Below are 56916 nucleotides of genomic sequence, written 5' to 3'. Positions count from 1 at the left end.
GAATACGACGTGATCGCCACTCTGAACCTGAACGGCGACTACATTTCCGACGCGCTGGCCGCGCAAGTGGGCGGCATCGGCATCGCCCCGGGCGCCAACCTGTCGGATTCGGTTGCCATGTTTGAAGCCACCCACGGCACGGCGCCCAAGTACGCGGGCAAGGACTACGTGAACCCGGGTTCCGAAATCCTGTCGGCTGAAATGATGCTGCGCCACATGGGATGGACCGAAGCCGCCGACCTGATCATCTCCAGCATGGAGAAATCCATCCTGTCCAAGAAGGTCACCTACGACTTCGCGCGCCTGCTGGAAGGCGCGACCCAGGTGTCGTGCTCGGGCTTTGGCCAGGTCATGATCGAAAACATGTAATTCGCGGGTCGTCCCGCTTCGCTCGGTAGAACCCGCCCGCCGTCATGGCGGGCGGGTTTTGTCTAACTAATCCGCATAAAGCGCGCTGCGCTTGCGTTGTTCTCTCCAGGCTGATCGCTGTGCCCCGACTGTATGTTTCTCTGGCCACCTGGCTAGTATTGCTGGTTCCTGCTCTGGCACTGACCAGTCCGGTGGGTGGGCCTGCCGTTGTTTATTTGGCCGGGCTGATCGCCCTGGTGGCTTTGGCGGCAAATGCCATCAAACGCTACGAACCGATGGATTTCAAGGCGTTATGGCCCGTTGCGCTGGCATTCCTGCTGCCGCTGGCCTGTATGTTCATCACGTCCGCGGTGCGTGGCGTGTGGAGCAATTCAGAACTGGAGAAGCTGCTGCGATTTGCGCTGGCGATACCGATACTTTGGCTGTTGCTGCGCGCGCCGCAGCGGTGGCTCAAGCTGGTGCAATGGAGCATTCTGGCGGGGGCGTTCGCTGGTTCCGCGTTGCTGATCGTCACGCTGGAAACGCAGGGACGTGGCGCGATGGTCGATGTCGGCGGACGCTACAACGCCGTGGCATTCGCGAACATGACCTTGCTGTTCGGATGCATGACGCTGTTGTCCCTGGGCTTTGGCGCCAGCACGCGCTGGCCGCGCACCGAGACGGCCGTGAAGCTGCTGGCCGTCGTGCTGAGCTTTGTGGCCACGTGGGTGTCCGAGACGCGCAGCAGCTGGATGCTGTTGCCCATTCTGGGCGTGGTCTTCCTGTTGGGACTGCGCAGTTGGAAGCGGCGCCACAAGGTGTATTGCGCGTTGGCGGTGTGCGTGGCGCTGGTTGTCAGCGCCGCCGCCATCTGGACGTTCAGCAGCCGCATGCACGAGATCTCGCGGGATGTTCAGGGATACACAACGTCGGCCAATCGCGATACGTCGTTCGGCATCCGGCTGCAACTGTGGCATGCGGCGATCCTGATGTTCCAGGAAAGTCCGATCGTGGGTGTCGGCCCCAGCAAGTTCCGCGAAGAACTCCTGGAATTGCAGAAGAAGGACATCGTGACCAAAGAGGTGGTCGAAGGCTTTGGCGAGCCTCACAACGATATGCTGGCGGCCTTGTCCGGGTATGGCTTGCTGGGCTTGTTGAGCATTCTGACGCTGTATCTGCTGCCGGCGGCCATCTTCTTCCGGCGCCTGGCCAGTGATGACCGGGTGATCCGCGTCGGCGCGCAACTGGGGCTGCTGTTCTGCCTGGGCTATTGCGCATTCAGCCTGACCGAGATGATGTTCCGCAACATGCGCAGCGTGCCCAACTATTCGCTCATCGTCGTGACGCTGATTGCGTTGACGACGCCGCGTATCACCCGCGCCGTGCCGGCAACGGCGGCCATTCCGCCGCGCTGAACATCGGCGGGGGCCGCCCCGCGCTGCTCGCATTCCTGAACGCAAGGCATACCTGCCTTGCGTTTTTTTTATGGGCGTTGCGCTAGATCAAGCTTGCCGCGTCGACTTGGTGAAAACCCTGCTGGGGCCCCGTATCCTGACGGAAAGCAATACATAAACCGTCACATTCTGCCGCCAATGGTTTCAGGCGCGCGGATGAGCACATCGAGGAGAGCCTGTGAAAAATTCCAGCCTGCGCAGGGAGCTGTTGTGGTTCGTGTTCGCCATCGGCGCCGCTGTCCTGGTCCTGGGCGCCTGGGATGCCTGGCAGCGCCGTACGGAAATGGTGGCCGAGCGCAAGACTGAACTGCGTCACGTTCTGGATCTGGCCGCGGGCATTCTGCGCAACGGCAAGCAGAGCGTCAGCGAAGGCATGCCCCTGGCTGATGCCAAGCGCAACGTGGCACGCCGGCTGGCGCAGCTGCGCTATGGCGCTGACGGCTACGTTGGCGTGTTCGGCGATGACTTCGCCTTGCTGGTCCATCCCGACGCAAAACTCGTGGGTACGAATGTGCGCGCCATCAAGGACGTCGACGGCCTGCCGATCTTTGAGGACCTGTATGCCGAAGGCAAGGCGGGCGGCGGCTATGTGCAGTACCGGTTTCCACGGCCGGGCGCGGATGAGGCCTTGCCGAAGATCAGCTACGCGGCTTACGACGCGGAATGGGGATGGTTGATCTTCACCGGCCTGTATGTGGACGATGTGGACGCGGCGTTCCATGGCACGTTGTGGCGTCAGGGCGCGGTGACGCTGGGCTTATTGGCGTTGGTGTCGATCGCGGCGCTGCGATTTTTCCGGACGCATGTGATCGGTCCGCTGGACGAGGCCGTGGCATTGTGCGAGCGGGTCGCCAACGGCGACTTGTCCAGCATCGTGTCGCGCCATCATCGTGGCGAGATCGGTCGCTTGTTCGACGCCATGGCGCGGATGCAGGAACGCCTGGATGCCGCCGTGCGCACCATCGTGCAGTCCACGGGGTCCATCGCGGCCGCGTCGCGGCAGATCGCCGCAGGCAGCATGGATCTGTCGGATCGCACTGAAAAGCAGGCCGCAGCATTGGAGCAGACGGCGGCCAGTGTGGAAGAAATCACCGCCACGGCCAAGCAAAGCGCGGACCATGTGCGTGAGGTCAGTTCGCTGGCCGGGCAGGCGGCGCAATTGGCGCGGCAGGGTAGCGAGGAAACGCAGCATGCCATCGACGCCATGCGTGAGATCTCGCATAGTTCACAGCGCATCGACGAGATCATCAGTGTGATTGACGGCATTGCGTTCCAGACCAATATCCTGGCGTTGAACGCGGCCGTCGAGGCGGCGCGGGCAGGCGAACAAGGGCGCGGCTTTGCGGTCGTGGCGGGTGAAGTGCGAGCATTGGCACAGCGGTCAGCGACCGCGGCCAAGGAGATCAAGGGCTTGATCGAGTCCTCGTCCGAATCGGTCGCACGTGGCAGCCAGCGCGTGGAGCAGGCCAGCGCCACGATGGGAAGCGTGTTGGAATCGGCCACCACCAGCGCGCCGCTGATGGGCGAGATTGCCACGGCATCCGCTGAACAGAGCGTGGGCATCGAACAGATCAATCAGGCCGTGACGCATCTGGACAGCGTGACGCAGCAAAACGCGGCGCTGGTCGAGGAATTCGCCGCATCGGCCGCCAGCCTGCACGAGCAGGCCGATGATCTGGCGCACGCCGTGTCCGTCTTCAAGCTGTCTGTAGCCGGTTAGGCGACCCCTGAACGGCGCTCATGGCGCGTTGCAGGCGTGAGCTTAGTTCCCGGCTGGCTGGCGTCATGGGCATGCGCAGTTCGTCGGCGATCAAGCCTTGCATGGACAAGGCGCGCTTGAGCGGCGCGGGGTTGGGTTCAGAGAACAGCAAGCGGATCAGGCCGCGCAAGGGCTCGAACAGTTCACGCGCGGCGTCGACGTGCCCTTCGCGCGCCAGTTGCATGACTTCAACATAGCGTTCGGGATACAGATGCGCGGCGGCGGGAATGGCGCCACGGCCGCCGGCCAGCCAGTGGTCCAGCAGCGCCAGGTCTTCGCCGCACAGCGCGTCCAGCTTGCCGCGCGTGTTCAAGGCAGCCAGCACCGACGGGTTGCATTCCTTGACGGCCGTGAAGTTGGGCAAGAGGGCTAGGGTTTCCATCGTTTCGACGGTCATGGTGACGCCGGTACGCTTGGGAATGTTGTACAGGATGATGGGGCGTTCGGTGGCCCAGGCAATCTGCCGGTAATGCCACAGAATGCCCGTTTGCGATGGGCCCAGGTAATAAGGGGGCGGCACCAGGTAGCCGGCAGGCGCGTACTTGTCCAGCCGGCGGATGGCGGTGGCCACGCCGCGCGTATCGACACCGCCGGCGCCGAACACCAGCGGCAGTGCATGGGGATCGCTGGCGATGGCCTCGATCATGCTGATCTTCTCTGGCAGGCTCAGTAAATTGCCTTCGCCGGTGGAGCCGAACAGCACCAGACCCGAGATACCGGCGTTGCGGTAGTAGCGGGCTAGCGCGCGGGCGGCGTCCAGGTCCACGTAGCCCCCACGCATCGGCGTGACCATGGGCAACCAGATGCCCTCGAAATCGGTCTTGGCTGGCATATCCATGGCTTATTGCACCGTGATCGCGGATGCCGGACGTACCGGGCCGAATTCCGCCTGGGGCAGGCCGCACATGACGGCATGCATCAAGGCCTCCAGTTCGCCTCGCGCGCATTGCAGTTGCAGTGTGCTTTGCGCATGGGCGTGGTCCACCGACAGGAGGTACACGCCGATGCGGTCGCCCAGTTCCCGGTGCAACGCCAGCCGCACCTTCAGGGCATCCAGCGTATCGATCCTGACCGTCAGCGCCACCATGTCGGATTGCGGCCGCGGCGGCAAGTTGGCGGCGGGGGAACGGTCCAATGAAGCGTGGCTGCGGCGGTCCAGTCGGGGGATCATGGCGGTGGGGCGGGACGGAGGCGCCGCTTGGCGCGATCCGTGGTTCCGGTTGGTTGATGACGATTCCACTATAGAAACGGCGCCGTAAAACCTGCCGATAAAAGCGGGCGCGGCGCGTAAAAAACGCATCAACGCCCGGGCGCTCAGAATGCCTTGGTCACTGACAGCAGGCCGGTCGCGCGGCCCATGTCGCGTCCGCGCGTATTGGTGTAGACGTTGTGATCCGCGTTGGTGTCCAGATAGGCCACCGATACCGACAGGCCCTGCCCGAAGTCCTTGGTCAGCCCCAGTTTCCAGTCCGTATAAGAGCCGTCGCCGACGTTGCGGACCTGTTGATGGCCGATGTGGGCGTTGACGGTCAGGCCCCAGACGCCCGTGTCGAAGTTGCCCGACAGGTCGAAGTACTGGCTGTATTTGCTGTCGGCGAAGCCGAACAGATTGGTCATGGCGATGGAGTACTTGAACATCACCGGGCCATAGCCGATGCCGGCGTAGAGCTCGGTGGTGTCCGGGCTGGTGTAGCCGGAGGGGTAGTCGCCGGGGTAGTAGTACTGCAAGACGCCCACGTCCACGGGCACGTCTTGTGTCAGGCTACCTTTGTAGCCGCCGTAGAAATCCATTTCCACGGGGGCCGAGACATCACGGTTGCTGTCGCCGAGCCAGCTGATGCTGGAGTTCCAATTGCCCAGATAGAAACCGCTGGCGTGAGCCAGGTCGAAGCCGCCCTGGATTGCAGGTTGGTTGTTCGACTGCATCAGGCCGCGATAGCGGTATTGGCTGGCCAGCGTGACGTTGGCGGTCAGGGTGTAGTCGGACGCGACCGAGGGTGTGTCAGCGGCGGGGGCCTGGTTGGCCTGCGCCGTCGCGCCAAGGGATAGCAGCGCAAGCGCGGCCAGGGTGTTGCGGGACATGAATGCTCCTGTTGTTCATCGGGATCGCAACAATAGGAGGATCGGCATAAAGCGCGAGACAAGACTCGCCTGTTCCGCATAAAGGCCGCATCAATGCGGCGTGCTGGCCCTGGCTCTAGCCCGCGAAGCGGTAGCCGACGCCGATCTCGGTCAGCAGGTAGACGGGCTGGGCGGGATCGGCTTCGAGCTTCTGTCGCAAGTGGCCCATGTAGATGCGCAGGTAGTGGTTGCTTTCGACATGCGAGGGGCCCCAGACTTCGCGCAGCAATTCGCGGTGCGTCATGACCTTGCCGCGGTGCGCCAAGAGCGCGGCAAGCAGCCGATATTCCATGGCGGTCAGGTGCACATGTTGGCCGTCGCGTTCGACCACGCGCTTGGCGAAATCGACACGCACGTCGCCGAAGACGATCTCGGCCGCGCTGCCCGCGCCGCCCCGCGCATGACGACGCAGCAGTACGCGCAGCCGGGCCAGCAATTCGCTGACCCCGAAGGGCTTGGTCAGATAATCGTCGGCGCCGGCATCCAGCGCGGCCACTTTGTCTGCTTCGGCGCTGCGGGCGGACAGCACCAGCACGGGCACTTCAGTCCAGCCGCGCAGTTCGCGGATCAGGGTCATGCCGTCTTCATCGGGCAGGCCCAGGTCCAGCACGATGGCGTCGGGCTGGCGGGTGCCGGCCTCGATCAGGCCGCGTTTGACGGTATCGGCTTCGTGTACGGCACACCCTTCGCTTTCCAAGGCCTGGCGAACGAAGCGCCGGATGTTGGCATCGTCTTCAATGATCAGGACGGTGGGTTGGTAATCAAACATGCGCAATGCCGGTCAGAGGGTTTCGGGTTGGATCGCGGGCGGCGTGCCCAGCGGCAGGCTGAAGACGAATTGCGCGCCGGAGGCAAGCCCCGGCGTGTGTTCGACCCAGATTCGGCCGTGATGGGCCGAGATGATGGCTTCGCAAACCGCCAGACCCAGACCGACGCCCGGGGTGGCCGATTCGCGTTCGCCGCGCGTGAATTTCTCGAAGATGCGGCGTTCGGCGCCTGGAGCAACGCCGGGGCCATTGTCGCTGACCGCCACGCGCAGTTCATCGCCATGGACGGCGGCATGCAGATGCAGCGTGCTGCCCGGCGGCGTGTACTTGGCGGCGTTCTCCAGCAGGTTGCAAAGCACACGTTCGATCAGCACCCCATCACATTCCACCAGCGGCAATTGCGACAAGCTGGCCACGGTGACGCGGTGTGCGGCCAGGGCTTCACGCATGGCCGCCAGGGATGCGCCCACCAGTTCTTCGATGGACTGCCATTCCAGGCGCAGCGGGGTGTCGCGGCTTTGCAGGCGTGCCATGTCCAGCAGATTCACGACCAGCGCATGCATGCGTTGTGCCTGATCGCGCATGGCGTGGATGGTGTCCTGCACGTCGGGGGGCAGCGCGGACTGCTGGCGCGTCAAGGTGTCGGTCATGCCGATCAGGCTGGTCAGCGGCGTGCGCAGATCGTGCGACACAGCGGCCAGCAGCGAGTTGCGCAGCCGCTCTGATTCCATGCTGACCAGTGCCTGCTGCGCCACTTCCACGTAATGCAGCCGTTCCAACGCGATGGCGATCAGCGTGGCGTAGGCCTCGATCTGGCGGCGGGAATCCGGGTGGCTGAAGAGAGTGCGGCGTGGCGCGGCCAGCGCCAGCACGCCGCGCGTGCGCATGGGGGCCTTCAACGGCAGGTACAGCAGTTCGCTGTTGGACAGCGTGGCGGTGCCCGCGCCGGCGGGCTGACCGTGGTCATAGACCCATTGGGCAAGCGCCGATTCCAGCGGCGGCATGTCGTCGGCGGCGGGCGAGGCCAGTTTCAGCCTGTCGTCCAGGCCCAGGATGTAGAGTGCGCAGCGCGAGCCGAAGGTGGCATGCACGAACGCGCTGGCCAAGGCCACGATCTGCTCGGGTAGCAACGCCGACGACAGTTCGCGGGCGAATTCATACAGGCTGCGTGCGTCGGCTTCGCGCTTGACCGAGACCTGGGCTTGCAGACGCAGCCCGGCCGTCAGTTGGCCGATCAGCAGGCCCACGGATAGCAGCACGCCAAAGGTCAGCAGGTATTGCACGTCCGACACGGCGAACGAGGCCAGCGGCTGCACGAAGAAAAAGTCGAATAACGCCACGCTGACGACAGAGGCCAGCGCGGCGGGCCCGCGTCCATGCCGCAACGCCACCGCAACCACCGCCAGCAGGAACAACATGACGATGTTGGTCTGGTGCAGTACGGGGAAAGCCAGCATCGATAAGCCGGTTGCCGCCGCGCAATAGCACAATGCCCAGGCGTAGCCGATCAGCGGCCGGGCATTGCGTTCGTCGGCGCCTTGGCCCGCGCGGCGTCCCAGCGTGAGCGGGTCGCGGCCGGGGGCGGCGCTGGCGGGCAGGGGTGACGCGCCCAGGCGGATGATGTCGATCTCGGGGCAACCTGCGGCCAGCATGTCCGCAAAGCTATGCCGGCGCCATAGCCAGCCCGGCGTGATGGCCACCGTCAGCAAGGCCGATACGGACAGGCGCAGTCGTTGCAGGCCGGTGGCCCCCGTACGGCCGACGATGGCCTTGGTGATGTTGTGGCGGCGCACGTAGCGCACCACGGCATCGACCATGTCGCCGCCGGCCAGCGTTTCCGTGCGGGCGCCCAGCGAATCGGCCAAGGCCAGGCTGCGCTGCATGCGGTCTTGTTCCGCCGGTGGCGTGGGCGCGGCGCGAGGCGTGTCGATGGTGACGACATGCAGGTCGCATTCCAATTGCTGGCTGAGCCGGTGGGCGCTGCGGATCACGTGTTCGGCATCCATGCCCGGGCCGATGCAGGCGACCACCGCTTCGCGTGTGCGCCAGACGGGTTCAATCGCGCGGTCGCGGCGATAAGCCTGAACGTCGTCGTCCACGTGGTCGGCGGTGCGGCGCAGCGCCAGTTCGCGCAAGGCGATCAAATTTCCCTTGCGGAAGAAATTGCGTGTGGCGTGGCGGGCCTGTTCAGGCAGGTAGACCTTGCCTTCCTTCAAGCGCCGCAATAGTTCGTCTGCCGACAAGTCCACCAGAATGACTTCATCGGCGGCATCGAAGACCTCGTCGGGCACCGTTTCCCAGACACGCACGCCGGTGATGCTGCTGACCGCCTCGTTCAGGCTGTCCAGATGCTGCACGTTCAACGTGGTCCAGACGTCGATGCCCGCCGACAGCAGTTCCTGGATGTCCTGCCAGCGCTTGGCATGGCGCGATCCGGGCGCGTTGGAGTGCGCCAGTTCATCCACCAGCACCAGGCCCGGCCGCGCCGCCAGCGTGCCATCCAGATCGAATTCCTTCAGGACATGCCCGCGGTACGCCACTTCCTTCAGCGGCAGGACCGCCAGGCCTTCCAACAGGCTGGCGGTCTCGCGGCGGCCATGGGTTTCGACGATGCCGGCCAGCACACTGTCGCCTTGCGCGGCTTGCGCGCGGGCGGCAACCAGCATGGCGTAGGTCTTGCCGACGCCGGCGGACGATCCGAAGTACACGCGCAGCTTGCCGCGCACCGCCTGGCGCGCGGCTTCGTCCAAGGTCTTCAAGAGCGCGTCGGGATCGGGACGCTCGCCAGCGATATCAGCCATGAACGCGCAAGTGGAGGAAGGGGAAGGCTGGCAATACTATACGCTGCGTCATCAGCGCGCCGGGGGCAACTGATCCAGCGCCAGATTCAGCATCAACACGTTGACGACCGGGTCCCCCAACACCGCCAGCCACGGCTTTTCGGTGTTGGCCTGGATCAAGGCGTCGACCTGTTCGCGCGGCAGGTGCCGCGCACGTGCCACGCGTGCCGCCTGGTAGGCCGCGGCTGCCGGACTGATGTGGGGGTCCAGTCCGCTGCCGGATGTGGTGATCAGATCCACCGGCACCGGCGTGGGGTTCTCAGGGTCCGCTGCCTTCAGTGCCGCGATGCGCGTCTGGATGGCTTCGGCCAGCGCGGGATTGCGCGGGCCCAGGTTTGACCCACCCGAGGCCGCCGCGTTGTACGGCATCGGCGCAGTGGCCGAGGGGCGGCTCCAGAAGTACTGCGGCGACGTGAAGGACTGGCCGATCAATGCCGAGCCAACGACCTTGTCGCCCTGCTTGATCAGCGAGCCCGCCGCTTCGTGCGGGAACACGGCGGCGGCCACGCCGCGCGTCAGGAAGGGATAGGCCAGCCCCGTCACCAGGGACAAGGCGGCGAAGACGACCAGCGCCGGGCGCAGGATGCCGCCTTGGCGGGGCAGGGCGGGAGCGGTTTGTGTTGCGTGTTTCATGATGAATTCCTTGCTTGTGTCGGGCGGGATCGGACGGGCGGGCCTTAGACCCAGCCCAGTGCCGCCAGCACCATGTCGACCAGCTTGATGCCCACGAACGGCACCAGCAGGCCACCCAGGCCGTAGATGAGCAGGTTGCGGCGCAGCAGCACCGAGGCGCCCAGCGCCCGGTAGCGCACGCCTTTTAGCGCCAGCGGGATCAGCACGACGATGATCAGCGCGTTGAAGATCACGGCCGACAGAATGGCCGAGGCCGGCGTGGTCAGATCCATGATGTTCAGCACGTTGAGCTGCGGGTAGACCGTGGCGAAGGCGGCGGGGATGATGGCGAAGTACTTGGCCACATCGTTGGCCACGCTGAACGTGGTCAGTGCGCCGCGGGTCATCAGCATCTGCTTGCCGATCTCGACGATCTCGATGAGCTTGGTCGGGTTGGAGTCCAGGTCCACCATGTTGCCGGCCTCTTTCGCGGCCTGCGTGCCCGAGTTCATCGCCACCGCCACGTCGGCCTGCGCCAGCGCGGGAGCATCGTTGGTGCCGTCGCCCGTCATCGCCACCAGCCGGCCTTCGGCCTGATAGGCGCGGATCAGCTTCAGCTTGGCCTCGGGCGTGGCTTCCGCCAGGAAATCGTCCACGCCGGCTTCAGCCGCAATGGAGGCTGCGGTGAGTTTGTTGTCGCCCGTGATCATCACCGTCTTGATGCCCATGCGGCGCAACTCGGCAAAACGCGACTGAATGCCGGGTTTGACGATGTCCTTCAGCTCCACCACGCCCAGCGCGCGATTGCCGTCGCTGACCATCAGCGGCGTGCTGCCGCGACGGGCCACGTCTTCGGCCAGGCGCACGACCGGGTCCGGCACCGTCGCGTCTTGCGCGGCAAGCCAGGCCTGAATCGCGTCCACCGCGCCCTTGCGGATCATGCGGTCGCCCAGGTTCACGCCACTCATGCGGGACTGCGCCGTGAACGGCATGAATTCAACGGCAGCCATGTGGGCGGCGGGGGCATGCAGCGTCTTGTCGGCCAGGGCCACGATGCTGCGGCCTTCGGGGGTTTCGTCGGCCAGGGAGGCCAGGCGGGCGGCGTCGGCCAATTCGCGCGGGGACACGCCCGGTGCGGGCAGGAAGGTCGAGGCCTGGCGATTGCCGAAGGTGATGGTGCCAGTCTTGTCCAGCAGCAGCACATCGACGTCGCCCGCGGCTTCCACCGCCCGGCCGGACGTGGCGATGACGTTGGCGCTCATCATGCGGCTCATGCCTGCCACGCCGATGGCCGACAGCAGGCCGCCGATGGTGGTGGGGATCAGGCAGACCAGCAGCGCCACCAGCACCGTCACGGTGACTGCCGCGCCGCCACCGGCCGCGCTGACCGCATAGATCGAGAACGGCATCAGCGTCACGACCACCAGCAGGAACACCACGGTCAGACCGACCAGCAGGATGGTCAGCGCCAGTTCGTTCGGCGTCTTCTGGCGCTTGGCGCCTTCCACCATGGCAATCATGCGGTCCAGGAAGCTCTCGCCGGGGTCGGCGGCGATGCGCACGAAGATCCAGTCGGACAGCACTCGCGTGCCGCCGGTGACGGACGAGAAATCGCCACCGGATTCGCGGATGACGGGGGCGGATTCTCCCGTGATGGCGCTTTCGTCCACCGAGGCCACGCCGGCGATCACCTGGCCGTCGCCGGGGATGGTCTCACCCGCTTCGATCAGCACGACGTCGTCGCGGCGCAGTCGTCCAGAGGGCTGGCTGACCGCTTGATCACGCCATTGTCCGGGCTGTGCGTCGCGGACGTCAGCCTCGCGGAAATTCTTCAACAGGCGGGCGTTGATGGTGGTGCGCAGGCCGCGCAAGGTTGCCGCTTGTTGTTTACCGCGGCCTTCGGCCAGCGCTTCGGCGAAGTTGGCGAACAGCACGGTGAACCACAACCATACGGAGATGGCCAGGATGAAGCCCGCGGGGGCCTCGGCCTGTCCCCGCAGGGCCATGACCCATAGCAGGGTCGTCAGGATGCTGCCGACGTAGACCACGAACATCACGGGGTTCTTCAGTTGGGCGGCGGGCGACAACTTGCGCAGGCTGTCCAGGACGGCGGGTCCGACCAGCGATCGCGACCACATGCCGAAAGGACGGTCTTGCACGCTAGCCGCGGGGGCGCGGGCGGCACCGCCGCCTGCGCTGGATGTTGGCATTTCAATCTTGGCCATTTTCTTTCCTAGCCTGTTGCATTCAGGGTTGCAGGTGTTCCGCGACCGGGCCCAAGGCCAGCGCGGGCACATATGTCAGGGCGCCCACCAGCAGCACGGCGCCGATCAGCAGCACCACGAAGAGGGGGCCGGTCGTGGGCATGCTGCCGGGGCCGGCGGGCAGACGGCGCTTGGCCGCCAGCGACCCGGCCATTGCCAGCACGGCGATGATCACGGCGAAGCGGCCGAACCACATCGCGATGCCCAGCAACACGTTGTAGAAGGGCGTGTTGGCAGATAGCCCGGCAAACGCGCTGCCGTTGTTGTTGGCGGCCGATGAGAGCGCGTACAGAATTTCCGAGAAACCGTGGATGCCGGGATTCAGCACACCCGCCTGTCCGGCCGACACGGAGACGGCCAGCGCGGTGCCACCCAACACCAGCAGCGGCGTGACCAGGATGACGATGGACACCATCTTCATGTCGTAGGCCTCGATCTTCTTGCCCAGGTATTCCGGGGTGCGGCCGATCATCAGGCCGGCGATGAAGACCCCCAGGATGGCAAAGGCCAGCATGCCGTAGAGGCCGGAGCCCACGCCGCCGTAGACGACTTCACCCAATTGCATCAGCAGCATCGGCGACAGGCCGCCCATGGCATTCAACGAATCGTGCATGCCGTTGACCGCGCCGCAGGATGCGGCCGTGGTGATGACGGCGAAGAGCGATGTCGCGGCGATGCCAAAGCGTGTTTCCTTGCCTTCCATGTTGCCGCCAGGCGAGAACGTGGTCATGGCACTGTCGACCCCGGTTTGCGCCGCCATGGGGTTGGGCTGCTGCTCAAAGTACGCGGTGCTGAGCGCGAAAACGGCGAACAACACGGTCATGGCCGCCAGGATGGCAATGCCTTGGCGCCGGCTGCCCACCATCTCACCGAAGGTGAAGCACAGCGCGGCGGGAATCGCCAGGATGGCCAGCATTTCCAGGAAGTTCGCCAGCGGTGTCGCGTTCTCGAACGGATGCGCCGAGTTGGCGTTGAAGAAGCCGCCGCCGTTGGTGCCCAGCAGTTTGATGGCTTCCTGCGAGGCCACCGGGCCCATCGCCAACGTTTGCGTCGACGTGACGGCAGGGTCAGTCACCGGCTGGCCCTTTGCGTCCAGCACTGGCTGGCCCTGGGCGTCCACGCGCGGCTGGTCATAGTGCAAGGCTTCGACCGTTTGCACATCTTGATAGGGACTGAAGTTCTGGATGACGCCCTGGCTGACCAGCGCCAGCGCCAACACGAAGGACAGCGGCAGCAGCACGTACAGCGTGCAGCGGACCATGTCGGCCCAAAAGTTGCCCACGGTGGCGGAACAGTGGCGAGCCAGGCCGCGGATCAGCGCGAACAGCACGGCAATGCCGGTGGCGGCCGACACGAAGTTCTGCACCGTCAGCGCCAGCATCTGCGTCAGGTAGCTCATCGTGGATTCGCCGCCGTAGCCTTGCCAGTTGGTGTTGCTGACGAAGCTGATGGCGGTATTGAGGGCAGAGTCAGGGGTGACCGCGCCCATGCCGGCCGGATTCAGCGGCAGCATGCCCTGGACCCGTTGCAGGCCGTAGACAACCACGATGCCAAGAATGTTGAAGGCCAGCACGGCCACGGCGTAACGCTTCCATCCCATCTCGGCCTGAGGGTCGATGCCCGCCAGCCGGTAGATGCCGCGCTCAAGCGGGCGACCCCAGGTGGTCAGTCGGGACTGCCCGTTTTCCATGGCAATGCGGATATAGCGCCCGAGCAGGGGAGCGATCGCAAGCAGGACTGCCAGGTACAGGACCAGCAATCCGACGAATTCGGCGGTCATCAGAATTTCTCCGGTTTGAACAAGGCGACCAGCAGGTACACGAACAGCAGGGCGGCGGTCAGGCCGCTAAGCCAATAGAGCCAGGTCATGACGGCTCTCCCGTAGACAGGGCTTCGCAGAAGCGCAGCAGGGCGGCAGCCAGCCCTGCCATGACGGCAAAGATGGCGATATAGAGGGCATCCACGTTTTTTCCTCCCGGGAGCGGCGCTCCCTTCGAACGATGGACCTGCGCGACAAAAGCGGATGCGCGCCGGGCAGGCCAGGTGACCAATCAGGACACCGGCAGGTTACGGAGCAGGGGGTAAAAACGGGGTATACGTTGGGGCGGGGGGTGTAAATGAGTTATAAAAAAAGCGGGCGGCGCGTGGGATTTGCCAGCGATTGGTGCGCCGTTGCGCCGACGCCCGAATCCGGGCATGGCACGGTGGCGATCGTCATATTCCGGGATTGCCTGGCTTGTTGACTGCGGCTCAATTCGTGCTTTTTCGCCAAAAAATCCCAATATTTAGAACTTTGTAGACAAATTGCACTGCCATGGTGCATGGAATATGTAAATGAATGCTCCGTCTTAGGGCATTCCCCTAGTGTGGCATTCCCGCAGTTGGTGCAGAATCTCTTCCCATGCAGGTGAGGAGACAAAGCCCTGCATGGGCAAATACCGGCGGCACCGGTACATAAAAAAAGTAAAGCAGTACTCAAAAAAAGCAAAACGCACAACGGCTGGCACCAGGTAGTGCCAGCCGTTGTCGCATAAAAAGCCTGTATTTCCGCCACCAGGGCTTTTCAGACGCAGCGTTTCGCGCTATCCAGGTAGGGTCTGAACATCCTAGCTATGCCCGAATCCCGCGCTTCTTCCTCCAAGCCCATCCCCACCCCCTACTGGCGCCGCAATCTGCGGCTGATCGTCTTGCTGCTTGCCGTCTGGGCGGCCGTGACGTTCATTCCCGCATTTTTCGCGCGCAGCCTGAGCTTCGATTTCATCGGCTGGCCGTTCGCGTTCTGGATGGCGGCCTATGGCGCGCCGCTTGCCTATCTGATCATCATTGGTGTGTACGCCCGGGTCATGAACCAGGCTGACGAGCGCGCCGAAGCGGACGCTTCCGGCGGGGATCACTGATGCCGTTCTTCAGCGGAGATACTCCCCAGCAATTCCGGATCCGCCTGCGCCGCATCTATGTGCTGTACACGGCCGGCTTCGCGCTGATGATCCTGCTGATGGCGCTGGCTGAAGTCCTGGGAATGCCGCGCAACTGGATCGGCTATGTCTTCCTGCTGGTCACGGTCAGCCTGTATGCGGGCATCGGCATCGTCTGCCGCACCTCGGATCAGGTCGAATACTACGTGGCCGGGCGGCGTGTGCCGGCCATCTACAACGGCATGGCCACGGCGGCGGACTGGATGTCGGTGGCCTCCTTCATCGGGGTTGCGGGCACGCTGTACCTGACGGGTTATGGCGGGCTGGCCTACATCATGGGCTGGACGGGCGGCTACGTGCTGGTGGCGATGCTGCTGGCCCCGTATCTACGGCGTTTCGGGCAATACACCATCCCCGACTTCATGGGCGCGCGGTACGGCGGCAACATGCCGCGCCTGGCGGGCGTGGCGTGCGCCATCCTGTGTTCGTTCACGTACCTGGTGGCGCAGATCTATGGCGTGGGCATCATCACCACGCGCATGACCGGCATTTCATTCGAGCTGGGCATTTTCGTGGCGCTGGGCGGCATGCTGGTCTGTTCGTTCCTGGGCGGCATGCGTGCCGTGACCTGGACGCAGGTGGGGCAGTACATCATCCTGGTCATTGCCTATCTGGTGCCCGTGGTGTGGCTGTCGATCAAGCACACCAACATGCCCGTGCCGCAACTGTCGGCCGGCGTGGTGCTGCAACAGGTGACCGAAAAAGAGATCTACCTGCAAAACGATCCCTCCGAGATCGAAGTGCGCCGGCTTTGGCAGCAGCACGCTGATGAAATGGCCCAACGGGTCCAGGCGCTGCCTGAATCCTGGACCTTGGAAAAAGACAAGCTGCGCAGCCGGCTGGCCCAATTGAATGCCGGCGATGCGCCGATGGTCGAGATCCGTTCCGCCGAACGGGAACTGGCCACCTATCCCGCCAGCGTCGAAGACGCGCGCGTGGTCTGGTCACAAGCGCGCGCGACCTTCGAGGCGCGGGCCGCGCCGCCTACTCCACACGCGGAGCCGTTCCCGGCGAAAGACCCGGAAGAGCGGCGCAACATGCGCATCAATTTCCTGGCGCTGGTGCTGTGCCTGATGCTGGGGACAGCGGGGATGCCGCATATCCTGATGCGCTCATACACCACGCCATCGGTGATCGAGGCGCGTAAATCGGTGTGCTGGTCGCTGCTGTTCATCCTGCTGCTGTATTTCATGGCGCCCGCGCTGGCCCTGCTGGTCAAGTACGAGGTCTACACGCAGGTGGTCGGATCGAATTTCCTGAGCCTGCCAAATTGGGTGCATGCCTGGAGCGCCGTGGACAGCAACCTGCTGGACGTCACCGATATCAACCGCGACGGGGTGGTGCAACTCAGCGAGATCAGCATGGGGGCAGACGTGGTGGTGCTGGCGATGCCCGAGATCGGTGGGTTGCCCTACGTGATTTCAGGGCTGGTGGCGGCTGGCGGGCTGGCGGCGGCGCTGTCCACTGCGGATGGCCTGTTGCTGACCTTGTCGAACTCCTTGTCGCACGACATGTGGTACCGCATGGTGTCGCCGCGCATGTCCGCCGCGCGCCGCGTGATGGTGTCGAAAATCCTGCTGCTGGTGGTGGCGTTCGGCGCGGCCTGGGTGGCAGCGCGCAAGCCCGCCGATATCCTGTTCATGGTGTCCGCCGCCTTTTCATTCGCGGCGTCGTCATTCTTTCCCGCGCTGGTCATGGGCGTGTTCTGGCGGCGTGCCAACAAGTGGGGCGCCACCTTGGGCATGGCGGCCGGGCTGGCGGTGACGTTTGCCTATATGACGCACACGCATCCGTGGTTGCGCGAATGGGTGTTGGGCATTTCGCGCACGCAGCCGGTGGACTTGTGGTGGGGCATACAGCCGATCGCCGCTGGCATATTCGGCGCACCCGTGGCCTTTCTGACGATCATCGTGGTGTCGTTGCTGACGCCGCCGCCAGACCGGGCGACGCTGGCGCTGGTGGACTATCTACGCCACCCCAGCGCGCCCAGGCCTCCCGCCGAAAACGTCTAAGGCGTGCCGCAGGCGTTGGCCTTGCGGTTTTCCGGATCGGTGCACGCGGCCCACGTCGCGCCGGGCACGGCTTGCAGCAAGGTATAGGTCTGGCCGGGCGCCCATAGCCAGTGCACGCCGCCTGGCGTCTTGCCGGCGGCGTCCCAGATGCGCTGCTTCTGCGCGGCGGTCAGGGCGAACTGGCCACCATTGCCGCTATTGCCTTTGGCCAGCACCTGGGCGGGGTCGCGCTTGGCGGCGTAGATGTCACGGCCGCCGTTGCCGGGCGTGGGCCGCACGATGGCCCAGTCATAGTGGTACGAATCCAGCGCAGGCGGCTTCCAGGCCGGGCCCGGCAACACCAGCACGGCGTATTCGCTTTGAATCTCGCGGTAGGGCAGCCCCAGCGCAGGGCCGTCTTCGGCCCAGCCGATGTGTGGACGCAGATAGCGCTGCATCATGCGGCCCTGGCCGTCATAGGCCACGACCTGCGACGCCTCGCCGGATTTCTCCTGATAGGCGATGACGCGCAGCAGCCGGCCCGCCGCGTCATGCACGTAGCGGGCCATCGGTCGGGAGGCGGCGGCGCAATCGTTGGCGCCCAGCTCGGCCAGCCAACCGTGTTCGTCATAGCGCAAGCAGTAGCGTACCGGCGGGTTCGGGCGGCCGTCGGCCGCGCGGGAGCGCTCTTCATAACCGGTCAGGCGGTCGCCCGCGCCATAGTAGTAGCGGGTCTCCGCGTCGGGTGACGGCAGGGCGGCCTTGCGGGATCCACGGGCCGCATCCACGGCGTTGGCGCTGTAGCGCGCGATGCCGCACAGATGCCGGCGCCCGTCGGCGCCGGTTTCGAAGCGCAGCATCGCGACGCCGATGCGCGCATCCGGCGCGGCGGCGTACACCGACCAATCCACGTGTTCGGCCCAGATCACAGGCGTGGCGCGCGCGCTGGTCTCCACCGAGACGGCGGGCTGCCATGACTGGATGCGCGAACCGTCCAGCGCCAGCAAGGTGTTGGTGCCCTCCAGCGAGATGTCCGCCACCAGGGTCTGGCGCTGCGCGGACGTCGCCAGGGGTTCGCACAGCGCGTTGGCCAGTCCGGGCGCCATCGACAGGGCCGTCAGCGCAAGCAGGCGCAGGGCGGATTCAACGTGCGGCATTGTGCAGGTAAACGATCAGCCCCCAGAGTTCGCTGCTGACGCCGCCCAGGCGTAGCGCGCTGGCGTGCGTGTCCATCAGCAGGAACGGGTAGGCGTTGCGTTCCAGCGTGCCGGGGGGCGGCAGCCGGTAGGGCGTGAAATGCTTGTCCGACAGCAGGTAGGTGTTGGTCATGTCGCCCAGGTCCACATGCAGATACCAGACGGTCAGGTCCGCCACCTTCAGTGCGGCGTCCGTTTCCGGGTAGCGACCGCCCTGGCCGGCGGGAATTCCACTGTCCAGGACGCCCATCAACACGGTGTGCGGACCCATTTTCGGCGCATAGGTGCCGTCACTGCGGCGCAGTGCGAAGGCTTGCCGGATGAACCCGGCGCCACGTGAACCAGGGACGACCGTGCGCGCGAACATCGTGTCCAGCTCGGCCTCTGACAGCGGGCGGCGCGTGGCCGACAGCCGGTCCACGTCTTGTTTGAAGTTTGTCAGCCAGGCGCGGTAGCGCACCAGTTCAGCGGCGCGGTTGAAGTCCTGCGCCAGGGCCGTGCCCGCTGGCAGCAGGCACAGGCAAGCCAGGCAAAGCCAGGCCGTCAACCATCGGCGGACCAGAAAAACTGCCGATGGCTCTGCGCGGCCCGTCAATGCGAAACGGATTTCGAGAACACGTTCATCACCACCACGCCGGCGATGATGAGGCCGATGCCGATCAACGCTGGCGTGTCCAGGTGCTGCTTGAACAGCACCGCGCCTACGATCGAGATCAGCACGATGCCCACACCGGACCAGATCGCGTAGGCGATGCCGACGGGAATTTCACGCAGCGTCAGCGACAGGAAATAGAACGAGATCAGATAGCCGAACACCGTGATGAGAGACGGCACCAGGCGGGTGAAGCCTTCGGAGCCCTTCAGCGCGCTGGTGGCAAAAATCTCGGCGGTGATTGCCACGCCCAGGTAGAGCCATTTCATTTGCGCATGCCCTCGGATTGCCGTAGCAGCACCAGCAACGCGCCCGCGCCGCCTTCGCGTTCGGGCGCCTCGGAAAACGCCAGGACTTCGTTCTTCTGCACGAGCCAGGTGCGAGCCTTGTCCTTCAATACCGGCTCCAGCCCTTGCGAGCCGTAGCCCTTGCCGTGCACGATGCGCACGCAGCGGATGCCATGTTCCTGGCATTCATCCAGGAACGACAGCAGGGCGTGGCGGGCTTGTTCGACGCGCAGGCCGTGCAGATCCAGTTCCGCGCCCGTGCGCCATTGGCCGCGCCGCAGATTGCGAGCGGTGTCAGGCGCGGCGTCGCTACGCACGAAGGCGGTGCCGGCTTCGGACAGCAGATGCGTGATCTCGCCGCCGTCTGATACGCCAGCGTCCGCGCGCGCAGGGGTTTCCCCCAGCGCGTTGGCGCGGCGCAGCGCCGGGGCGGGTTCCGGCACGGGCTTGTGCTCGGCCCGCGCAGGCGCTTTGATCGGCGTGACCGACTTCATGGTGCGCTTGAAAGCCGCCATGTCGTCCATGGGCGGGCTTTCAGGTTTCTTCAGCACGGCAACCCGCTTGGCCAACGCTTCACGTTCGCGCTCGGCCTGCAAGTCCTTCTTCATGCGTTTCAGGTCGGCCAGGCCGACCTTACTGCCCCGCATTCTCCAGCCACCGTTGGGCGTCCAGGGCGGCCATGCAGCCGGTGCCGGCGCTGGTGATGGCCTGGCGGTAGACGTGGTCCTGTACGTCGCCGGCGGCAAACACGCCAGGCACCGAGGTCATCGTCGCCATGCCGGACAGGCCGCTCTTGGTGACGATGTAGCCGTCCTTCATTTCGAGCTGGCCCTGGAAGATTTCCGTGTTCGGCTGATGGCCGATGGCGATGAATGCGCCGGTCACGGGCATGTCTTCGGTGATGCCAGTGTCCACGTGACGGACACGCACGCCAGTTACACCGCTGTCGTCGCCCAGCACTTCTTCCAGCGTGTGGAACGTCTTCAGCGCCATGTTGCCGTTCTCGACCTTGGCCATCATCTTGTCGACCAGGATCGGTTCGGCGCGGAATTTGTCGCGGCGATGGATCAGGGTGACCTTGCGGCAGATGTTCGACAGGTACAGGGCTTCTTCGACGGCGGTGTTGCCGCCGCCGACCACGACCACGTCCTGGTTGCGGTAGAAGAAGCCGTCGCAGGTGGCGCAGCCAGACACGCCGCGGCCCATGAAGGCCTGCTCGGACGGCAGGCCCAGGTACTTGGCGGAGGCGCCAGTGGCGATGATCAGGGCGTCGCAGGTATAGATCTTGCCAGTGTCGCCGGTCAGCGTGAACGGGCGCTTGGACAGATCCACCTTGGCGATGTGGTCGAACAGCATCTCGGTGTTGAAGCGTTCGGCGTGCTTCTGGAAGCGCTGCATCAGGTCCGGACCCTGGACGCCATCCGCGTCGGCCGGCCAGTTATCGACGTCCGTGGTGGTCATGAGCTGGCCGCCTTGGGCCAGACCTGTAACAAGAACAGGGCTCAGATTGGCGCGTGCCGCATAGACGGCCGCCGTGTAACCGGCAGGGCCGGAACCGAGTATCAAAACTTTAGCGTGCGTGGGCGTGGACATGGGCGGGTATCTTTAGGTTAACGCCCAATTATAATGAGCCGCATGCCGCGTATCTCGACTGCTTCTCCGCGCGCCTCGCGCAACACCCGCAACGGGCCTTCGCCGCTACAAACGCGCATTTCCGCGTTGCTGCGCGAAGCCCGCTGGATCCTATTTGCCGCCCTGGCGGCCTGGCTCACCCTGGTGCTGGCCACCTGGAGTGCGTCCGACCCTGGCTGGTCGCACTCCGTGCCCGGCGATGTGGTGCGCAACCACGGGGGACGGCTGGGCGCCTATCTGGCGGACATCCTGCTCTATCTGTTTGGCTTCTCGGCCTGGTGGTGGGTCATCCTGCTGCTGCACCGCGTGCGCGCCGGCTACCGGCGCCTGGCCAGCCAGCTCAAGGTAACTAATGGTAAACAGCCAGAAGTGTTGCCTCGCGTCCACTGGGAAGAGGGCATTGGCTTCTTTTTATTGCTGCTGGGATCGCTGGGGATGGAAGCCCTGCGCCTGGCCAGTCGCGGCACGCATCTGCCCGGCGCTTCCGAAACCGCCAGCGGCGCTGGCGGCGTCATTGGCCATACGCTGGCTGAACTGATCAGCCGCAGCATCGGCTTCACCGGCAGCACGCTGGCCTTCCTGGTCATGTTGGCCATTGGTCTGAGCCTGTTTTTCTCGTTTTCCTGGCTGGCGGTCGCCGAGCGCGTCGGTTCCTGGATGGAAGGCATCATCCGCCGCATCCGCAATTCCTACACCGCCCGCGAAGACCGCAAGGTCGGCCAGGTGGCCAAGGCCGTGCGTACCGAGCAGGTCGAGGCCAAGCAGGAAAAATTGGTGCACGAGCAGCCGGTGCGCATCGAACCCGCCATTACCGTCGTGCCGAAGTCCGAGCGCGTCGAAAAGGAAAAGCAGCAATCGCTGTTCTTCGCGCCCTCGGGCGGAGCCGAGGGCGACCTGCCGGCCATCAGCCTGCTGGACCCGCCCCTGGCCAACCAGGAAACGGTGTCGGCCGAAACCATTGAATTCACATCGCGCCTGATCGAAAAGAAGCTGGCCGACTTCGGCGTGTCCGTCACCGTGGTGGCGGCCCAGGCCGGCCCGGTCATCACGCGCTATGAAATCGAGCCCGCCACGGGCGTGAAGGGCAGCCAGATCGTCAATCTGGCCAAGGACTTGGCGCGCGCGCTTAGCCTGGTCAGCATCCGGGTGGTGGAAACCATCCCGGGCAAGAACCTGATGGGCCTGGAACTGCCCAACCCGCGCCGCCAGATGGTGCGTCTGTCTGAAATCCTGGGTTCGCAGACCTACCACGCCAGTCACTCGGTGGTGACGATGGCGCTGGGCAAGGACATTGCCGGCAATCCGGTCGTGGCCGACCTGGCCAAGATGCCTCACCTGCTGGTGGCGGGCACGACCGGTTCGGGCAAGTCCGTGGGGATCAACGCCATGATCCTGTCGCTGCTGTACAAGGCCGATGCGTCCCACACCCGCCTGATCCTGATTGACCCGAAGATGCTGGAAATGAGCGTCTACGAAGGTATCCCGCATCTGCTGGCGCCGGTGGTCACCGATATGCGCCATGCCGCCAACGCGCTGAACTGGTGCGTGGGCGAAATGGAAAAGCGCTACCGCCTGATGAGCAAGATGGGCGTGCGCAACCTGGCGGGCTACAACACCAAGATCCGCGACGCCATCAAGCGCGAGGAACCGATTCCGAACCCGTTCTCGCTGACGCCCGACCAGCCCGAGCCGCTGTCGCCGCTGCCCACCATCGTGGTGGTCATCGACGAACTGGCTGACCTGATGATGGTGGTGGGCAAGAAGATCGAAGAACTGATCGCCCGTCTGGCGCAGAAGGCGCGCGCTGCCGGCATCCACTTGATCCTGGCCACGCAACGCCCCAGCGTGGACGTCATCACGGGCCTGATCAAGGCCAACATCCCGACGCGCATTGCGTTCCAGGTGTCGTCCAAGATTGATTCCCGCACCATTCTTGACCAGATGGGCGCGGAAACCCTGCTGGGTCAGGGCGACATGCTCTACATGCCGCCAGGCACCGGCTTGCCGGTGCGCGTGCACGGCGCGTTTTGCAGTGACGACGAAGTCCATCGCGTGGTGGAAAGCCTGAAGGCGCAAGGCGAACCGAACTACATCGAAGGCCTGCTGGAAGGCGGGGTTGAAGGCGACAACGGCGAAGGCGCCAGCAGCGTCACCGGCATCGGCGGCGACGCCGAGTCCGACCCGATGTACGACCAGGCATGCGAAGTGGTGCTGAAGCACCGCCGCGCCTCGATCTCGCTGGTGCAGCGTCATCTGCGCATTGGTTACAACCGCGCGGCCCGGTTACTCGAGCAAATGGAGCAATCAGGTATGGTGTCGGCGATGCAGTCCAATGGCAACCGGGAGATCCTGGTCCCCGCTGCTGCCGCCGCCCGAGAGGAAGCATGATGAAGACGTTTCGCCGCCTGGCCGCCGCCACTGCCTTGAGCCTGGCGCCTGCCCTGGTGTTTGCCGCCACCGCGCAAGAGCAGTTGAAAGCCTTCGTCGCCACGGTCACGGCGGCCACCGGTTCGTTCTCGCAATACACCGTGAACAATCAGGGCCGCACGCAACCCGCGCAGACCGGTGTGTTTTCGTTCCAGCGGCCTGGCAAGTTCAAGTGGGCGGTTCAAAAGCCCTATGAGCAACTGGTCATTTCCGACGGCCGCACGGTGTTCCAGTTTGATCCCGATCTGGCTCAAGTGACGGAACGCAAGGTCGATGCCGCCATCGGTACGTCGCCCGCCGCGATCTTGTTCGGCTCGGGTTCGCTTGAGCAATCGTTTGACGTATCCGCCCTGCCGGCCAAAGATGGCGTGGAGTGGCTGCGCGCCAAGCCGCGCACAGCCGACGCCGGGTTTTCGCGCGTGGACATCGGCATGAAGAACAACCTGCCGGTGCGCGTGGAATTGCTGGATTCGTTCGGTCAGACGACGCGAGTCGATTTATCCGCGATCGCCTCCAACCCCCAGATGTCGGACAAGGAATTCCAGTTCACCCCCCCCAAGGGCGTGGACGTCGTCAAGATGTGACCTGGCCCCAAAAAGGAGCCAGGTCGTAGGATGGGTGTAGCGCGAGAGACCGTAAACAAGAACGCCGACAATCAACGCGCGCAACCCATCAAGCAGCGGTGATTTCTTAACGATTTCAGCCACAACCCATCAAGCAGCGGTGATTTCTTAACGGGTTCAGCCATAATCCATCAAGCAGCGGTGATTTCTTAACGGGTTCAGCCACAACCCATCAAACACCGGTGATTTCTCAACGATTTCAGCCACAACCCATCAAGCACCGGTGATTTCTTAACGATTTCAGCCTTAACCCAACGTCTGCTTGATGGGTTGCGCGCGATCGGCAGGCGCGTTCTTGTTTACGGTCTCTCGCGCTACACCCATCCTACGCAACGGGGGCCGATCAAGGCCCGATCAAGGTCGGTCGTGGTCCGATCAAGGCCCGATCAAGGTTGATCAAGGCCCGATCAAGGCCCGATCAAGGCCCGATCAAGGGCGCTTGTATGCCACGCAGTCGATTTCCACCTTGGCGTCGACCATCAGGGGCGATTGCACGCAGGCGCGGGCGGGTGGGTTTTCGCCGAAGTATTCCTTGAAGACCTTGTTGAACGACGGGAAGTCGCGAGCGTCGTCCAGCCAGACGCCGCAGCGCACCACGTGTTCAGGGCCGTAGCCGGCTTCTTTCAGGATGGCCAGCAGCTGTTGGATGGCCTTGTGGCTTTGCGCCACCGTGCCGCCTTCGATCACTTCGCCGTTTTCCATTGGCACCTGGCCGGACACGTGCAGCCAGCCGTCAGCGGCGACGGCGCGCGCGAACGGCATGTGCGAACCGCCCTGGCCGGTGCCGCCGGCAACGCCGTAGCGCGTGATGCCGTTCTTGTCGGGGGTGGGGGCATTGCTCATGAATACACTCCTATTGAGATGAGATTGGGTCAGGAGAGAGGGATGACGCCGCCGCGAAGCTCGCGCGCAAGTCGCCGTTGCGTGGCAGCCAGCGGCCGGCGCGGTCGCCGGTGGGCTGCCCTTGGTGATAGGACAAGGCGCCATTGACCCAGACGGCTTCGATGCCGGCCGCGGTCTGCACGGGGGCCGCGAAAGTGGCGCGGTCAATGACCGTGTCCGGATTGAACAGCACCAGATCCGCGTGATAGCCCTCGCGCACCAACCCACGGTCGGCCAGGCCGAAGCGGGCGGCAGACAGGCCGGTCATCTTGTGCACCGCCTGGATCAGCGGGAACAACCCCACATCACGGCTGTAATGGCCGAGCACCCGTGGGAAAGCCCCCCACAGGCGCGGATGCGGCATCGGGTCATTGGGCAGACCGTCCGAACCCACCATCGTGAGTGGATGCGACAGCACGCGGCGCACGTCGTCTTCATGCATGTTGTGATAGACGGCGCCGGCGGGTTGCAGCCGGCGCGCGGCCTCCAGCAAAGTCACGCCCCACTCGGAGGCGATGTCGGCCAGCTTGCGGCGGGCCTGCTCGGGGTGGGGCACTGACCAGGTGATATCGATATCGAATTCGTCCGTCACCTGCTTCAGGTCCAGCGTGGACGAACTGGCGGAATAGGGATAGCAGTCGCATCCCACGTGTTGCAGCCGGCCCGCGTTTTCCAGCTTGAACAGCACTTCCTTCGTGCGGCCCCAGTTGCCGGCGCCAGCGCATTTCAGGTGCGACACCACCACCGGCACGCGGGCGTGCAAGGCGATGTCAAAGGCTTCCTGCATGGCTTCCAGGATGGCCGCGAATTCCGAGCGCAGGTGCGTGGTGTAGAGCGCGCCGAATTCATCCAGCGCCTCGGCCAGCAGCTTGACCTCGGCGGTGTCGGCGTCAATCGCGGAGGCATAGGCCAGCCCCGTGCTGAGGCCGATCGCGCCATGCGCCAGCGCATCGCGCAATTGCTCGCGCATGGCCAGCACTTCATCTGGCGTCGCGGCGCGGTCCAGGCGGTCCATGTGGTTGCTGCGCAGGGCCGTATGGCCGACCAGCGCGGCCACGTTCACGGCCGGCTGCGCGGCTTCGATGGCGCGCGTGTAGTCGGCGAACGTGGGGTAGTTGAAGTCTTCGCGGTTGCCCAGCAGGTTCATCGGATCCGGGGGCTCCGCGCGCAGTGACACGGGCGATGCGCTGATGCCGCAATTGCCCACCACGACCGTGGTGACGCCTTGGGACAGCTTGGGCAGCATGCCCGGCGTGCGGATGACGTTGGTGTCGTCATGCGTGTGCACGTCGATGAAGCCGGGCGCCAGCGCCAGGTCCGTGCCATCGATGATCTGGCGGGCTTGCGCGCCGGGCAGGGCGCCGATGGCGGCGATGCGGCCATCGGCCAGCGCCACGCTGGCGCGGTACTCTGGGCCGCCCGTGCCGTCCAGGACACGGACGTTGCCGATAAGGGTGTCGTACATCTTGAGTTCCAGGTTCAATCGCCCAGCGGCAAACGGTTGGGGCCGCCGCGGTGTTCGTCCAGCGCCAGCTTGATGCGGCGCAGGCGTTCGCGGTTTTCCTCTTGGTTCAGCATGGCCAGTTCGGTCGACAGCAAGTCGATGGCCAGCATCATCGCGTAGCGCGATGCCGAGGGTTTGTAGATGAAGTCGGTTTCGTCCGTGCGGATCGGCAGCACCACGTCAGCCAGCTTGGCCAGTTCGGAAGTGGCGTCGGTAATGGCAACGATGCGAGCCCGGTATTGCTTGACGATGCGGGCGGCCCCCACGATTTCGGGCGTGAGGCCCGAGGCCGACAGAATCAGCACCGCATCGCGTTCATCCAGGGTGGCAGCCACCATCCGCAGCAACACGGCGTCGCTGTAGACGGCGATGGGGTAGCCCAGGCGTACCAGGCGCGACTGCACTTCCTGTGCCAACACGGCCGATGCGCCGCCCATGCCGAACACGTAGATCATGCGGGCGCCATCGACAATGCTGGATGCCTGCTCGAACAATTGTTCGGTGAAGGTGGGCAAGTGCGCGCGCAGCGTGCTTTCGATGTCTGCGTAGATGCGGGCGTAGAAGGTGCTTTCCTCGGCAGGCGCGCTGGGGTCCAGGAAACGGCTGCCCACCGTGCTGGCCTGCGCCAGCTTCATCTTCAAGTCACGGGTATCTTCGCAGCCCACCGTGCGCGCAAAGCGCGAGATGGTGGCGATGCTGACGCCGGCCTTGGTCGCCAATTGGTCGACCGTGGCGCTGGCGCCCCAGATGATGTCGTCCAGGATGGCGTCGGCGACCTTGCGTTCGGTCACGCTCAATGCGTCCCGCCGACTGCGTATCTGGAAGACGATGTCGCGGATCATGTTCATGTGGGGTTCCTGGATCAAATCTGGGCGGGGCAAAGGCTAGGCAAGCTCGGGGGCGTCGATGCGCGAACAGGCCACGAAGTGGCCCGGGCCCACGCTGACGGCCTGTGCCTCGATCGTTGCGCAGGCATCGATGGCGTGGGGGCAGCGCGTGCGGAATACGCAACCGGACGGCGGATTGACCGGGCTGGGGATATCGCCTTTAAGCAGAATACGCGAACGCGGGGCGCGCGGATCCGGCACGGGCGCGGCCGACAGCAGCGCACGGGTGTAGGGATGACGGGGACGGGCGTAGACCTCGCTGGTTGGCCCGCGTTCCATGACGCGGCCCAGATACATCACGACCACTTCGTCGCACAGGTAGTCCACCACGGCCAGATCATGGGCGACGAACAACATGGTCAGGCCCAGGTCGCGCTGCAAGTCTTGCAGCAGGTTCAACACCTGCGCCTGCACCGAGACGTCCAGCGCGGAGACGGGTTCGTCCGCGACGATGAAGTCAGGCTCCACCGCCAGCGCGCGGGCAATGCCGATGCGCTGGCGCTGGCCACCGGAGAACTCGTGCGGATAGCGGCGGCTGTGATCGGCATTCAGGCCCACGCGCTCCAGCAGTTCGCCGATGCGGGCAGAGCGGCGGTGCTGCGCCAGCTTGTGCGTGTCCAGCGCTTCGCCCAGGATCTCGGCCACCGTCATGCGCGGGTTAAGGCTGGCGTAGGGATCCTGGAACACGATCTGCATGCGGCGGCGCCAAGGCAGCATCTGCCTTTCGTTCAGCTTGGTGATGTCTTGGCCGTCGAACAGGATGCGGCCGGCTGTGGGGGCGAACAGGCGCAACAGCGCGCGGCCGGTGGTGGTCTTGCCCGATCCGGATTCGCCGACCAGACCCACGATGGTGTTTTTCGGTACGTCGAAGCTGACGCCATCGACCGCCCGCACGACAGGGGCGTTGCGCGCCTGCGAGGTCGGGAAGTGGACTTTCAGATCTTCAATCCGGACCAGCGGATCTTCCGCGCGCACGGTCACTTGAGGGCTTGTCATATCGGATTCACCTTGATGCAGCGCGCATGATGTTCGGCTTGCACGGCAATCAGTTCGGGCACGGCGGCGCGGCAGTCGTCGGCGGCCAGTTCGCAGCGCGGCGCGAACGTGCAGCCCGCCGGCAGCGACAGCACGCTGGGCACGTTGCCGGGGATGGCGAGCAGGCGTTCGCCCGAGGCCAGCAGGGCGGCGGTGGGCAGACAGGACAAGAGGCCGCGGGTGTAGGGGTGCGTAGGCTTTTCAAACAGGTCGTAGACGCCTGCGTCTTCCACCACGCGCCCGGCGTACATGACCGCCACGCGATGCGCGATCTCGGCCACCACGCCCAGATTGTGGGTAATGAACAGAATGCTCATGTTCATTTCTTTTTGCAGCCGGCGCAGCAAGTCCAGAATCTGCGCCTGCACGGTGACGTCCAGCGCGGTGGTGGGCTCGTCGGCGATCAACACCGCCGGGTTGCAAGCCAGCGCCAGCGCGATCATCACACGTTGGCGCATGCCGCCAGACATCTGGTGCGGATATTCGTGCACGCGCCGGTCGGCCGCGGGGATCTCCACGCGCTCCAGCATGTCGCGGGCACGCCGGATCGCCGCAGCGTAAGAGCCGCCTTCGTGCTGCAACACGGCTTCGGCGATCTGGTCGCCCACCGTGTACAGCGGGTTCAGGCTGGTCATTGGCTCCTGGAAGATCATGGCGATTTCAGCGCCGCGGATCTTCTGCAAGGTGGCGGGCGTGGCGTGGGCCAGATCGTGCTGCACGCCCTGGCGATCGCGGTACAGGATCTTGCCATCTTCGATGCGGCCTGCCGGCTTGGGCAACAGGCCCATGATGGACAGGCTGGTCACGGATTTTCCGGAACCGGATTCGCCGACGATGGCCAGCGTTTCGCCACGGGCCAGATCGAAGGTGACGCCGTCCACGGATTTGGCGATGCCGTCGCGGCTGTGGAACCAGGTTTTCAGCCCTTCCACGGACAGCACGACGTCTCGGGTGCTTGCCGTCATGATTACAGCTCCTTGCGCAGGCGCGGGTCGAGTACGTCACGCAGTCCGTCGCCAACCAGTTGCAGCGACAGCACGGACAGGACAATGGCGATGCCGGGGAAAATCATGATCCAGTCGGCCGAGCCCATGTATTGCTGGCCGGCGTTGATCATGGTGCCCCAGGTGGGGATATCGGGTGATACGCCCACGCCCAGGAACGACAGGCCGGCTTCGGCCAGGATCGCGTAGGCGAAGATGAAGGTGCCCTGCACCAGGATGGGCGACACCAGGTTGCGCAGCACGTGCACGGTGACAATGCGCCAAGTCGGCACGCCCAGCGCGCGGGCGGCTTCGACGAAGGGCAGTTCGCGGATCACCAGCGTCGAGGCGCGGACGATGCGAGCCAGGCGCGGCGTGTAGACGATGCCCAGTGCAATGACCACGTTGATCAGCGACGGTCCCAGCGCGGCCACCAGCGAGATCGCCAGCAGGATGTCGGGGAAGGCCATCATGGCGTCGATCAGGCGCGACACGAACTTGTCGGCCGACCGGAAGAAGCCGGCAATCAGCCCGAGTGCGATGCCCAGCACGCTGGACACGATGACGACGGAAAAGCCCACCATCAGCGACAGCCTGCCGCCGTAGATGACGCGGCTGAACACGTCGCGCCCAAAGTCGTCGGTGCCGAACCAGTGCGCGGCGCCCGGTGCTTTCAGCCGATTCATGATGGACAGCTTGAACGGATCGTAGGGGCTGACCCAGGGCGCCAGCAGCGCGGCGGCCACCAGCACGACGATCACGATCAGGCTTAGCAGGACGGTCTTGCGCGACACCAGCAGGCGCAGCACCTGCCAGCGGTCGTCGCCAGGATTCACAGCAATTGCGTTAGTCATCTTGATTGCTCCGTTGCGGCAATGCCGATCGGGGCCACGAGGAGCCGGCTTTGCCGGGCCGCAGGTGGCGCCCCCTTTGAGGGGCAGGCGCCGCAGGCGCATGGGGAGTGGGTTTGGTTCATCAGTAGCGCACCCGGGGGTCGACCAACAAGTACAGCAGGTCGATGATCAGATTGATCAGGACGTAGATGGCCGCGATGATCAGCAGCGCGCCCTGGATGACGGGGTAGTCGCGGCGCAGCACCGCAGACACCACCAGGCTGCCGACGCCGGGCAGGCCGAACACGGTTTCCGTCACGACCGCGCCGCTGATCAAGAGGGCGGTGGTCAGGCCCAGCACCGTCAGGATCGGGATCAGCGCGTTGCGCACGGCGTGCTTCATGATCACGCGCATTTCCGACAGACCCTTGGCCCGGGCGGTGCGCACATAATCGTCACGCAGCACGTCCAGCATGCTGGCGCGGATGAAGCGGGTGATCAACGCGGAGTTCACCAGGCCCAGCACCACGGCGGGCAGAATCAGGTGCGACAGGCGCGTGAGCAGTGACGCATCCGGGCCGCCATAGCCGGACACGGGCAACCATCCCAGCTTCACCGAGAACACTTGCATCAGCAGCAGGCCAAGCCAGAAGCTGGGCACGCTGGAGGTGAACATCGAGAACGACAGCACCGACTGGTCCAGCGTGGTGCCGCGCTTCACGGCGGACAAGATCCCCACTGGCAGCGCAATGGCGCTGGCGATCAAGAGCGACATCAAGGTCAGCAGGATTGTCGGTTCGGCACGGTCTGCCAACGCTGACAGCACGGGCTTGTTCATGAAGATGGACTGGCCCAGGTCGCCCTGCGCCAGTTTGCCCAGCCATGACAAGTATTGCAGCGCCATGGGCTGATCCAGCCCCAGCTGCGTGCGCAACGCCGCGATGTCCTGCTGGCTGGCCTGCGGGCCCAGCATCACCGCGGCCGGGTCCCCGGGCGTGACGCGGATGATGACGAACACGATGGTCGCGACGATGAACATCACGGCCACCAGCCCGACCAGCCGGTTTAAGAGATAACGCAACACGATGGCAGTCCTAAAAAATACGACTTTCGGGGCACGGGGTATGACTGTCGAGGCATGAACGATGACTGTCGAGGCATGAACCACGACCGTCGGGGCATGAACTACGACTGTCGGGGCATGAACCACGACTGTCGGGGCATGAACTACGACTGTCGGGGCATGAACCACGACTGTCGGGGCACGAACTACGACTGTCGGGGCATGAACCACGACTGTCGAGGCATGAACTACGACTGTCGCGACATGAACCACGACCGTCGGCGCACGAACTACGACTGTCGGGGCACGTAGGATGGGTGTAGCGCGAGAGGCTCCATGCAAGAAAGAACATGCTCAGCGCGCGCAACCCATCAAGCAACGATTCTGCTCTGGCAGGAGCCGCCAAGAACTCACTGCTGCTTGATGGGTTGCGCGCGCTTGGCATTCGCGTTTTTGCGCGGGTCCTCTCGCGCTACACCCATCCTACGAACTCGGGATGGGGGCTGGCTCTTGCGAGCCATTTCCCCCTTCAGGCAGTTTTACTTGGCGCTCTTCCAGGCGTTCCAGAAGTACGGCCACGGGGCTGGCTTGGTGCCTTGCAGCGACGGCGAACGTGCGGCCTGGGCGTTGAAGTCGCCGACCTTGACGAAGGGGATCTCGTCATACACCGCCTGCTGCACATCGGCCCAGCGCTTGATGCGTTCTTCCTGCGTGCGCGCCTGATTGAAGGCGTCCATCACCTGCGCGCGGCGGGGCGTGTCCCACCAGCCTGGCGCGTCCTTGGACGGGAAGTCGATCAACGCGGGTTCCGGCAGGAACACGCTGTGGGTGATGAAGATGTCCCACACGGCCGGGTCCTGGCGGCGTTGCGTCAAGGTGGCCCAATCCACGACCTGCATGTCCACCGTGAAACCAGCAGCCTTCAGGTACTCAGCGGCCACCAGCGCCATCTTGTAATGGAACTCATACTGCTGGCTGGTCAGGATGCGGATCTTCTTGTCGGCGACGTTGGCGCCATCCAGCAGCTTCTTGGCGGCGGCGGAGTCGGCCTTGTTGTAGACCTTGCCGCCCAGCGACGTGGCCCACGGGTAGCCTTCCGGATACAGGTCGCCATTGAGCTTGTAGAACTCCTTGTTGCCGAAGGCGGCGAACAGCATGTCTTCTTCATTCAGTGCCAATTGCACTGCCTGACGCACGGCCAGGTTGGACATGATGCCTTGCTTGGTGTTGAGCACCAGACGCGGCCAGCCGAAAGGCTTGAGCATCACCGGGTCCGAACGGCCGCCCTTGAGCTTGTCCAGGGCTTCCACCGGCAGCGAATCGACATAGTCGAACTGGCCGGCGGCAGCCGCTTCCGAGCGGGTGTTGGCGTTGCTGACTGGCACGAAGCGGATTTCGTCCAGGTATTGCTTGCGCGCGCCGCCGTAGCCGTCAGGTTCGCCTTCGCGTTGCTTGTAGCCTTCAAAGCGCACCAGCTGGATGTACTGGTCCGGCACGCGGGCCTTCAGTTGGTACGGGCCCGTGCCGACGATTTCGGTCAGCACTGGCGCGATCTTGCCCTTGGGCATGATGACGGCGGCGGCGTTGTTCATGGCCAGCAGCGCGGTCAACGGCGCGTACGGCTGCTTGAGCGTGATGCGGATGGTATTGGCGTCGGGCGCCTCGATGCTGCTGATGACCTTGGCCGCGCCCTTGCCGCGCGTGGCCGTTTCGGTCCAGCGCTTGAGCGAGGCCAATACGTCCGACGAATCCATCTTGGAGCCGTCATGGAAGGTGATGCCCTGGCGCAGGGGAATGGTGTAGATCAGGCCGTCGGGGGTGACGTCCGGCATCTTGTCGGCCAACAGCGGGGTCAAATTCCACTTGGCGTCGAAGGTGTACAGCGTTTCAAAGAAATGCTGCGTCAGGATGCCCACCAGGTCGGCCGTGCTGGTCATCGGGTCCAGCGTGGGCGGTTCACCGATGGTGGCGACGGAAATCGTGCCTCCCTTGACCGGCGTGGCACAGAGGGCGGGGGACGACAGTGCGGTCAAGCCAATTGCGCCGGCCGCGAGCAGGCTGGTCAGCCCACCGCCTCGCCGTGAGGGTCGGAAGTTCATGATTCTCTCTCCAGAGGGTCAAAAACAAGGGGTCAGAAAAAGGTTTCGGCTACGTCGGTGACGCGGTATTGCTCGTCCACCAGCAGGACCTGGCGCCATTTGTCGAAGGTCAGGCAGGGGTGCGAGATATCGAAGGCGATCATGTCGCCGACCTGGATGTCGTCGCCATCGCCGATCTGCATGAAGGCGTGCTGATCCATCATGGCGGTCAGCTTCCAGGTGCCGGGTGCGGCGGTGGGGGCTTCCTGGCCCGGTCGGAACACCAGGGCGGGGGTAGGCAGGCCCGCATCGAACGCGGCGTCACGCTTGCCCATCGCGATGATGGCGCGGCCGGGTTCGGGCAGCGATTGCACGTAGGCCCAGACCTGCAAGGCGGGCAGCAGGCCGGGTTCCATTTTTTGCGCCACGGGGTTGTGGGCGTTGATGCGTTCGGCAGCCGACCGGTAGACGCCCACGTCGTGCGACAAGTAGCAGCCGGGGCGCAGCACCACTTCCAGCGGCAAGCCAATGTCCAGCTGCGAGAATTCTTCGGCCACGACATCGAACCACGCCGAGCCGGCGCCGGAGATGATCGCGGGGCCGCTCTTGCGCAGGCGGCCGGCGCTGGCCAGTCCGCGCAGGGCGTCGGTGGCGCGGCGCAGGAAGGCGCGGATGGCGGCTTCTTCCTGCAACACACCTTCATAGACTTCGATGCCGGCCAGGGTCAGGCCGGGCCAACGGCCGATTTCCTCGACCACCGCCTGCAATTGCGCGTCATCACGCACGCCCGTGCGGCCACCGGTGGGGCCCAGTTCAATCAACACAGGCAGGATCAGGCCTTGTTCACCGAAGAATTTGCCCAACTGGGCGGCATTGGCGGGCGAGTCCACAATGCAGAAATAGGTAAAGGCGGGGTCTTGCAGCAAACGCGCGATGATGGCCATGTTGGCGCGGCCCACCAGTTGGTTGGCCATCAGGACCCGGCGGATGCCGTGCTGATAGGCAGCCAGCACTTGCGGCGCGGTGGCCAGCGTGATGCCCCAGGCGCCGTTGTCGATCTGGCGCTTGAACAGGGCGGGGCTCATCGTGGTTTTGCCGTGCGGCGCCAACTTGACGTGGTACGCCTCCATGAACTGCTGCATCCATTGCAGGTTGTGGCGGACGCGCGCTTCGTACAGCACCGCCACGGGCAGGCTGACGTCTTCGCGCAGCAGATTCCAGTTCAGGGCCGCCACGTCGGCGGTGCTACAGGATTCGGGAAAGGCGCCCAGGCCTTTGCCGTTCACGTCCAACAGGGCTGCGGGGGAGGAGGAGTTCGTCATGGCGGGCGCTGGTTATGGAAAATATTTACGTCAAAGTAGATTTTTTTCATTATCGTGAAAGAAATTTACAAGCGGGAGCTAGGAGTTTCCCGTAGTCGGCGCAATCGGCGAGTTGGCGCGACAATAGGAAAACCGGGAAAAGTCGCCGGAAAACCCGTTCCCCACAAGGAAAAGTCATGTTGAAAGTTGCTTTGGGCCAGTTCGCCGTCAGCCGTGTCTGGGAAGAGAACGCCCAGGTCTGCGTCGACCTGATGGAGCGCGCCCAGGCGGGTGGCGCCGATCTGCTGGTGTTGCCCGAAGGCATCCTGGCCCGCGATATCACCGACCCGCAGATTGTGCTGAAGGCCGCGCAACCGCTGGACGGCCCCTTCATGACCCGTTTGCTGGAGGCCAGCCGGGGATCATCCTTGTCGACCATGATGTGCGTGCACATCCCGACGGGTGAAGGGCGGGTCTGGAATACGCTGGTCACGCTGCGCGACGGACAGATCGTGTCGCAGTACCGCAAACTGCACCTGTACGACGCCTTCAACATGAAGGAATCCACCAATGTCACGCCCGGCACCGATATCCCGCCCCTGTTGGAAATCGCGGGCCTGCGCGTGGGTTTGATGACTTGCTACGACGTGCGTTTCCCCGAATTGGCACGCCGTCTGGCGCTGGACGGCGCGGATTTGCTGGTGCTGCCGGCCGCTTGGGTACGTGGCCCGCTGAAGGAAATGCACTGGGAGGTCCTGGTCACGGCGCGCGCGCTGGAAAACACGTGCTACGTGGCGGCTGCGGGCGAATGCGGCGAACGTAACATCGGTTGCAGCATGGTGGTGGATCCGTTGGGCGTCGTGATGGCGCGTGCGGGCGAGGCCCCGGCGCTGGTGTTCGCGGACATTGACCCCGAACGTCTGGCGCATGCCCGCAAGGTGTTGCCGGTTCTGGCCAACCGCCGCTTCGTGCCTCCGGAATTGTCGTAAGCGCCTGGCCCGCCGCGGGGGGCGGGGAAGGGCTGGCGGTCATGGTGTAATGCTGACTTGAACTTCTTGCTGTCTTCCCCCATCTGCTGCCAATGAGCAACGATCTCTTCGCGGCCGATCCTGCGCATCGGCCCTATGTGCCCCTGGCCGAGCGCCTGCGCCCGCGCACCTTGTCCGACGTGGTGGGGCAATCGCACCTGCTGGGTCCGGACAAGCCCCTGCGCGTCGCTTTTGAGTCCGGCCGTCCGCATTCCATGATCTTCTGGGGGCCGCCAGGCGTGGGCAAGACCACGCTGGCTCGCTTGATGGCCGACGGCTTCGACGCCCAGTTCATCGCCATTTCGGCCGTGCTGGGCGGTGTCAAGGACATTCGCGAAGCGGTCACGGTGGCGCAAGTGGCTCAAGGTCAGGGCCGCCGCACGATTCTCTTCGTTGACGAAGTGCATCGCTTCAACAAGGCACAGCAGGATGCCTTCCTGCCCTATGTGGAAAGCGGGCTGTTCACGTTTATCGGCGCCACCACCGAGAACCCGTCGTTCGAGGTCAACTCGGCCTTGCTGTCGCGGGCGCGGGTGTACGTGTTGCAATCGCTGTCGCCTGAGGAACTGCAACAGCTGGTCGATCGAGCGGTCGAATCGCTGAACGATGGACTGGAAGACGGCGAAACCATCCGCGTGGAGGCCGATGCGCGCGAGCAGCTTGCCGCCTGGGCTGATGGCGATGCGCGCCGCCTGATCAGCGCGGTGGAAGTCGTTGCCGAATCCGCGCAGTCAGCGGGGCGCGACACGGTTGACGCGGCTTGGCTTGAAATCTCGCTGTCGCAGAACTTGCGGCGCTTTGACAAGGGCGGCGACGCCTTCTACGACCAGATCAGCGCACTGCACAAGTCGGTGCGAGGATCCAATCCGGATGCCGCGCTGTACTGGTTCTGCCGCATGATCGATGGGGGAGCGGATCCCAAATACCTGTCGCGCCGGCTGGTGCGCATGGCCATCGAGGATATCGGCCTGGCCGATCCGCGCGCGACCGACCTGGCCGTGAATGGCGCCGACATCTACGAACGTCTGGGTTCGCCGGAAGGCGAATTGGCGCTGGCACAAGCGGTGGTCTACATGGCCTGCGCGGCCAAATCGAACGCTGTCTACAACGCCTACAATCAAGCACGCCAGTTTGCGACGGAGCACGGCAGCGCGCCGGTGCCCATCCACCTGCGCAACGCGCCCACCAAATTGATGAAGCAATTGGGCCACGGCAAGGCCTATCGCTACGCCCATGACGAGCCGCACGGCTATGCCGCGGGCGAGCAATATTTTCCGGATGGACTCAAGCCTTCCTTCTATCGGCCGACTGATCGCGGCCTGGAGGCTAAAATCCAGCAAAAGTTGGCATTTCTGCGCGAGCTGGATGCGCAGGAACGCGCCAAAAAACCGTAACGGGCCGCGCCCGTTGCTTTTCGCAACCTCACCGACATCAACATGCTAGACCCGATACTGCTGCGTAAAGACCTGCAAACCGTCGTAGACCGCCTCAAGAGCCGTGGCGTGTCTTTCGACACGGAACGGTTCAATGATCTGGAGTCTCGCCGCAAGGCCGTCCAGACCGAAACCGAGTCCCTGCAAGCCCGCCGCAATGCGCTGGCCAAGCAGATCGGTCAACTCAAGGCGAAAGGTGAAGACGCCAGCGCCGTCATGGCGGAATCGCAGGCCGTGCCGGTGCGTCTGAAGCAGCTGGAAGATGAGCTGGCGGCATTGCAGCAGCCGCTTAACGAGCTGCTCATGTCCGTGCCGAATCTGCCGCACGCCAGCGTGCCGCTGGGCGAATCCGCCGACGACAACGTTGAAGTCCGCCGCTGGTTGCCGGGCGCCGCTGGCGCTGACGGCAACCCGCCCGCCCTGGCATTCGACGCGCGCGATCACGTGGCCATCGGTGAACCGCTGGGCCTGGATTTCGACATGGCCGCCAAGCTGTCGGGCGCGCGCTTCTCGTTCATGCGTGGCCCGATTGCCCGCTTGCACCGCGCGCTGTCCCAGTTCATGCTGGATCTGCAAACGGGTACGCATGGCTATACCGAGTGCTACACGCCCTACATCGTCAACGCCTCGACCCTGTACGGAACGGGCCAGTTGCCGAAGTTCAAGGACGACATGTTTGCCGTGTCCAAGGGCGGCGGCGACGACGATCCGAAAGTGGACGCCAACGGCAACCCGTACGTGCGGGAAGACCAATACCTGATCTCCACGTCGGAAATCACGCTGACGAGCGTGGCGCGCGACACCATCCAGGCTGCCGCTGACCTGCCGCTCAAGCTCACCGCCCATACGCCTTGCTTCCGTTCCGAAGCCGGCAGCGGCGGCCGCGACACCCGTGGCATGATCCGCCAGCACCAGTTCGATAAGGTTGAAATGGTGCAGATCACGCAGCCGGACCAGTCTTACGAAGCATTGGAAGGCATGGTCGGCCATGCCGAGCGCGTGCTGCAATTGCTGAATCTGCCTTATCGCGTGATGCTGCTGTGCACGGGCGACATGGGCTTTGGTTCGGCCAAAACCTATGACCTGGAAGTGTGGCTGCCTGCGCAAAATACCTGGCGCGAAATTTCGTCGGTCTCCAATTGCGAGACTTTCCAGGCTCGCCGCATGCAAGCGCGTTTCCGCAATGCCCAAGGCAAACCGGAATTCGTCCATACCTTGAACGGTTCTGGCCTGGCGGTCGGCCGTGCATTGGTGGCCGTGTTGGAAAACCACCAGCAGGCCGACGGCAGCGTATTGATTCCCGAGGCCTTGCTGCCTTATATGGGCGGCCTGACGGTGCTGAAGCCCTGATGCTTGTTATGCCTATCCACCATGAGGTGGATAAAAAGACGGAGCCTTCGGGCTCCGTTTTTTTTTATCATGACGACATATTCCTGTCGCTTTCGCTCATTATGCTGGCAACGTGAGTGCTTGATTTTGATGTGAGCAATTGTGTATTTGAATAAAAGGGCCGGATAGTTGCGGCACAATACACCCGCGTTCTACACGCTTCATTCACTTATATAACAAGGAGTTGTCCATGACTTCAAGAATGATTGGAGATTTTCGTGTGAGATGCTCTGTCGTTCGTGAAGACGAACAGGGCTACCGCGTGCAGATATGGACCCGCCGAGTGGGCGGTACCGCACCGGAAAAATGCTGGACGGTGCCGGGACAGGCGCCGTTCTCAGAGTTGCACGATGCCGAACAAGAAAGCCGTCAATTGTTCCAAGAAATCAATGGTGTGCGTTTTAACGGTGAACCGGAGTTTGCTCATGCGTCCGCATAATGGATGGTGGAGGGCCTCAAGTGCCCCCCGTAGATGGATTGATTTAGTTCAAGAATCGCCGCAGGAAGCCAATAAGGCTCTGCCGCTATTGCAAAAGCCCGCCGTCATGGCTGGCAAGCCTGTGCAGGCCCCCGCGGTCTGATACTGATCCAACGGGACACCGGACAATGTCCCGACGGAAAAAAGGCCACTCAATCGAGTGGCCTTTGTTTTTAACGACGCCAGTCGCCGTGACCGCGTCCGTGTCCACGGTTATAGCCGTGACCCGGGCCGTAGTAGCGCGGGGGCGGGCCGCCGCGCCAGTAGGGGCCGCCATGGTAATAAACCGGGGCGGGGTAAACCACCGGGGGCGCCACATAAACGGGAGCCGGGCGGTAATAGACGGGCGGCGGCGGGGCCACGTAGACCGGTGCGGGGGCGACATAGACCGGCGCCGGGTAGACCACGCCGGGAATGCCGATGGAAATACCCACATCCACACGAGCCAATGCGACGCTGGAGATCAGCAGACCTGCGGCACCGACACCTGCGATAAGCCATTTTTTCATGTTGCACCTGCCTGCTGCATGACACAGCAAAGTTGAGTATTCGACGCCCCTATTTTCGGGCTTTTCCGCCAGCCATTCGTAAGCAGCACACGCTCAATAGCGACAATCCGCAACCGCTATATCGTCCGGCAGCCCGGTTGTGCTGCACTGCGGCGTGGTGCATCCGCTCTGGTAAACCCGCACTTGAAATCGATTGAAATCAGGTGGAATGAGATGAAGTTCATTGTGGGCGTTACACGCCGTCACCATCCACGCAGGTCGTGACGCCTGCATGCGGCGGGTCGCCGCCCTTATTCCGCCTGTTGGCGGCGGAACTCCACGACCCACACCCAGGGATTCGCGGCCCAGGCATGCGAACCGTAGCGTTCGCACCACGTCAGTGCGAATGCGGTTTGCAGGGGCACGCCCGGCAGCAGAGCCGATGTTTCATATAAGGCTTGCGTGCCCTCGGCGCGGGCATCGGCTTCAGTCAGGCTTTGCAGGCGCTGTATGCGCACGCCAACGACAACCGCCGTGGCAAACGGTTGGCCGGCTTCATCCGTCAGCGTGATGCTTTCGCCGGATTTGCCATAGGGGCATCTGACCCAGGTGGACGTTTTGCGCAATTCGGAAGGATTATCACGATCAGGGCCCATGGCGACCCATCTGCCGGAGTCCGCCGCATCCGCATACCAAGCCGTAGTGGGTTTGGTCGGCTGTGGCTTCACAATGCGGCGGCTCTGCACTTTGGAGCCGTTCAAGACGGCTTGTTTAAGCGGTTCGCTGAATTGAAGTGACTGCCTTTTCATGCGTTCGCTGTTCTCCGCTCGAGATTAACGTTCAGGCGTTTCCGCCGCCGCGTTGAAATCGATATGTGACAGGTGCACCAGCTATTTTTGTCTAGGTGCGGGCAGTATGACCTGTCGTGTTCATGATGTCAGGCATGGTTTGTATTAGTGTTGTCTTTTTGTACCGGCGTCGTTATTTGTATACTCAGAGCATGAATACAGACCTGCATGACCTCAAGCCCGGTTACTACTGGTACACCATGGCCAATGATCCGCTGGCCGTCATCCACATCCATGAGGACGGCGGCGCTTCGCTGATGGGTACGGACTATCGCATCGGCGCTGAAGGCGTCGCCGACATGATTCGGCAAGGCGAGCGCTTCTTCTGGATCGAACCACCGCAAGTTTGATGCCTGATGGATTCTTGTGGCCGGCCCTTGGGGTCGGCCGCTTGCGCTTGTCCGGGAATACACCATGATCGATCTGCTATTGAAAAACGTCCGCGTGTCGGCCACCGATGCCACGGACGTGCTGGTGCGCGCTGGCCGCATCGCAAAAATCGGCCCCCAGATCCAGGCGCCGGCGGATACCCCGGTGGAAGACGGCGGCGGCGCCTTGCTGTTGCCCGGCCTGGTGGAAGGGCACACTCACCTGGATAAGACCACCTGGGAATCGCCTTGGTACGTGAACCAGGTCGGGTCCGCGCTGACGGATCGCATCGACAACGAGCGTGCCTGGCGTGCCAGCACCGGGCACGACGCGGCAAGCCATGCCCGCGCACTGGCGTTGGCATTTCTGCGAGAAGGCACGACGCGCATCCGTAGCCATGTCGACGTTGATACCGACGCGGGCCTGCGGCATCTGGACGGCGTGCATGCCACCCGCGAAGCACTGGCTGACCGCATTGAGATTCAAACGGTGGCGTTTCCGCAATCAGGGCTGCTGATCCGCCCGGGCACGGCCGAATTGCTGGACCACGCGCTGGCCCAAGGCGCAGATGTGCTGGGCGGGCTTGACCCCTCCGCCATTGACCGTGATCCCGTGAAGTCCCTGGATGTGTTGTTCGCGCTGGCCGATAAGCATGGCAAGCCGGTGGACATCCATCTGCACGAACCCGGCGAGTTGGGGGCGTTCACGCTGGACCTGATCCTGGACCGCGTTGCCGCGCTGGGCATGCAAGGCAAGGTGGTCATCAGCCACGCATTCTGCCTGGGCGGGGTCGACGCCAAGCGGCTGGATGGTTTGCTGCGGCGCCTGGCCGCGCTGGACGTGGCCGTGCTGACCACCGCGCCGCCCTCGCGGCCCGTGCCGGCCGTGCGCGCTTGCCGCGAGGCCGGTGTCACGATCTTCGGCGGCAACGATGGCATCCGCGACACCTGGACGCCATATGGCAGCCCAGACATGCTGGCGCGCGCCATGATGATCGGCCTGCGCAACGACCTGCGGCGCGATGACGAGGTTGAATGGGCGTTTGATTGCGTGACCGGCGCCGCGGCCCGTGCCTGCGGATTCGCGGACTACGGACTGACGCCAGGGGCACGCGCCGATCTGGTCTTGGTGGATGCCAGCTGCGTGGCCGAAGCCGTGGTGTCCCGCAAGCCGCGCCGCCTGGTCGTCTCCGGCGGTGCGATCGTGGCGCGCAACGGGCAGGACGCGATCGCCTAAGTCTGGGACAGGCCGAGCTGCGATTCGGTCAGTTCCACGAAGGCCCGCATCAGTTCCGATCGGACGCCAGCGCGTAGCCAGATTGCGCCGACCGTGCGCACCGGGCAGGGCGCTGGCAGCGGCCAGCGCCTGACTTCCGCCAGTGGCGTGCCGGTGGTGGCCCAGTCTGGCAACAGCGCCACCCCCAATCCTTCAGACACCAGCTTGGCGATGGAATCGATTCCATCGAGCTCAAAACGCACCTGGGGCCGCAGATTGCGCGCCCGCAGATAATCATCCGCCATCTTGCCGCCCACGACGCTGCGGTCATAGCAGATATAGGGTTCGCGCGCGAGCACCGCCAGCGCGTCGCGCACTTTCATGTCGGCCGGGGTGACCAGCACCAGGGGTTCGTGGCGCAAGTCGCGCCAGACACAGGTCTTGGGGATTGAAAACAGCGGATGCACCAGCAGCGCGCCGTCCAGTTCGCCAGACAGCACCTTGCTGTACAGCAGGGTGGTGGGCGCGGGTTCGATATAGATTTCGATGTGCGGATGGCGCGCGACCCAAGTGCGCAATACCGGGGGCATGATGCCGGTGAGCGCGGTCGGCGTGGCACCCAGCCGCAAGGGGCCGGCGGGCAGGTCGGTGTCGCTGGCGGCCGAACGCAAATCCCGAACGTCGCGCAAGATGTGGCGGGCACGTTCAAGGATGCGCAGGCCGGCGGGCGTGGGTTTGACGGTGCGTCCAGAACGGGCGATCAGTGCGCTGCCTACGTCCCCTTCCAGCGCGCGCAACCGCTGCTGCACGGTCGCGGGCGTTAGCCCCTGGTGCCGGGCGGCCTGGGCGATGGAACCCAGTTCCACCACATGCACATAGGTTTGGAGAAAGCGGGAGTCCACGGCGGCACGCCTTTCGGGAAGATGGAATATCCATATTCTAAAGATGGGTGACGATAATTGTTGTTTTCTTTGGTCAAGGGAAGAATACGTCCAGAGCATTCAGCCGGCGCAAGACGCGCTGGCACCGCCTGTCGGAATTTCCCCTTATCAAGGAGCCTGCCGTGCCCATTATTGAATCCATCGACGTATGCGCCGCCGCGGTGCCGTTGGACAAAGTCACTTCGTTCTCGAACCGCACCGTTTCCACGCGGCACTACGGCCTGGTCAAGGTGCGCTCCACCGACGGCGTGGAAGGCATCGGCTTCTGCTACATCGGCAGCGCGGGCGGGGCCATCTTTGAAGCCGCCGTGCAAAGCCTGCTGGGCCCGGTCCTGTTGGGCAAGGATTCGCATGCCGTGGAAGGCCTGTGGCAAACCATGTATCAAGAGGCGCTGCTGCAAGGCCGCCAGGGCACCGTGATGCGCGCCTTGAGCGCGTTGGATATCGCACTGTGGGACTTGAATTCCAAGACGGCCGGCCTGCCGCTGCACAAGTTCCTGGGGGCGGTTGAACTGGAAACCGTGCCCGCCTACGCCAGCGGCGGTTATTACCTGGATGGCAAGACGCCGCAGCATCTGGGCGAAGAAATGGCCAGCTATGTGGAGAAGGGCTTCCGCGCCGTCAAGATGAAGACCGGCCGCCTGTCGCCGCGCGAGGAAGAGGCGCGCTTGAAGGCCGCGCGCGAGGCTGTTGGCCCGGACGTCGAACTGATGATGGACTGCAACAACGCCTGGCAGGACGTGACTCAGGCCATGCAGTACATTCGCCGCTTCGAGCAATACGAACCCTATTTCATCGAAGAACCCTTTGGCCCGGACGATATCGACAGCCATGCCAAGCTGGCACGCCTGACACATCTGCCGATCGCCACCGCTGAAATCGGCTACGGCCGCTGGTATCACAAGGAATTGCTGGACAAGGGCGCGGCCGGCATCTTGCAGACGGATGCGGCCGTGTGCGGCGGCATCACCGAATGGAAGCGCATCGCCGCCACCGCCGCCAGCTATGGCGTGGTCGTCTGCCCGCACTGGTTCCACGACGTGCATGCGCCGCTGGTCGCGGCCACGCCGAACGCGCGATACGTGGAGTTCTTCTGGGATGATCAGGTGCTGAATTTCCGCAAGCTGGTCGATCGTCAACTGACCCACAAGCAAGGGCGCGTGGTGTTGCATCAGGAGCCGGGACTGGGCTTCGGGTTTGAAGAAAGCATGGTCCAACGCTACGGAAAATGGACCCGCGTTAGTCGTTAAGCAGGCAGTGCTTCCCTAAAAACAGTCGCCGGCCTACGGGACCGGCGCGAGGAGACAAGAATGCAACGCAGGCAATTCATGACCGGCGCCGCGGCGCTCGGGGTTGGGCTCGTCTTGCCGGCCTCCGCGCTGGCGCAAGACCTGCCGTCGGGCCCCGTGAAGATCGTGGTGGGCTTTCCCGCCGGCGGGGGCACCGACGTGCTGGCGCGCTTGCTGGGACAGAAGTTGGGCGTGATGTGGAATATCCCCGTCATCGTGGAGAACCGCGCGGGCGCCGCCGGCATCATTGCCGCCGAGCAGGTCGCCCGCCAACCCAACGACGGCAACACCTTGTTGATGGCGCACGTGAACAGCCACGGCATCGCCCCTGGCCTGCAACCCAAACTGGCCTACTCGGTGGACCGCGATTTTTCGCCCATCGCGCTGGTCGGCAAGACGCCCACCATCCTGATCGGCGGCGCCTCGCAACCCGCCAAGACCCTGCCTGACCTGGTCAAGCTTTGCCAGGCGCAGCCGGGCAAGATCGTGTTCGGTTCGGCGGGCGCGGGGTCCGCACAGCATCTGGCGTTGGAGATCTTCAAGGCCCGCGCGGGCATCGATGTGCTGCACGTGCCGTACAAAGGTTCCGCGCCGTTGATGAACGACCTGATGGGCGGCCACGTGCAGTATTGCTTCGAGGGCATGACGACCGCGACGCCGTTGCTTCAATCGGGCAAGGTCATTGCGCTGGCGCAGACGCTACAGCGGCGTTCCAAAAGTCAGCCAAATGTGCCGACGGTGGCCGAACAGGGTTATCCAGGTTTCGAGGCCAGCATCTGGTTCGGCATGGTGGGGCCGGGCAAGATGCCCGATGCGCTGGTCCAGCGCATGAACCGCGATATCGACCGCGTGCTGGCCATGGCGGACGTGCAGGAAAAACTGGCGCAGGTGGGGGCGGAGGACGGCGGCGGCAGCGTGCAGCGCTTTGCCGATTTCATGACGCAGGAGCAGCAGAAATACGCCAAGACAATCAAAGACGCGAAGATTGTCGTCGAAAGCTGACGCGGTGTCGCGCCCGCGACGCGCGTCTGCAAAGGCTGCGGCGCTAGCGCGAGTCCGGATCGACCCAGCCCGCCGTTGCTGAAATCGAGCGGGCTTTCTCCCTGAGCAGCCGGGCGGTCCCGGATTCCAGGTCATCGTCGATGGCGCCCACCGGCCCCATCAAGGTGATGGCCGCCGTCATTTCGCCCAGCATGTCGAAGATGGGCGCCGATAGCGACGTGAAGTGCGGCAGCAAGGCGTGGCGGCATCGGCTCAGGTGGTGCTTCTGCACTTCGTCGCGGATCGCCTGCACGTCTTTCATCGTGTAGGAATTGCCCGGTGCGCCGCCATGGCTTTCGGGTACCGACGAGGCCAATTCCTGCTCCAGCAGGTCGCGGGTCAGGGCGTCGGGCAGATGGGCCAGGAAATTGCGGCCCAGCGCGGACGACAACAGCGGCATCACGCTGCCGACGCGCAATTCCAGCAATGGGCGGCTGCGGCTGCCTTCCACGCGATAGACGATCGTGGGCCCCTTATTGCCCCAGACACCCAGGAACACGGTGTGCCCGGTAATCGCGGCCACTTCGGCCATGATGGGCCGGGCCGTGGTGAACACGTCGAATTGCTCCAGGGCCGCCAGGCCCAGCCGCAAGGCGTAAGGCCCCAGTCCGTAGTGGCCGGTGTCCGCATGTTGCTGCACCACGCCCACCTTTTGGAAGCTGACCAGGTAGTAGTGCACGTTCGGCACGGTCAGCTCGCAGGCGTCGGCAATTTCCTTCAGCGGCATGGGGCGGCCGGTCTTGCGGATCACGTCCAGTATCCGGAACCCCACTTCGATGGACTGGATGCCCCTGCGCGCAGCGGTCGGCGTCTGTTCCGCGTTCTTTTCAACCTTGCCGGCGGGCCTTGCCATCACTGTCTCCACGGTGTGTTTGGCGGCAGTGTAGCAGCGGGTCGATCGCCTTCTTTCCCGGCTGGGGACGGGTCCGCCGGGTTTCCCCTAGCTGTTTCCCGTCCTGCTGTGCGTTTGATAATAGTTAATGCATACAGCGGTATCAATCTAAAAAAGATCGGGGAATGCAAGCATGGAAGCGAATGTTGCAATGCAGCGGATTGGCGCCGGGGCGGCGCTCAGCAGAAAAGAGGAACGCCAGGTGGTGGTGGCCTCGACCTTGGGCACCTTGTTCGAGTGGTACGACTTTTTCATCTACGGGACCTTGGCCGTCTTCATGAGCCAGGTGCTGTTCCCGCAGGACAATCCCACCGTGGCGCTGCTGGCCGCATTGGGTGCGTTGGCCGTGGGTTTCATCATCCGTCCGCTGGGCGCCGTGATGTTCGGCTACCTGGGCGACAAGCTGGGCCGCAAGTACACGTTCCTGATCACGGTGGTGATGATGGGCGGGGCGACGGTGCTGATCGGCTGCCTGCCCACCTATGAATCGGCGGGCCACCTGTCGTGGATACTGCTGCTGACGCTGCGCGTCATCCAGGGCCTAGCCGTGGGCGGCGAATACGGCGGCGCGGTGATCTATGTGGCCGAACATTGCGAGCCCAAGCGTCGCGGCCTCTTGACCGGGTGGATTCAGATCACCTCGTCGGCGGGCCTGATCCTGTCGTTGATCGTCATTCTGTGCACGCAGGCGGCGATGAGCGCCGAGGACTTCCGCCAGTGGGGCTGGCGGCTGCCGTTCATCCTGTCGATCGTGATGCTGGCGATTTCGATCTATGTGCGCGCCAAGCTGCATGAATCGCCTGTCTTCACGCGGATGAAGCAGCAGAACCGCCTGTCCAAGAATCCCGTCAAGGAGACGTTTGGCCAATGGTCCAGCCTGCGGCTGGTGCTGCTGGCACTGATTGGCGTCACGGCTGGCCAGGGCGCGACCTACTTCACGGGCCAGTTCTACGTGATGATTTTCCTGCAACAGGCCGTGCAGATCGACCAGACTAGCGTCTACACGCTGATCCTCATCGGCTTCATCATCGGAGCGCCGACTTTCGTGCTGTTCGGCTGGCTGTCGGATCGCATCGGCCGCAAGTGGATCATGATGGTGGGCCTTTTCGTCGCGGCCCTTGGCTACCATTCCATGTTTGAAGTGCTGCTCAAGGCGGGCAACCCGGCGCTGGCGCAAGCCATGCAAAGCACGCCGGTGCGCGTCCATGCCGACACCAGCGGTGGCGCCTGCGATTTCGGGCTGCAAGCCGCCATGATCGGCAGCCATGCCGACCACAAGAAGGTATGCGTGCAGGCCAAGAAATTCCTGGTCGGCAAGGGCATCAACTTTGAGTATGCCGCGCCGCTGCCGGGACAGGAAATCGCCATGAGCGTGGGCGGCGTCACCGTCAACGGCTTTGACCGTGCGGGCTACGCCAGCGCCTTGACGGCGGCCGGTTACCCGGATCGCGCCGACCCCGCGCGCGTCGATCGGGCCACCATCATCCTGATCCTGGTGTTGATGACGGCGGTTGTCGCGATGGTCTATGGCCCGGTCGCGTCCTATCTGGTTGAGCTGTTCCCGGCGCGTATCCGCTACACCGCGCTATCCTTCCCGTATCACATCGGTGCCGGCATCTTCGGCGGCATCGTGCCGTTTACCGCCACCTATCTGGCGCAGGCCAGTGGCAATATCTTCGGCGGTTTGATGTATCCGGTGGTCGTCATGGTGGTGGTGGGCATCATCGGCAGTCTGTTCCTGCCGAACCCGCGACCCCAGGCCATCGACGAAGACCCCATCCACTAAAAAAGCGAGGAGAGACATGTCCGTGCAATCGAGTTTCAAGGCTGCCGTCATCCAGGCGGCGTCCATCCCGACCGACAGTCTGGCGTGCGCCCAGAAGGCAGCCTCCCTGATCCGCCAGGCAGCGGAGCAGGGCGCCCGGGTGCTGGTGTTCCCCGAAGCTTTCCTGGGCGGATACCCCAAGGGCAATTCATTTGGGGCGCCGATCGGCATGCGCAAACCCGAGGGCCGCGACGCCTTCGCCAGCTATCACCAGCAAGCCATCCGGCTGGACGGCGAAGAGGTCGCACTGGTGGCCCAGGCCGCGGCCGACACCGACAGCTTTGTCGTGATGGGCTGCATCGAAGCCGATGGCGGCACGCTGTACTGCACCGTGCTGTACTTCAACGGCCTGGAAGGGCTTGCCGGCAAGCACCGCAAGCTGATGCCGACGGCTGGCGAACGCTTGATCTGGGGATTTGGCGATGGCTCGACGATGCCGGTCTTCGACACGCCCTACGGCAAGATCGGCGCCGTCATCTGCTGGGAAAACTACATGCCCATGTTGCGCATGTATATGTACAGCCAAGGCGTGGCGCTCTATTGCGCGCCCACCGCGGATGATCGCGACAGCTGGATTCCCAGCATGCGCCACATCGCGCTGGAAGGCCGCTGCTACGTGCTGACTGCCTGCCAGCATCTGCGCCGCGACGCCTACCCGGAAGATTTTGAATGCGCGTTGGGTGACAGCCCCGACACCGTGCTGATGCGTGGCGGCAGCGCCATCATCGACCCGTTGGGCGAAGTGCTGGCTGGCCCGGATTTCTCTGACGAAACGATCTTGTACGCCGACATCAATCCCAACCAGATCCTGCGCGGCAAGTACGACTTCGACGTGTCCGGCCACTATGCGCGGCCGGATGTCTTCCAGCTGCACGTCGACACCCGCGAAAAGCGCGCCGTGTCCGCCATCAACACCACTGGGCAACAGGAGCCCTGAGCCATGCATTTTGATTTCAGCGCCTTGCCGGCGCAGACGGTCTACAACCTGCTGACGTCGACCGTCACACCGCGCCCGATCGCGTGGGTCACCACGATATCGGGCGAGGGCATCGTGAATGCGGCGCCGTTCAGTTTCTTCAATGTCATGGGCCATCAGCCGCCGACGGTCGCCATCGGGCTGATGCGCCGCGCCAACGGTGAATTCAAGGATACGGGCGCCAACATCATCGAGAACGGCGAGTTCGTCGTGAACCTGGTGCCGGAATCTTTGATGCAGCAGATGAACCAGACGTGCGCGGACTATGCGCCGGGCGTGGATGAACTGGCCAAGGCCGGCCTGACCGCGAAGCCGGCCGTCCATGTGCGCCCGCCGCTCATCGAAGGCAGCCCGGTTTCGCTGGAATGCGTCAGCCAGGCAACCGTCGTGACCGGCCCGCGCCAGATCGTGGTGATCGGCCGGGTCCTGGGGGCTTACGTCGATGACGCCTATGTGCAGGACGCTGCGCGCGGCTACATGGACACGCCTTCCATGGGGTTGATCGCGCGCATGCATGGGGGCGGCTGGTATGCTCGCAGCTCGGACCTGTTCCAGTTGGCCCGGCCGACGGCGCCGGCCTGAAGAAGAATACGTCCACCTTCCAGGGTTTCGTCGCAAGGAGGCTCGCGCCCCGATGGTACGTACTGCAAGAATCGTTCTTCTCGCCTTGTTTGGCGCCGCATTGGCATCGGTCGCGCTGCCGGGCCATGCGGCCGACGTGGCCGGGTCCAAGGACCATCCGCTGGTGGGGCGTTTCTCAGGCGCGGAAATCCATACCTACCAGCAACTGGATTACGACGAGACGGCGATGCCGGACCAGGCCATCCCCAAAGAGTCCGAGGCCAAGACCTTGGTGCTGGAAGGCAAGATCACCCGTATCGGCTACCGCATCGACGGCAACAAGTCCGCGCTTGAGGTCTTCCGCAATTACCAGGACACCGTGCGTGCGGGCGGCTTCAAGACCGTGTTCGAGTGCAAGGGCGACGAGCAGTGCGGGGGCGATTTCCAGTCCTTCGTCCTCAACGGCGACAAAGTCCGCCCGTCCGGCGAGGGCGATGCCGCCTTTGGCGGCAAGTACTACGTCGTGCTGGCGAAAAAGGAAGCGCCCTCGGGCGACGTCTTTGCGTTCCTGGATGTGATGCAGGACGAGTCCAACAAGCGCACGCTCGTGTTCCTACAGGTCGTCGAGGTCAAGGCCATGCAGACGGGCCAGGTCAGCCTGCCCGACGCAACGGCAATGCAAAAGGCCCTGACCGAGTCCGGGAAGGTCGCCGTCTATGGCGTGTATTTCGACACCGACAGGGCCGACGTCAAGGCGGAATCCAAGGCCGCGCTGGACGAAATGGGCAAGCTTCTGCAGGCCAATCCTACGCTCAAGGTCTACGTCGTCGGCCATACCGACAACCAGGGCAGTCTGGCCCGCAATATGGACTTGTCGCAAAAGCGTGCGGATGCTGTGGTCAAGGCACTGACGGAATCCTACCGGATTCCCGCCATCCGGCTGTCCGCCAGGGGCGTGGCGTCGCTGGCGCCGGTGGCGTCCAACGACGCCGAAGAGGGCCGCGCCAAGAATCGGCGGGTGGAGTTGGTCAAGGAATAAGGCGGCGCCCGGGTTGGAATCCCTGAACGAAAAAAGGCCAACCCAGAAGGGTTGGCCTTGGCATACTTGGCGGAGAGGGTGGGATTCGAACCCACGGTACGGGGATACCGTACGCCTGATTTCGAGTCAGGTACATTCGACCACTCTGCCACCTCTCCGTGGCTGGATTCCGTAACGGTGAAATTCCTGTTCCAGTGAAAGAACGGGTTTCTCACTGCAAGATCCCTGGTCGGAAGGATCTTCGTTGTCGGAGCAGCGAAGCCCGCAATTCTACAGGATTTTTTTTGTTTGTGTAAAGGGGGTGTTGAAAAGATCCCTACAGCGGGTTTCAACCGGCTTCCGGCGCCGGCCATCTTTGGCCAGAATTCCTTCATCTCCGTCTTCCTGTCCGCACTCACCAGGCAGCATCCCCCATGGATCTGATCCTTATCCTCTTGCTGGCCGCCGTTCTGTGCGTGCCCATCACCCAGCGGTTGGGGTTGGGTGCCATCCCCGGTTATCTGATCGCGGGTGTGCTGATCGGGCCGTCCTGCCTGAAGCTGGTGACCAATGTGGACACGATGATCAACGTGTCGCAGTGGGGCGTGGTGATGATGCTGTTCATCATCGGGCTGGAACTGTCGCCCAAGCGGCTATGGGCCATGCGCAGCGAGGTCTTCGTGCTGGGCTCCTTGCAAATGCTCGCTTGCGGGCTGCTGTTGGGGCTGGTGTTCGGCGCCGCGCTGCGGCACATGGCGGGCATGGAGTGGCAGGCGGCGGTGCTCTGCGGGCTGTCGTTGGCGTTGTCCTCGACGGCAGTGGCGCTGCGCTTGCTGGACGAACGGGTGTTGACGCGCACGCCGCTGGGCCGGTCGGCGCTCGGGGTGCTGCTGTTCCAGGACATGGCGGCGATTCCCATGCTGGTGGCGGCAGGGTTGTTGGGCTCCGACGGCTCGTCGGCGCCATCCTTCAAGGAAGCGCTGGTGGCCGTGGCCGTCGTGGCGGTGGCGTACCGACTGCGGCTATTGGGCTGGGCCGCCAAGGCGCAACTGAACGAGTTATTCACCGCGGCGGCGTTGCTGATGGTGGTGGGCGCCGCGCAATTGTTTGACTATGCGGGCCTGTCGGCAGGCTTGGGCGGCTTCCTGGTGGGGGTGCTGATGGCGGAATCCCGCTATCGCCACGACCTGGAAAAGGCGATCGAGCCCTTCAAGGGGCTGCTGCTGGGCCTGTTCTTCCTGGCCATCGGCATGTCGATCAATCTGGCGGTCGTGGCGGTTCACTGGAAACTCATCATCGCCGGCGTGACCGCCTTGTTGGTGATCAAGGCACTGGTTCTATATGGGTTCGCGCGGTTTCTGGGATTGCCGCGCTACCACCGTCTGCTTTTTGCCGCCGTGCTGGCACAAGGCGGGGAGTTCAGCTTTGCCATCTTCAACGAAGCCTGGGACAACCATCTGGTGAATCTTGAGCAGCGAGACGTGCTGTCGGTGGTGGTGGCGGTGTCGATGGGGGTGGTGCCCCTGCTGATCAAACTGTTGGAGCGCGTGCCGGAGAACCGGGGCGGCATGGCGGATCTACCGACGGCCGAGCCTGCCCAGGTTGACGTGCAGCCCTCCTCGGAGGTTCAGGACAAGCCCCCCGCAACTTGACCCCGCGCGTCGTGGGGTCATGGCATGATTGCCGTCATGCCGGGCAGCTACACTTGAACCCCGTTTTTGCGTCCCCGTACTACGCGCCCGCCCACAGGAGAATGCGCATGCTCAAAGGAAAAGTCGCCCTTGTCACCGGTTCCACCAGCGGCATCGGTCTGGGTATTGCCACGGCCTTCGCCCAGCAAGGCGCCGATATCGTCCTGAACGGATTTGGCGATGCCGCCGACATCGAAAAGGTGCGCGCGGGCCTTGCGGACAAACATGGCGTGAAGGTGATCTACGACGGCGCCGATCTCTCAAAGGGCGATGCGGTGCGTGGGCTGATCGAGAACACCGTGCGCCAGTTGGGCCGCATCGATATCCTGGTCAACAACGCCGGCATCCAGCACACCGCGCTGATCGAAGACTTCCCCGCTGAAAAGTGGGATGCGATTCTGGCGCTGAACCTGTCGGCGGTTTTCCATGGCACCGCCGCCGCCTTGCCGCACATGAAGAAACAGGGCTTTGGCCGCATCATCAACATTGCGTCCGCGCACGGCCTGGTGGCGTCGGCCAACAAATCGGCCTATGTGGCCGCCAAGCATGGCGTGGTGGGTTTCACCAAGGTCACGGCGCTGGAAACCGCTGGCCAGGGCATCACCGCCAACTCCATCTGCCCGGGCTGGGTTCGTACCCCGCTGGTTGAAAAGCAGATCACGGCATTGGCGGAAAAGAATGGTGTCGACCAGGAAACCGCTGCACGCGAGCTGCTCAGCGAAAAGCAACCGTCGCTGCAATTCGTGACGCCGGAACAATTGGGCGGCACCGCCGTGTTCCTGGCGTCGGATGCCGCCGCGCAAATCACTGGAACGTCCGTCTCCGTCGATGGCGGCTGGACGGCGCGTTAATAAAGGAATCTTCGAATGTTGTTTTTGCTTTCCCCCGCCAAGAAGCTGGACTACGACTCGCCATTGCACATCGAGACGCATACCCAGCCGCTGTTCGTGGATCAGGCCGCCGGCCTGATCAAAGTGTTGAAGACCAAGTCCGCGGACGATATTTCCCAGTTGATGAGCCTGAGCCCGGCCCTGTCCGAGCTGAACGTGCAGCGCTACGCCCACTGGAAGCGCAGCTTCACGCAGGCCAATTCGCGCCAGGCGGTGCTGGCCTTCAATGGCGACGTCTACGAAGGGCTGGATGCATCCTCCTTGTCTGCCAAGCAGCTGGAATGGGCCCAAGAGCACGTGGCCATTCTGAGTGGCCTGTACGGCGTGCTGCGCCCGCTGGACCTGATGCAGCCGTACCGCCTGGAAATGGGCACGCGGCTGGAGACGTCCAAGGGCAAGAACCTGTACGAGTACTGGGGTTCGACCATTGCGGCTTATCTGAACGAGCGCCAGGAAGGCAAGAAGGCGCCGGTGATCGTCAACCTGGCGTCCGAAGAGTATTTCAAGTCAGTCGACTTGAAGACGCTGAAGGCGCGGGTGGTGCAGTGCGTGTTCCAGGACTGGAAGAACGGCGCCTGGAAGATCATCAGCTTCCACGCCAAGCGTGCGCGCGGCCTGATGGCCCGCTACGCCATCCAGCACAAGGTCACCAAGCCCGAGGGGCTACAGGGTTTTGACCTGGAAGGCTATGCGTATGACGCATCGGCTTCGTCGGAAGACAAGCTGGTGTTTCGCCGCAAGGTCTGATGCCGGGCGATTTGGTGGGGGGGGCGGAAATTCGGAGTCCGGCTCTGGAATCCGGAATCCGGAATCCGGAATCGGGAATAGGGCTCTGAAATCGGGAATGGGGCTCGGAATTGTAGGATGGGTGTAGCGCGAGAGAATGTTGGCAAAAGCATCGCCATCCATCGCGCGCAACCCATCAAGCGGCGGTTGCGTTGTGGCCGAACCCGCTAAGGATTCACCGCTGCTTGATGGGTTGCGCGCGCTGGATAGTTGAGTTCTTGCTTAAGAACTCTCGCGCTACACCCATCCTACAATTCCGATCCCGATCCCGATCCCAATCCCAATCCCAATCCCCCGCGTCCATTCCTCTCCCCACCACAGCCCCCCCTCAAGACGCTACCGCCGCTACTGGCGGGGCATGTGTCGGGTCCGCTAGCGCCTGTAGTTCCTGCCGGATCATGTGGGATGCCTTCAGCATCTGTTTGACCGGGTAGGCTAGCGCCGCCTGTTCGCCCTCGGTATCGAACTGCGTGGGCAGGTTCGTGGCGATTTGGGGGCGGCGTTCGTCCAGCAAGTCCACCATGCCGTTCATGGCCACCTGCACCGCTTCGGGGGTCTTGGGCAGGGCGGCAAGAATGGGGATGGCCGCGGTGATCTGTGACGCCAGCACGTGGTTCTGGATCAGCAGGTTGTTCAGTTCCGGCACGCTGACTTGATGCGATTTCGGTTCGCTCATCATCCGATAGAAGGCTTCGGCGAAGTTGCTGAACGAGATGTGCACGTTCTTGCGGGCCAGACGCCACGCCAGGTCGGCGTCCATCACGGCGGGTGTTTCGGCGGCGGCGTCGCCCGTCGGTGCGCCATGCGCCTGCATGGCGTCGGCGTAGCGCAGGCCGGCCAGCAGGTATTCACGGTTGGCGCGGGTGGCCGCGGCGGCCAGGGGCTTCAGGTAGCGTGCCTCCCACCATGGCAGGATGTAGCTGCATATCAGCGCCAGCGCGCAGCCCAGCAGTGTGTCGATGGCGCGTTCGCCGATCACGGACATGGACACCGTGCCCGGCGACACGAAGTGAAAGACCAGCACCACGAAGAGCGTGTTGAAAATGGCGCTGGCCATGTAGTTCAACTGCACCAGGCTGTTGCCCATGATGCAGGCGCCCATCAGCACGGCGAACAGGATCTCGGGCCGGTCGGTCACGTTGAACAGCAGCAGCGCGCAGATGCAGCCGATCAGCGTGCCCATCAGGCGCCAGCCGTTGCGTTGTCGGGTCAGCGCGAAACCGGGCTTCATGATGATGACGATGGTCAGCATGATCCAGTAGTTGTGCGCCGAGAACTCCGGCGATAGCCAGCGGCTGGCCAGCGTCATGGCGATGGCGGCCGCCGCCGTCACGCGCAGTGCGTAGCGGAAGTGGGGCGAATCCAGTCGCAGGTTGCTGGTCAGCAGGCCAAAGCGGAATTCCTGGCGCGAGATGAAGCGCGTCAGCGACTTGTTGATGCGCAACACATCGGTGGGCTTGGCGTCGGGCGACGCCGCGGTGTGGTCCGCCAGCCGGTCGACGATGCGGGCGGAATTGCGCAGGCGGCGCAGCACCTGGATGATCAGCGCCAGCATTTCAGGTTCGCGTTCGCCCAGGCCCTGTTGCTTCAACTGTTCGATTTCATATTCGATGGCGCGCAATTCAGCCTTCGCGCTGCTGCGGTACTGCACCTGGCGTCCCCGCGATACGTCCAGCGCAATGCGGTTCAGTTCCAGCGACATCTTCACCAGCGCATCCCGCATGAACATCAGGCAGTCGTTGCCGGCCAGGGTGCGGCGCAGCGCGGCGTAATCGGTATGCGTGGCCACCAGGGTGTCCAGCAGTTGCAGCATGTCGACGAACATGTTCCAGATCATCACGCGCTGGCGGTCGCCGAAACCCTTGCCGCGGGGCAGGGCGCGCAGCACCATGTCGCGGGCCGCCTGGTGCTTTTCCGTCATGACGGACTGGCGCTGGATCAGCGTGCGATAGGCTTCGTCCAGGTCGGCGGTCTCGTCGTAGAAGGCCGCGCGGGCGGCCACGTAGTCACCCGTGGCGAACAGCGCCACCGACATGGCCTGCTGTTCCTCGCGCAGCCAGAACAGCCGGGAGAATCCCAGGCTGAACACCACGTAGAACAATGCGCCGCCCAGGGTGGCTGCCGCATGGGCAAGGACTTCGTGCGGTTCCAGCGGCGAATGCATGGTCAAGGTCATCAGCAGCAGGCCGGCAAAGCCGATCAGTCCGCCGCGCTTGCCGAAGACCGTGAACATCGAATAGACAAAACACTGTGCAATGACCACCAGCCAGATCAGCACCGGGTGCGTGGATGCCAGGCCCGTGATGATGACGGTCAGCGTGCCCAGCGCAGCCCCGCCCAGCATTTCATTGGTGCGGTGGCGTTGGGGGCCGCCAGGTTGGTCAATGATGGCCAGGCACTGCGCGCCGAAGGTCGCGACCAGCCCCGTGGTGTAGTTGCCGAACAGGCCGCCAAGCACCAGCACGGGCAATAGCATGCCAACCCCCTGGCGCACTCCTCCGAAAAAGTAGTGGCTGTAGAGGAAGCGGCGAATGCTGGCGATGCGCAAATCCATGGGGCGGGAGCCGGTTCAGGGTGATGGAACAAGTATAGAGAGGTGGCTGAATTTTTTGGGGTCAGATAGTTACCGGACTTTCCCTGCGTCGCCCGTGCAACGGTCCAGAAACATCGATTTGCGCCCTTTGACGCAACGCGGTAAATTCCATCTCTTGCGTCGGTCTGCCTATCCGAAACCGGCGCGTTGAGGCGGATGGTCAGGGTCACCTCCCAGCCATCCTGCCGCAGAGATACCTGCTGTTGGCCGCGCCACAAGCGTGTGTTGCCAAAGCTTCCATTTCGACCTCCAGCGTCCCCAAGGGGCGTTTGCACTGCGTTCTGTCGAGCGTGTGCCGGGTCGGCAGGGTGTCCGGGTGGCGTGGCTCCGTGAGCCGCAAAGCGCCGGATCATGTTGTCGTAGCCGGTATGGGTTCCGTTGCCGCCGTATCCGGGCGAGCAGCAGTCAGGGTTGCAGGGCCGGTACTGAAAGGAAATACAACATGGAAATGAATGGCGCCGATATCGTCGTGCGCTGCCTGGCCGATGAGGGCGTGGAACACGTTTTCGGCTATCCCGGCGGCGCAGTGCTTTACATCTACGACGCGATCTTCAAGCAAGACAAATTTCAGCATATCCTGGTTCGTCACGAGCAAGCTGCCGTGCACGCCGCCGATGCCTATTCGCGCTCGTCGCAAAAGGTTGGCGTCTG

Annotated in this window: 52 protein-coding genes and 1 tRNA gene (2 of these 53 only partly in view); 24 read left to right on the top strand and 29 right to left on the bottom strand. The window is 63.8% G+C overall.

Translation table 11 applies throughout. The annotated features are described in order from the left end of the window. The 3 genes from icd to HV753_RS21745 all read left to right on the top strand — a co-directional run. On the top strand, positions 1-369 hold the 3' end of the coding sequence (gene icd / locus HV753_RS21755) for an NADP-dependent isocitrate dehydrogenase (RefSeq protein ID WP_050447222.1). 888 nt of this gene lie to the left of the window's left edge; only the last 369 of its 1257 coding nucleotides appear in the window; the start codon falls outside the window, past its left edge; the stop codon is at positions 367-369. Between the two features lie 119 nt (positions 370-488). Beyond that, the gene (locus HV753_RS21750) at positions 489-1763 is read left to right on the top strand and encodes an O-antigen ligase family protein (RefSeq protein ID WP_425485912.1); all 1275 of its coding nucleotides are present in this window, start codon (positions 489-491) and stop codon (positions 1761-1763) included. Between the two features lie 217 nt (positions 1764-1980). Next, complete coding sequence (locus HV753_RS21745) at positions 1981-3522, top strand: methyl-accepting chemotaxis protein (RefSeq protein ID WP_175176648.1); 1542 nt, start codon at positions 1981-1983, stop codon at positions 3520-3522. On the opposite strand, the gene HV753_RS21740 is transcribed toward HV753_RS21745, so the two are convergent. From HV753_RS21740 to kdpF, 9 genes are all read right to left on the bottom strand, one after another. Then, positions 3500-4399, bottom strand: a complete 900-nt coding sequence (locus HV753_RS21740) for a 4-hydroxy-tetrahydrodipicolinate synthase family protein (RefSeq protein WP_175176647.1) — start codon at positions 4397-4399, stop codon at positions 3500-3502. The genes HV753_RS21745 and HV753_RS21740 overlap by 23 nt on opposite strands. Before the next feature lie 3 nt (positions 4400-4402). Next, positions 4403-4732 carry a hypothetical protein gene (locus HV753_RS21735; RefSeq protein WP_246288346.1) on the bottom strand — a complete coding sequence of 110 codons (330 nt, stop codon included), beginning with the start codon at positions 4730-4732 and terminating at the stop codon, positions 4403-4405. A gap of 143 nt (positions 4733-4875) precedes the next feature. Further along, a complete protein-coding gene (locus HV753_RS21730; protein WP_175176646.1) occupies positions 4876-5643 on the bottom strand; it encodes a TorF family putative porin in 768 nt (255 codons plus the stop codon). Between the two features lie 115 nt (positions 5644-5758). After that, positions 5759-6451, bottom strand: coding sequence for a two-component system response regulator KdpE (kdpE, locus tag HV753_RS21725; protein WP_175176645.1), 693 nt, complete (start codon positions 6449-6451; stop codon positions 5759-5761). A 12-nt stretch (positions 6452-6463) separates the two neighbouring features. Next, the gene (locus HV753_RS21720; RefSeq protein WP_175176644.1) at positions 6464-9250 is read right to left on the bottom strand and encodes a sensor histidine kinase; all 2787 of its coding nucleotides are present in this window, start codon (positions 9248-9250) and stop codon (positions 6464-6466) included. 51 nt (positions 9251-9301) lie between these two features. Next, complete coding sequence (kdpC, locus tag HV753_RS21715; RefSeq protein ID WP_175176643.1) at positions 9302-9922, bottom strand: potassium-transporting ATPase subunit KdpC; 621 nt, start codon at positions 9920-9922, stop codon at positions 9302-9304. A gap of 44 nt (positions 9923-9966) precedes the next feature. After that, positions 9967-12126 carry a potassium-transporting ATPase subunit KdpB gene (gene kdpB, locus HV753_RS21710; protein WP_175176642.1) on the bottom strand — a complete coding sequence of 720 codons (2160 nt, stop codon included), beginning with the start codon at positions 12124-12126 and terminating at the stop codon, positions 9967-9969. Positions 12127-12148: 22 nt separating this feature from the next. Continuing rightward, positions 12149-13945: a potassium-transporting ATPase subunit KdpA gene (kdpA, locus tag HV753_RS21705; RefSeq protein ID WP_175176641.1), complete on the bottom strand. Its 1797-nt coding sequence runs from the start codon at positions 13943-13945 to the stop codon at positions 12149-12151. Next, a complete protein-coding gene (gene kdpF / locus HV753_RS21700) occupies positions 13945-14034 on the bottom strand; it encodes a K(+)-transporting ATPase subunit F (RefSeq protein ID WP_175176640.1) in 90 nt (29 codons plus the stop codon). Before kdpF ends, kdpA begins: the two co-directional genes overlap by 1 nt. A gap of 743 nt (positions 14035-14777) precedes the next feature. Here kdpF and HV753_RS21695 point away from each other — a divergent pair. Continuing rightward, on the top strand, positions 14778-15062 hold the full coding sequence (locus HV753_RS21695) for a DUF4212 domain-containing protein (RefSeq protein ID WP_175176639.1): 285 nt from the start codon (positions 14778-14780) through the stop codon (positions 15060-15062). After that, complete coding sequence (locus HV753_RS21690) at positions 15062-17152, top strand: sodium:solute symporter family protein (protein WP_175176638.1); 2091 nt, start codon at positions 15062-15064, stop codon at positions 17150-17152. The genes HV753_RS21695 and HV753_RS21690 overlap by 1 nt, the downstream gene beginning before the upstream one ends. Here the strand turns inward: HV753_RS21690 and HV753_RS21685 are convergent. The 5 genes from HV753_RS21685 to trxB are packed head-to-tail and all read right to left on the bottom strand — an operon-like array spanning position 17149 to position 20859. After that, the gene (locus HV753_RS21685; RefSeq protein WP_175176637.1) at positions 17149-18288 is read right to left on the bottom strand and encodes a hypothetical protein; all 1140 of its coding nucleotides are present in this window, start codon (positions 18286-18288) and stop codon (positions 17149-17151) included. The genes HV753_RS21690 and HV753_RS21685 overlap by 4 nt on opposite strands. Next, complete coding sequence (locus tag HV753_RS21680; RefSeq protein ID WP_246288345.1) at positions 18275-18874, bottom strand: hypothetical protein; 600 nt, start codon at positions 18872-18874, stop codon at positions 18275-18277. Before HV753_RS21680 ends, HV753_RS21685 begins: the two co-directional genes overlap by 14 nt. Before the next feature lie 44 nt (positions 18875-18918). Next, positions 18919-19248 carry a DMT family transporter gene (locus HV753_RS21675; protein ID WP_175176635.1) on the bottom strand — a complete coding sequence of 110 codons (330 nt, stop codon included), beginning with the start codon at positions 19246-19248 and terminating at the stop codon, positions 18919-18921. Next, a complete protein-coding gene (locus HV753_RS21670) occupies positions 19245-19913 on the bottom strand; it encodes a Smr/MutS family protein (RefSeq protein WP_175176634.1) in 669 nt (222 codons plus the stop codon). Before HV753_RS21670 ends, HV753_RS21675 begins: the two co-directional genes overlap by 4 nt. After that, entirely contained in the window at positions 19900-20859 is a 960-nt protein-coding gene (gene trxB, locus HV753_RS21665) for a thioredoxin-disulfide reductase (RefSeq protein ID WP_175176633.1), read from the bottom strand. Before trxB ends, HV753_RS21670 begins: the two co-directional genes overlap by 14 nt. Before the next feature lie 42 nt (positions 20860-20901). On the opposite strand from trxB, the gene HV753_RS21660 reads away from it, so the two are divergent. Further along, on the top strand, positions 20902-23286 hold the full coding sequence (locus HV753_RS21660) for a DNA translocase FtsK (RefSeq protein WP_175176632.1): 2385 nt from the start codon (positions 20902-20904) through the stop codon (positions 23284-23286). Further along, complete coding sequence (gene lolA / locus HV753_RS21655) at positions 23286-23909, top strand: outer membrane lipoprotein chaperone LolA (RefSeq protein WP_175176693.1); 624 nt, start codon at positions 23286-23288, stop codon at positions 23907-23909. The genes HV753_RS21660 and lolA overlap by 1 nt, the downstream gene beginning before the upstream one ends. Before the next feature lie 468 nt (positions 23910-24377). On the opposite strand, the gene HV753_RS21650 is transcribed toward lolA, so the two are convergent. The 7 genes from HV753_RS21650 to HV753_RS21620 all read right to left on the bottom strand — a co-directional run bounded on the left by HV753_RS21650 (position 24378) and on the right by HV753_RS21620 (position 31156). Then, the gene (locus tag HV753_RS21650) at positions 24378-24791 is read right to left on the bottom strand and encodes a RidA family protein (protein ID WP_175176631.1); all 414 of its coding nucleotides are present in this window, start codon (positions 24789-24791) and stop codon (positions 24378-24380) included. A gap of 10 nt (positions 24792-24801) precedes the next feature. After that, positions 24802-26295: an N-acyl-D-amino-acid deacylase family protein gene (locus tag HV753_RS21645; protein WP_175176630.1), complete on the bottom strand. Its 1494-nt coding sequence runs from the start codon at positions 26293-26295 to the stop codon at positions 24802-24804. A gap of 14 nt (positions 26296-26309) precedes the next feature. Next, entirely contained in the window at positions 26310-27182 is an 873-nt protein-coding gene (locus tag HV753_RS21640; RefSeq protein WP_175176629.1) for a MurR/RpiR family transcriptional regulator, read from the bottom strand. 36 nt (positions 27183-27218) lie between these two features. After that, positions 27219-28217 (bottom strand): ABC transporter ATP-binding protein, encoded by a 999-nt coding sequence (locus tag HV753_RS21635; protein WP_175176628.1) that lies wholly within the window; start codon positions 28215-28217, stop codon positions 27219-27221. Beyond that, positions 28214-29221, bottom strand: coding sequence for an ABC transporter ATP-binding protein (locus HV753_RS21630; protein ID WP_175176627.1), 1008 nt, complete (start codon positions 29219-29221; stop codon positions 28214-28216). The genes HV753_RS21635 and HV753_RS21630 overlap by 4 nt, the downstream gene beginning before the upstream one ends. 2 nt (positions 29222-29223) lie before the next feature. Further along, a complete protein-coding gene (locus HV753_RS21625; protein ID WP_175176626.1) occupies positions 29224-30093 on the bottom strand; it encodes an ABC transporter permease in 870 nt (289 codons plus the stop codon). A gap of 121 nt (positions 30094-30214) precedes the next feature. After that, entirely contained in the window at positions 30215-31156 is a 942-nt protein-coding gene (locus tag HV753_RS21620; RefSeq protein WP_175176625.1) for an ABC transporter permease, read from the bottom strand. Positions 31157-31231: 75 nt separating this feature from the next. On the opposite strand from HV753_RS21620, the gene HV753_RS21615 reads away from it, so the two are divergent. Continuing rightward, positions 31232-31447: a hypothetical protein gene (locus HV753_RS21615; protein ID WP_175176624.1), complete on the top strand. Its 216-nt coding sequence runs from the start codon at positions 31232-31234 to the stop codon at positions 31445-31447. Between the two features lie 227 nt (positions 31448-31674). Here the strand turns inward: HV753_RS21615 and HV753_RS21610 are convergent, their stop codons facing one another. Together HV753_RS21610 and HV753_RS21605 are read right to left on the bottom strand one after the other, a co-directional pair. Next, positions 31675-33234 carry an ABC transporter substrate-binding protein gene (locus HV753_RS21610; protein WP_175176623.1) on the bottom strand — a complete coding sequence of 520 codons (1560 nt, stop codon included), beginning with the start codon at positions 33232-33234 and terminating at the stop codon, positions 31675-31677. Between the two features lie 32 nt (positions 33235-33266). Beyond that, on the bottom strand, positions 33267-34535 hold the full coding sequence (locus tag HV753_RS21605; protein WP_175176622.1) for an amino acid deaminase: 1269 nt from the start codon (positions 34533-34535) through the stop codon (positions 33267-33269). Between the two features lie 176 nt (positions 34536-34711). Here HV753_RS21605 and HV753_RS21600 point away from each other — a divergent pair, with 176 nt between their 5' ends. The 4 genes from HV753_RS21600 (at position 34712) to HV753_RS21585 (ending at position 38803) form a co-directional block, all read left to right on the top strand. Next, positions 34712-35503, top strand: a complete 792-nt coding sequence (locus HV753_RS21600; RefSeq protein ID WP_175176621.1) for a deaminated glutathione amidase — start codon at positions 34712-34714, stop codon at positions 35501-35503. Between the two features lie 92 nt (positions 35504-35595). Further along, entirely contained in the window at positions 35596-36936 is a 1341-nt protein-coding gene (locus HV753_RS21595) for a replication-associated recombination protein A (protein ID WP_175176620.1), read from the top strand. A gap of 42 nt (positions 36937-36978) precedes the next feature. Further along, positions 36979-38325, top strand: coding sequence for a serine--tRNA ligase (gene serS, locus HV753_RS21590; protein WP_175176619.1), 1347 nt, complete (start codon positions 36979-36981; stop codon positions 38323-38325). Between the two features lie 229 nt (positions 38326-38554). Then, complete coding sequence (locus HV753_RS21585) at positions 38555-38803, top strand: hypothetical protein (protein ID WP_175176618.1); 249 nt, start codon at positions 38555-38557, stop codon at positions 38801-38803. 212 nt (positions 38804-39015) lie between these two features. Here HV753_RS21585 and HV753_RS21580 read toward each other — a convergent pair whose 3' ends face one another. Then, positions 39016-39351, bottom strand: a complete 336-nt coding sequence (locus HV753_RS21580; protein ID WP_175176617.1) for a virulence factor — start codon at positions 39349-39351, stop codon at positions 39016-39018. Positions 39352-39641: 290 nt separating this feature from the next. Then, a complete protein-coding gene (locus tag HV753_RS21575) occupies positions 39642-40139 on the bottom strand; it encodes an ASCH domain-containing protein (protein ID WP_175176616.1) in 498 nt (165 codons plus the stop codon). 191 nt (positions 40140-40330) lie between these two features. Between HV753_RS21575 and HV753_RS21570 the strand changes: the two genes are divergently transcribed. Together HV753_RS21570 and HV753_RS21565 are read left to right on the top strand one after the other, a co-directional pair. Next, positions 40331-40528 carry a hypothetical protein gene (locus HV753_RS21570; protein ID WP_175176212.1) on the top strand — a complete coding sequence of 66 codons (198 nt, stop codon included), beginning with the start codon at positions 40331-40333 and terminating at the stop codon, positions 40526-40528. Between the two features lie 64 nt (positions 40529-40592). Further along, entirely contained in the window at positions 40593-41783 is a 1191-nt protein-coding gene (locus HV753_RS21565; protein ID WP_175176615.1) for an amidohydrolase family protein, read from the top strand. Here the strand turns inward: HV753_RS21565 and HV753_RS21560 are convergent. Next, the gene (locus tag HV753_RS21560) at positions 41780-42664 is read right to left on the bottom strand and encodes a LysR family transcriptional regulator (protein ID WP_175176614.1); all 885 of its coding nucleotides are present in this window, start codon (positions 42662-42664) and stop codon (positions 41780-41782) included. The two genes, HV753_RS21565 and HV753_RS21560, sit on opposite strands and share 4 nt — an antisense overlap. Before the next feature lie 161 nt (positions 42665-42825). Here HV753_RS21560 and HV753_RS21555 point away from each other — a divergent pair, with 161 nt between their 5' ends. Both HV753_RS21555 and HV753_RS21550 read left to right on the top strand, forming a co-directional pair. Further along, a complete protein-coding gene (locus HV753_RS21555; RefSeq protein ID WP_175176613.1) occupies positions 42826-43953 on the top strand; it encodes a mandelate racemase/muconate lactonizing enzyme family protein in 1128 nt (375 codons plus the stop codon). 60 nt (positions 43954-44013) lie between these two features. After that, positions 44014-44994, top strand: coding sequence for a Bug family tripartite tricarboxylate transporter substrate binding protein (locus tag HV753_RS21550; protein WP_175176612.1), 981 nt, complete (start codon positions 44014-44016; stop codon positions 44992-44994). 43 nt (positions 44995-45037) lie between these two features. On the opposite strand, the gene HV753_RS21545 is transcribed toward HV753_RS21550, so the two are convergent. Further along, on the bottom strand, positions 45038-45886 hold the full coding sequence (locus HV753_RS21545; protein ID WP_175176611.1) for an IclR family transcriptional regulator: 849 nt from the start codon (positions 45884-45886) through the stop codon (positions 45038-45040). A 172-nt stretch (positions 45887-46058) separates the two neighbouring features. Here HV753_RS21545 and HV753_RS21540 point away from each other — a divergent pair, with 172 nt between their 5' ends. The 4 genes from HV753_RS21540 to HV753_RS21525 are packed head-to-tail and all read left to right on the top strand — an operon-like array spanning position 46059 to position 50326. Beyond that, positions 46059-47711 (top strand): MFS transporter, encoded by a 1653-nt coding sequence (locus HV753_RS21540; RefSeq protein WP_175176610.1) that lies wholly within the window; start codon positions 46059-46061, stop codon positions 47709-47711. Between the two features lie 16 nt (positions 47712-47727). After that, a complete protein-coding gene (locus tag HV753_RS21535; RefSeq protein ID WP_175176609.1) occupies positions 47728-48687 on the top strand; it encodes a carbon-nitrogen hydrolase family protein in 960 nt (319 codons plus the stop codon). Positions 48688-48690: 3 nt separating this feature from the next. Then, on the top strand, positions 48691-49308 hold the full coding sequence (locus tag HV753_RS21530; protein WP_175176608.1) for a flavin reductase family protein: 618 nt from the start codon (positions 48691-48693) through the stop codon (positions 49306-49308). A gap of 52 nt (positions 49309-49360) precedes the next feature. Then, positions 49361-50326: an OmpA family protein gene (locus HV753_RS21525; protein ID WP_175176607.1), complete on the top strand. Its 966-nt coding sequence runs from the start codon at positions 49361-49363 to the stop codon at positions 50324-50326. A 67-nt stretch (positions 50327-50393) separates the two neighbouring features. Here the strand turns inward: HV753_RS21525 and HV753_RS21520 are convergent. Continuing rightward, positions 50394-50484 (bottom strand) — tRNA-Ser (locus HV753_RS21520). A 255-nt stretch (positions 50485-50739) separates the two neighbouring features. Here HV753_RS21520 and HV753_RS21515 point away from each other — a divergent pair. From HV753_RS21515 to yaaA, 3 genes are all read left to right on the top strand, one after another. After that, positions 50740-51957: a cation:proton antiporter domain-containing protein gene (locus HV753_RS21515; RefSeq protein WP_175176606.1), complete on the top strand. Its 1218-nt coding sequence runs from the start codon at positions 50740-50742 to the stop codon at positions 51955-51957. Between the two features lie 107 nt (positions 51958-52064). Beyond that, entirely contained in the window at positions 52065-52847 is a 783-nt protein-coding gene (locus HV753_RS21510; protein ID WP_175176605.1) for a 3-hydroxybutyrate dehydrogenase, read from the top strand. A 15-nt stretch (positions 52848-52862) separates the two neighbouring features. After that, entirely contained in the window at positions 52863-53633 is a 771-nt protein-coding gene (gene yaaA / locus HV753_RS21505) for a peroxide stress protein YaaA (protein WP_175176604.1), read from the top strand. Positions 53634-54000: 367 nt separating this feature from the next. Here yaaA and HV753_RS21500 read toward each other — a convergent pair whose 3' ends face one another. Further along, the gene (locus tag HV753_RS21500) at positions 54001-56226 is read right to left on the bottom strand and encodes an FUSC family protein (protein WP_175176603.1); all 2226 of its coding nucleotides are present in this window, start codon (positions 56224-56226) and stop codon (positions 54001-54003) included. 427 nt (positions 56227-56653) lie between these two features. Between HV753_RS21500 and HV753_RS21495 the strand changes: the two genes are divergently transcribed. Next, on the top strand, positions 56654-56916 hold the beginning of the coding sequence (locus tag HV753_RS21495) for an acetolactate synthase 3 catalytic subunit (protein WP_281370984.1). Its footprint extends 1507 nt past the window's final position; 263 of the gene's 1770 nt are visible here — the first part of the coding sequence; it begins with the start codon at positions 56654-56656; the stop codon falls past the right edge of the window.

Source organism: Achromobacter pestifer (assembly GCF_902859625.1).
Taxonomy (GTDB): domain Bacteria; phylum Pseudomonadota; class Gammaproteobacteria; order Burkholderiales; family Burkholderiaceae_B; genus Achromobacter; species Achromobacter pestifer.
The sequence above is the reverse complement of the archived record's forward strand: the minus strand, read 5'-3'. Positions and strand labels throughout refer to the sequence as shown.

Excerpts from the sequence above, each read along its gene's own strand:
- serS (WP_175176619.1), top strand. The coding sequence starts at position 36,979 with ATGCTAGACCCGATACTGCTGCGTAAAGACCTGCAAACCGTCGTAGAC.
- trxB (WP_175176633.1), bottom strand. The coding sequence starts at position 20,859 with ATGTCCACGCCCACGCACGCTAAAGTTTTGATACTCGGTTCCGGCCCT.
- kdpE (WP_175176645.1), bottom strand. The coding sequence starts at position 6,451 with ATGTTTGATTACCAACCCACCGTCCTGATCATTGAAGACGATGCCAAC.
- HV753_RS21640 (WP_175176629.1), bottom strand. The coding sequence starts at position 27,182 with ATGAACATGATCCGCGACATCGTCTTCCAGATACGCAGTCGGCGGGAC.
- HV753_RS21660 (WP_175176632.1), top strand. The coding sequence starts at position 20,902 with ATGCCGCGTATCTCGACTGCTTCTCCGCGCGCCTCGCGCAACACCCGC.
- HV753_RS21735 (WP_246288346.1), bottom strand. The coding sequence starts at position 4,732 with ATGATCCCCCGACTGGACCGCCGCAGCCACGCTTCATTGGACCGTTCC.
- HV753_RS21730 (WP_175176646.1), bottom strand. The coding sequence starts at position 5,643 with ATGTCCCGCAACACCCTGGCCGCGCTTGCGCTGCTATCCCTTGGCGCG.
- HV753_RS21580 (WP_175176617.1), bottom strand. The coding sequence starts at position 39,351 with ATGAAAAAATGGCTTATCGCAGGTGTCGGTGCCGCAGGTCTGCTGATC.
- HV753_RS21645 (WP_175176630.1), bottom strand. The coding sequence starts at position 26,295 with ATGTACGACACCCTTATCGGCAACGTCCGTGTCCTGGACGGCACGGGC.
- HV753_RS21615 (WP_175176624.1), top strand. The coding sequence starts at position 31,232 with ATGAACCACGACCGTCGGGGCATGAACTACGACTGTCGGGGCATGAAC.
- HV753_RS21685 (WP_175176637.1), bottom strand. The coding sequence starts at position 18,288 with ATGCCGCACGTTGAATCCGCCCTGCGCCTGCTTGCGCTGACGGCCCTG.
- HV753_RS21635 (WP_175176628.1), bottom strand. The coding sequence starts at position 28,217 with ATGACAAGCCCTCAAGTGACCGTGCGCGCGGAAGATCCGCTGGTCCGG.
- HV753_RS21540 (WP_175176610.1), top strand. The coding sequence starts at position 46,059 with ATGGAAGCGAATGTTGCAATGCAGCGGATTGGCGCCGGGGCGGCGCTC.
- HV753_RS21595 (WP_175176620.1), top strand. The coding sequence starts at position 35,596 with ATGAGCAACGATCTCTTCGCGGCCGATCCTGCGCATCGGCCCTATGTG.
- HV753_RS21605 (WP_175176622.1), bottom strand. The coding sequence starts at position 34,535 with ATGACGAACTCCTCCTCCCCCGCAGCCCTGTTGGACGTGAACGGCAAA.
- HV753_RS21690 (WP_175176638.1), top strand. The coding sequence starts at position 15,062 with ATGCCGTTCTTCAGCGGAGATACTCCCCAGCAATTCCGGATCCGCCTG.
- HV753_RS21625 (WP_175176626.1), bottom strand. The coding sequence starts at position 30,093 with ATGACTAACGCAATTGCTGTGAATCCTGGCGACGACCGCTGGCAGGTG.
- lolA (WP_175176693.1), top strand. The coding sequence starts at position 23,286 with ATGAAGACGTTTCGCCGCCTGGCCGCCGCCACTGCCTTGAGCCTGGCG.
- HV753_RS21530 (WP_175176608.1), top strand. The coding sequence starts at position 48,691 with ATGCATTTTGATTTCAGCGCCTTGCCGGCGCAGACGGTCTACAACCTG.
- HV753_RS21515 (WP_175176606.1), top strand. The coding sequence starts at position 50,740 with ATGGATCTGATCCTTATCCTCTTGCTGGCCGCCGTTCTGTGCGTGCCC.
- HV753_RS21500 (WP_175176603.1), bottom strand. The coding sequence starts at position 56,226 with ATGGATTTGCGCATCGCCAGCATTCGCCGCTTCCTCTACAGCCACTAC.
- HV753_RS21600 (WP_175176621.1), top strand. The coding sequence starts at position 34,712 with ATGTTGAAAGTTGCTTTGGGCCAGTTCGCCGTCAGCCGTGTCTGGGAA.
- HV753_RS21565 (WP_175176615.1), top strand. The coding sequence starts at position 40,593 with ATGATCGATCTGCTATTGAAAAACGTCCGCGTGTCGGCCACCGATGCC.
- HV753_RS21510 (WP_175176605.1), top strand. The coding sequence starts at position 52,065 with ATGCTCAAAGGAAAAGTCGCCCTTGTCACCGGTTCCACCAGCGGCATC.
- HV753_RS21550 (WP_175176612.1), top strand. The coding sequence starts at position 44,014 with ATGCAACGCAGGCAATTCATGACCGGCGCCGCGGCGCTCGGGGTTGGG.
- HV753_RS21525 (WP_175176607.1), top strand. The coding sequence starts at position 49,361 with ATGGTACGTACTGCAAGAATCGTTCTTCTCGCCTTGTTTGGCGCCGCA.
- kdpA (WP_175176641.1), bottom strand. The coding sequence starts at position 13,945 with ATGACCGCCGAATTCGTCGGATTGCTGGTCCTGTACCTGGCAGTCCTG.
- HV753_RS21675 (WP_175176635.1), bottom strand. The coding sequence starts at position 19,248 with ATGAAATGGCTCTACCTGGGCGTGGCAATCACCGCCGAGATTTTTGCC.
- yaaA (WP_175176604.1), top strand. The coding sequence starts at position 52,863 with ATGTTGTTTTTGCTTTCCCCCGCCAAGAAGCTGGACTACGACTCGCCA.
- HV753_RS21585 (WP_175176618.1), top strand. The coding sequence starts at position 38,555 with ATGACTTCAAGAATGATTGGAGATTTTCGTGTGAGATGCTCTGTCGTT.
- HV753_RS21630 (WP_175176627.1), bottom strand. The coding sequence starts at position 29,221 with ATGACGGCAAGCACCCGAGACGTCGTGCTGTCCGTGGAAGGGCTGAAA.
- HV753_RS21570 (WP_175176212.1), top strand. The coding sequence starts at position 40,331 with ATGAATACAGACCTGCATGACCTCAAGCCCGGTTACTACTGGTACACC.
- kdpB (WP_175176642.1), bottom strand. The coding sequence starts at position 12,126 with ATGGCCAAGATTGAAATGCCAACATCCAGCGCAGGCGGCGGTGCCGCC.
- HV753_RS21695 (WP_175176639.1), top strand. The coding sequence starts at position 14,778 with ATGCCCGAATCCCGCGCTTCTTCCTCCAAGCCCATCCCCACCCCCTAC.
- kdpC (WP_175176643.1), bottom strand. The coding sequence starts at position 9,922 with ATGAAACACGCAACACAAACCGCTCCCGCCCTGCCCCGCCAAGGCGGC.
- HV753_RS21610 (WP_175176623.1), bottom strand. The coding sequence starts at position 33,234 with ATGAACTTCCGACCCTCACGGCGAGGCGGTGGGCTGACCAGCCTGCTC.
- HV753_RS21650 (WP_175176631.1), bottom strand. The coding sequence starts at position 24,791 with ATGAGCAATGCCCCCACCCCCGACAAGAACGGCATCACGCGCTACGGC.
- HV753_RS21575 (WP_175176616.1), bottom strand. The coding sequence starts at position 40,139 with ATGAAAAGGCAGTCACTTCAATTCAGCGAACCGCTTAAACAAGCCGTC.
- HV753_RS21740 (WP_175176647.1), bottom strand. The coding sequence starts at position 4,399 with ATGGATATGCCAGCCAAGACCGATTTCGAGGGCATCTGGTTGCCCATG.
- HV753_RS21670 (WP_175176634.1), bottom strand. The coding sequence starts at position 19,913 with ATGCGGGGCAGTAAGGTCGGCCTGGCCGACCTGAAACGCATGAAGAAG.
- HV753_RS21535 (WP_175176609.1), top strand. The coding sequence starts at position 47,728 with ATGTCCGTGCAATCGAGTTTCAAGGCTGCCGTCATCCAGGCGGCGTCC.
- HV753_RS21720 (WP_175176644.1), bottom strand. The coding sequence starts at position 9,250 with ATGGCTGATATCGCTGGCGAGCGTCCCGATCCCGACGCGCTCTTGAAG.
- kdpF (WP_175176640.1), bottom strand. The coding sequence starts at position 14,034 with ATGACCTGGCTCTATTGGCTTAGCGGCCTGACCGCCGCCCTGCTGTTC.
- HV753_RS21545 (WP_175176611.1), bottom strand. The coding sequence starts at position 45,886 with ATGGCAAGGCCCGCCGGCAAGGTTGAAAAGAACGCGGAACAGACGCCG.